The following is a 57,671-nucleotide window of genomic DNA, read 5'->3' on the forward strand; positions in this document are numbered from 1 at the left end:
GCGCAGCAGGATTGGTCGTGAATCCGGGAGGAGTGGGCACGAGTACACAGAACTTGTTCACAACAACGAATAAGATGGCGACTTCTTTGGCTGCCACCAAAGGTGGACAAATTGTACAAAATACGATGTCCAAGTCATTGGAAAAGGTCCTAAATCCCAAATATGCCGGTGCTGCCCAGAGAGTCACGCAGTACACATTAAATGGCGCAGTAGCGGGTTCGCTGCATAGCACCTCGCTATCCTTGATTCAAAATAAGTCGAGTGGAGAAGAACTGTTAGAAGCCTCCTTGTGGGGAGGGGCATTTGGAGGGGCGTTCGGCGCTTTAGGCGGAATGCTGAGTCCAGTGCTTGGAAAAGTCTTCACAGCAGCGCGCCAGTATACGAGCAAACTGAAGCCTAACCAGATTATAGCTAATCTGAAGCAATCCATGAAGCAAAGAGTAGTAACAGGGAACCCGTTGGCCGCAAACCCTATACGTAAAGGACTAGAGACAAAAGGATACAAACCGAAGCCGGGCGAGCGAACAACCACGAAAGAGCAATATAAAGCTCAGGAGCACAAGAAAAGAGAGGCATTGCGTGAAGGTAGGAAGCCAACTCCTAAAGAGGTAGAACATGCTAAAAATAGAGCGTCCAAAGTATTAGATGATTATACCTCTTCAATAAAAGATGGTAGTATGTATGGATCGGACATTATTCCTCCATCAGTAACTAGCGCTGCGGTTGATGCTACCGCTCCTACTAGAGTTGGATTTGGAGGAAGTGGAATATACCAAAGTAACCCAAGTATTAAGAATGTAAAACTTAATAATACCAATGAATATGTTGAATATTATAGAAAGATGTTAACAAATGACCATATTGATGAACTGGTAAAAAACAACCCGTCAAACTTCGCAGGAAAAAATGTTGATTCTATTAAGGAGGAGATGGGGAAACTACAAATGATTAAACATGAGCTTACAGAAATTAAACTAATGAAGCAAGGATATCCATATAAAATCCTAGTGCATACAATCCTGACTCGAATTCCTTTGGTTCTAAACCTCCAGGAGCACACGACGCAGCGGATCCTCAACCTAAAGGTGAGTTTGATGGGGCGTTTAGCTATAATCTTAAAGAACAAGGTAAGATAGAAAAACAACTAGAAAAAGGAAAAGGGGACTGAATGTGGGATATTTAAACCAGGCGATTAAACGTATTTCCGTAATAGATTGGGGCTCTCTTGGAGAAAAGGAAGCTATGTCACAAAGTTATTTGTGTCGAGAGTACTTAAGAAGAGCAACCAAATTTTTAAGAGATTATCCAGGTACTTGTGTACCTCCTTTTATTATGATTTCAAATTCGATCACTGAGCCACAAGAAAACATCGAAATGATTGAAATGCTGAATGAAATAAATAATTCTTACCATAGAGCTCTCGTTACGAGTTATCTTGAATTATGCGCTCTTATTGATGAAACAAATCCAATTGCTATGGATAACAAGGATTTGTTTGAACCAGCAATAAAGCTATATGAAAGAGGTGGCTTTTTCTATAGAAGGGAAGGATATATATATATAAATGGTAGTTCTATTATAATTGCAGATGTTGCTTGGGATGAACAGGAACCACTAGATATTAGTGATGAAATTTTGGATGCACTAGATAATGGTTGTGCCGAGTAAACTATTGTTACATTTTTCAATGTTGAGTGAACTACTTAGCGACGATTAAAACAATCATTCAACCAGTACAAAAAACTTGAAAAATTTCAAAGGCTCATTTCACTTGAACGATAAGGAGGATGAGTCTTTTTAATATGTTAATAATGGAGAGTGTTGGTTAAACCTTTTTGTAAAAATTGCAAAGTAACGTTTGCTGATTTTATGACTTCGATGAAGTAGGGGGAGAACAAATGAATTTGAGTAATGAAACCGTAAAAATTTTAAGAGATGCTGGATGGTATGAGGGAAGAAGGATTGATATTAAAGAAATCGAAGAGAATTTGGAAAAAATAGGATACACCATTTTCCCAGAAGTCAAGAGTTTTTTGAGGGAGTTTGGAAACCTAGTGATCGAAGACACTATTAATGATGAAATTCATAACACAAGTATACGAATCACTAATTATTATAAAAATAGAAGTTTCAAATCACTAGAAGAATACGCTGGAGAAAAATTAGTCCCTGTAGGGATGATAGACAGTGATAACTTACTACTATTTGTTTCAGAAAGTGGAAAAGTGTACTGTAGTACTGGTAAATTAGGTGACAATGCAACAGAAGCATGGGAAAGACTAATCGGGGGTAGCGGTGTTAAGCCGTGGGGATATTTGTAATTTTATGAAAACCGCCTTCTTTATTCCCCTGTTTAAGATTACAACTTAGGGTAACGGGTGATCCTTCCCTGAGCAGTTGTCGGGAATTAAGCATGCTGATATTGAAATCCAAGAGCTTATCTTGATGGGAAATTTCCGTTAGATGTTAAAAAGCCAGAAGCATCGAATATAATGAGGCTTCTTTATAGAGAGAAAAATGGTGGTATCGAATGGAAAGTGATTCAGAATCATTAATTAGAAATGAAATAGTACTTGGAGGAGACATATGGACAAAAAAATCATCTCAACAATATATGACTTTTGTTTAGAAGAAGATTACGATAGTACTTTGTTAGCAACGCTAAATTTATTGAAAAATAGCTCTGCTATAAATGCATTAGAAGGCGATAGTATTGCTTTTCTTAGTAGCATGATCCCCTTGGTTGAGGCTAACAGTACAAAGGCTCAAATAATTGAAACTATTATCGAGTCTCCGCATTATGTTAGCAACGATACTAAACTGTTAGACGAGTATATAAGATTGGTGTCGTTAGGGGAAGTGTTTCTTTCGGAAGCAGTAAGATGTTTTGATTCATTTACAGTTACTGGCGTTACTATGAATGAAATTTTTACGAAATTGGCGGAATCTCTAGATAAAGAACTAGCAATTGAAATCTTAGTGTTAATGGGTAATCGTGATTGGGGAGATTTACCTAGTCACTTGGAGCCATTCGCTAATGAAGTTAAAACGCTCCAGAGGCTAAGTTACCGCTCCGGGGTAATCCTAACATTTTTGTTAATTGTTCATCCTTTGTGTTCAAAGTATGCATATATCGGTGAATTGTCATTTGGATATCCGTCTACTGAAGTAGCGGTAAATGATTGGGCGTGGGTAACACCAGAAAGCACAAAATATATGTTAGATAGAAAAATTGTCAGTCAAAAAGAAGCAAATATATTAGTAGAACTAGGGCGTTTAATACGCAGTGACAAGAACAACCTAAGTGCAGCAGATATGACAAAATTGTATACTCGGTTTTTTGAAGGTAAGAATCCTTTTGATGTGATGTATACTTTGCCCGAATAATATAAGATTTGTAGATAGGGATCAAAACACATTCTGCAGCCAGTCATCGAAAATCACTCAGTGACTTTTGAATGTGAAGATGATGCTATCCAAAAAGCTATCTTGAACGTGACTTCGGTCTGACAAATAAACATTTAAAATGAAAATGGGGATATGAAAAGAATGAGAATCGCACATTTTTTTCTATTGTTACTGTTGTGTATTACACTAAATGGAAGCCCTAACTTCCAAGGAACAGCGGATATAGCTTCATCTCGTAATAACGATTTGACCTCAAGTGAATCTTTTCAAAATGAGCTGAGACAATTGAAAAGTAAACTAAGTAACAGCAAAAATGAAGATTTAAATGAGGATATTAGGCAAAGTAATCTGGATCAGTTTACAACGGGGTTAGTTGCTTTAATGAACACAAAGGACAGTATAGAAATGACGGATGATGAAATTAGTAACCTATTTGATGAGGCAGTTTATTCGTCAACTAAAATGGTAGTACTTAAAGAAAACAAGTTTAATATCAGAGTTGTTAATTTTCAAGCGCCTCTTTATCTCAAGGGTACACTGGAAGATAAATTTACAATTATTCAGTGGTGGGATGATAAGGGACTTGTACGTGCTCAATTAATTTTGAATGAAGATGCAGGGAAGGTTACAGATTTTGTGCTTCATACTTATGGAGATGAGATAGAGCTTTTATTGGGAGGCTACCTTTCTTTGTATTCTCCTCAGCCTGCATTTGTTTCATTATGGCAATTAGATAATCAGAAATGGATCGAGAAGACACAAGGTTTTGATAATAAAGTGATACCTACCGATTTTTGGGATCTGAATATTGAAGGTAATATACTAGCTGTAGAAAACCAACCGCATATGGAAATGAATGTAGAGATGTTAGAGAATAAGAATGGATTTTTGATTACAAGTGATAATGATGCGGGTATAATTATTCGATTTTCAGGAATAAGAGTTGAAATAGATCAAGATTCTAAATCATCTAATGTTAAAGCGATAGAGCAGCAAAAAATAGACTACAATCAATATACCATCCACAAAAGCCAATCTTTTAATACCCGCCTGAACGGGTGGGGTGAAGTAAAGTTTGTATCCCTACAAGGGAATATGGATATTAAGGCATCAAGAGAGTGAGGAACTGACTTAGATCAAGCAGTCAAAAAAATAGGAGTGAGAGCATGGATTTTGATATTCGTGAGATCTGCGATTATTATGATTCTGAATTGCTAGACTATGATTACGATGACTTGATAAGACTTGGTATAAGTCATGACAATGCTGACTTTATGGTTTCTATTGGAGTACCAGAGGAATATGATGATATTGTATTCTATGGAGAGGATACTATTCACAAAACGTTAATTGAAGGCATAACATATATTAAAATCGGTCATTTTGGGTACATCCCGCATGGACTGTACGTAAAAGAAGGTTGTGATGGATTTTTTTCTACTTCATCCCTTCATGCCCCCCCAATTTATTTGCTAAATAAAAACTTGAGAACATTTTTTTTGTTTCATTTAATAAAAAATGAATTGCATATGAAAATGGAACAAGAAGGTGAATATAGTACACAAAAATATGCGCGTGAACTACGTAGGTTGTATGAACAAATTGACCCTATATCAATGCAAGATGTTGAAGGATATTGGTCAATACTAGTAGAAGAATATGAAACCGGACTATACCAATAAACCAAACACTAAAAACGTAACAAATAAACGAATCAAAGGCTCATCCCACTTAAACGATAAGGAGGATGAGTCTTTTTAATATGACGGATTATAATATGAAGTGCGACAGCTAGAAAACAGAAATGCCCATGTGAGTTGGGTAGACACCATTCCCTCATCGCACGAGAAATCGAACGCGGAAGCCTCAGAGCAGTATACGAAGCCCCGGTCGGCTCAACAGGCTTATCGTTGCCGCAGCATCTAGTGCTTCTGTCGGCAACGATAAGCCTAAACTTGCAAATGAGCTGACCGAGAAGCTGGTTCAGGTTCGCAAGCGTGAAACCTTCGGCCACTGGGAGCTGGATACCGTTGTCTCTAGCCGTGGTGAAAGCAAAGCTTGTGAGCCACTTTTATTGAGCGTAAGATACGGCACTACTTAGCCTTGAAAATGCCCGATCGTTATTCGATGGAGGTTGCCTTTGGTGTTGTTGCCAGCCAGTATCCTCAAGCCGCCTTTCCAACCGCTACCGTAGATCGCGGGAAAGAGTTTGCTTGCTAGGCCAACCTTGAGAACTCTCATAAATCTAAAGTTTATTTTGTAGATCCGTATTCTCCTGGTAACGAGGCTATCTCTCTCATTAATAATCGTCCACGTAGATGTCTAGGCTGGATGTCTGCTCACGAAGCGTTCATGAATGAACTGACGTACTTAGCTTGACAATCCGTCAAATAAATAAATCTCAGGAATTCACCGTTTCCTGATCAGTTGAGATGGACTCACTTTCTGAATTTGAACAAGGATATCAAATGTTTTACCTAATGGTACATCAACAGTCGTTGGGAAATCTGGACCTACCGTTGTTACTCCGGCAAAAATGGTATGTTGCTCGTTTAGCCAAGTTTTAGTCACTCCGCTTGCCTTACGTAAATCAACAAAAAACTGGTCGTATTTTACTTGTCCAAAGGTATAGTTGTAACTATTCGGGTCATCTAATTTTAATGTTCCATAGGGACCGAATTCTTGGTTACTGTTGTAAACATTGTAACGTCCCTCATAGACAGATGTTCCAATGGATACATACCGTTTTCCATAATGTTCTGCTAAATGCTGCCCAGCTACTTTAGGGTATACGAAAGGGATCATGTTTGTTTTCGAAACGTGCCCATTATGGCCCCACACGATTGTTTTTCCTATATGTTCTTCTGTCCATTTCGCATTCTCATACATGGCAATATCGTGTTTCAAATAAAAGTCTTCCAGGTTATCAGGATATGCGGCTGTCATTGTCGTAAATAGCTCGATAATACGGGCATTTTGTTTGATCCATGCGAACTCTGGGGATTTTCCATTCAGTTTGTTTTTATTTTGCTCTAATAAAGCGCTGATTTGTTTCGCATCTGAAACATACCGAGCTTTCGTTTCTTTCTTAAGATCGCCAAAGGTATCTAAATCCTTGGTTACAGGAATAAGGCCTTTCATCTTTTGTTCGAAACGAGTGACAAGTTTCGGATCGTATTTCTTTACATACGTTAGGATATTGTTATAAACACTCTCGTTTACGGTTTGTATGTCCATCCCGATGATCCGTATTTTGGATTTATGCTTTGGATCAGCATTATATTGGCGTATCCATTGAAGCAGATCTATGATTTCTTTCGTGTTAAATACAGGACTTAGATATTGGCTTGGGTCCCCTTTACCCGTAAGAACATAGCGATCGAGTCCCAATGCTCTGTCCCATCCCTCTTCTAACACTAAGGCCTTAAAGCCCATTTCAGCTGTCAAATAATTAACAATGCGATGCTTCATGGTAAAAACTTCATGAGCACCATGGGTCGCTTCGCCTAAACCAACAATTGTAGCTGATCCGATCATATCCTTAAGCGGACTCAAATCATGAATAGGTGCTGTTGGATCCGTTGTCTTTAATGGCATGGCATGCTCTTCTAACCATTTTATCTGTTGAGCCATTTGATTTGTGTTGTAGGAACCTGTAACAGAAACTTCTGCTTTCGAAGTTGCATAAGTACTTCCTGTAAAACTAGTTAGAGTGATAATAGAGGCAGCAATTGCGATGCCCATCTTCTTTTTCATAAAATCCTCCTGAAATATTTTATAAGTTGGTTTGTTAAGATAAATATATTCTAGTTCCTAAAAGTCTCTTTTTTCTTACTAGGTTCTTAAGTAAACCTTAAGATGCTTATGTATATACAAAAGACAAAGCAGCTGCAATCCTTATAGTTGAAGGAATATCTATTCAACCTCTTAAATCTGCTGTAAAGAAATCGGCTCCTACGTTTGTGCAGCAGCAGTTCAGGCATATCCATCTCTCAAGTAATACATAAAGAGGGCTTTCCTAAGAAAGTAGAAGATTCTACTCTTGGGAAAGCCCTTTTTTATTGCGTGTGCTGCTTATTCTATCCTTATTGCTAAATTATCATCTTTGATCGTATTAATGCGGCAAGTCGTTGGAAACGACGGATTGCAGGGTACGGTTTCTGTCTGCATTCAGCTCCCAGAACATTGCGCCGCGTAATCCTTTGGTTTTGATGAATTCATTTTTCAAATGAATGGACTGCTCGTCATCATACGAAATAAAGACTTTTGTAGATGGGTTGTAGAGGGATGGAGTTTGCGTCACATTGTTCCAGTAGCGGGTATAGCCTTGGCCAGCAACCGTATATTTACCTGTGGAATCAGCAGACAGCAGGCCGGTGTTCTGCATGTGGGCGAAGTCATACGTCGAGCCGCTGGAACCGCCAGTGGCTTCACCGCTGCAGCTTTGGTACAGTCCGTTGTTATTTGGACCCGCGTTGCATCCTTTCCAGCCATAGCCATAGAATGGTTCGCCTATGGTTATTTTATTGGCAGGAATGCCTTTATTCAAATAGTTGGTTACGGTGGAATTGATGTTGAATTGGCTGCTGCCGTTTGTGTTGGCTGGGTCGTTATACAATGGCGATCCGATGCCGCTTGTCGCATCCCATGGGCCATAGTAGTCGTAGGTCATGATGTTGATCCAGTCCAAGTACTGTGCAGCGTTGGACAACCAGTTGTTGGTGCCGCCTGCATCGGCAAGGAAGCTGGAGTTCGCGCTGGAAGCGATCGTAATGTAGTAGCGCTTGCCGTCTTGTTGTCCGGCTTTATCAAGAGCTTGGCGAAGGGTTTGTAGAAGAAGGACATAGTTCGCTTTGTCGGCCGTACGTTGGCATGTCTGACCCGATGCGCAAGGTACGCCAATGTTGTTCGGATATTCCCAGTCGATGTCGATGCCATCGAATTGATATTGGCGCAAGAAATTGACGGCGGAAGTGGCGAAGTTGCCTCTTGTGACAGGGTCATTCGCCGTGTTGGAGAATTGGTTGGACCACGTCCATCCGCCGACGGAGGCGAATAATTTCAGATTCGGGTTGGTGTTCTTCAGCTGTCTGATCGTAACCAATTGGTTGTATCCGCCATCAGCTGTACCGTCTGTAAATGAATCTCCAATTACGATGGAACCGTTCGGCGCATTATTTGGAGTGCCATCGCCGTTTTGGCAGGTCCATGTGTTTGGATTTGGATTATCGGGGCTCTTGGAGGGATTGCCATGTTTGCCGTTCCAGCAAATATCAAGGAATGCATAGTTGATGACCGTTACTTTTGTCGGGTCAATTTTGGCAGGCGTGAAGGACGGAGTATCGTAAGCAGCCCAGCTTGGGAAGTAGCCGATAATCTCATATTGGCTTGATGGTTGGGAACGAGTTGTAACGGTGAGCGCATTACTGGCGGCGGACACATTACCCGCAGCATCTTTTGCTTTCACAGTAAAGGTGTAAGCAGTGTTGGCAGTTAAGCCTGTAACAGTGTAGGAAGTAGTTGTCGAAGAACCTGTCAGCGTCGTGCCATTATAAATATCGTATCCGGTGACGCCAATGTTGTCTGTCGAAGCGATCCAGCTTAAGGATACGGAGTTCGTCGTTACGGTAGATGCTGTTAAGTTGGCAGGCGCTGTTGGTGGCTCCGTGTCTATAATAACAGCGCTTGTCGTGACATTGACAGGTGAGCTGGCTGGGGATACGTTGCCGGCGGCATCTTTCGCAGTGACCGTGAACGTATAGGCAGTGCTGGCATTCAAGCCTGTAACGGTATAGGAAGTAGTTGTCGAAGAACCGGCAAGTATGGAGCCATTGTACACCTCATAACCTGTGACACCCACATTATCCGTTGAAGCCGTCCAGTTCAATGTAACCGAGCTGCTGGTCACGTTGGAGGCGGTTACATTAGCAGGTACTGTCGGAGGTTGGGTATCCGGAACAATTGCCAAAGTCGTTGCGTTTATAGGCGAACTGGCGGGGGAAATGTTGCCGGCAGCGTCTTTAGCTTTAATGGTGAAGGTATAAGTGGTATTTGGTGTTAATCCTGAAGCAGTGAAGGAAGTTGTCGCAGTCGAGCCTGCAAGTGTCGTTCCATTATAGACGTCATAGCCTGTAACACCGACATTGTCGGTAGATGCCGTCCACCCTAGGGTTACGGATGCGGTTGTGATATTGCTGGCTGTAACATTCGTTGGAGCAGTCGGCGGCTCCGTGTCGGCAGGAGCTAATTGTTTGCTCCACAGTGCAGGAACGTTTGGCGGTTCCCATCCGACAAGAGAGGTATGTCCTTGTACACATTGGTAGGTATCCGTTCCATAAGTGACGAGGTCTCCTGTTTTATAGGCCGTATTCGGTGCCCATGGTGAAGCGGCGAAGGCAGTCAATGGTACAGCTGTGAATACCAAGATGAAGACAAAAAACAAGATCGCACTAACTTTTTTGACCTTTCTCAATCTTAATCACACTCCGTTTCATATTGGGTTAGGTTCGCCAGACCTGAGGAATACAGCAAACATCTCCTTTCGTGTACAAATCTATGTAATCGCATTCAAATTCCTTGGAATGATAGATGGAACCAGGTGGATCAGAATGCGAAATTACAAGCCAGGGCAGGGTTAAGATGCTCAAATTAAGGCGGTATCTAAGACAACCAATAGAAACAGCATAGTCTTGTATGTGATGAAGTTAGTGAAGTGTGAAGAAGGCGTTACCCATCCTAAGAATACATGTGGTATGAAAAGGAGGAAGAAGCGATTAAAGCGAATCGCTTTAACAATTTGCGGTCATCGTTTTACGTGTTGCTTGAAATGTGGTAGTTCATAAATACTGGGTCAAACCGAGGGAGATTAATTTTATTGATTTTCCAGACAAACGTTTTAACACGAAAATAAGTATATGCACGAGGCAAAGCGAGTATGAACGTTATGATGCCGAATGAAGCACGGGCTAGGGAAGGGCTATTTTTTTGATTTCCATTATGAGGATGGTGTCTGAAGCAGCTGCCTTATATAATAGAAATGGGAGCAGATAGAAGAAAGATTAGGCATGCGGACTTAATTATGGATACGTTTTGCAAGCTTCCTCGTAGTAGTAAAGTAGTGAATGTAGTGTATATCTTCATATTAATACAAACAGTTGATATAGGGAAGTAGAAACGATCCCTTTCGATGTGTATGGCTCCATACTATTATTGTCGGAGGTACTGCAGAATATGGCGATTATTGATGTAATTAAATATGATGGTTCACCTGATGTATTTGCATGGAAGTTTCCCAATCATGAGCTGGCAACGTGGTCGCAGCTTATCGTAAATGAGTCTCAGGAAGCGATTTTGTTCAAGGGCGGGCAAGCACTCGATAGCTTCACAGCGGGCAGGCATACGCTTAGCACGGCGAATATTCCGATATTGAATCATATTGTTAACTTACCGTTCGGAGGGGACTCTCCGTTCACTGCGGAAGTATGGTATGTCAATAAGGTTCATTCTCTGAATGTAAAATGGGGCACGCGTACACCGCTTCAGTTGCAGGATCCTAAGTATCAGTTGTTCGTGAAGGTGCGTTCCTTCGGGCAGTTCGGCATTCAGATCGAAGATGCACGCAAGTTCTTGGGCAAGCTTGTAGGCACACTGCCTGTATTCAATCAAGATACGCTGACCGAATATTTCCGCGGCGTGCTTATGATGAATATTCACCAGCTGATTTCTTCCTACTTCGTGCATCGCAAGATTAGTATATTAGAGATCAATGCCTACATATCGGATATTTCCAAGCATATTCAAGAACTGGTTGCACCAGTGTTCGAGGAATACGGCATTCGTCTGCTTAATTTCTATGTAGACTCGGTCAATACGCCTGAGGATGATCCAGCCACACAGCGTTTGCGGGAAGCGCTGGCGAAGCGGGCTGAAATGAATATTATCGGATTCACCTATCAGCAAGAGCGTACATTCGATACGCTTGGAGAGGTCGCTAGGAATGATAGTGGAGTGAAGTCAGATCTGATGGGTGCAGGTATTGGGCTTGGCATGGGGTACGGGGTTGGCGGTGCTGTAGGCGGCGTCATGACGCAGATGGCAGGCGAGCTTCGAGTTGATGCGCATGACAAGGTATGTCCGAAGTGCAATCGTGGCAATCAGCGAGATGCCTCCTTCTGCACAGGTTGCGGTACATCGCTGGCTGAAAGTGGCGGCACGGATAAGCCGGTTGAGGTGAAATGTCAGGCATGTGGGGAGCAGATGCCGCGTACGACCAAGTTCTGTCCACACTGCGGGGATCCGTATAATCCATGCCCAGAATGCGGGGCAGACAATCCACCGGATCAAGGAGCTTGTATCGAATGCGGACAAGCGATGCCGGTTCCATGCCATCATTGCGGCGAATCGGTGTCCAGCAAGTCCAAGTTCTGCCCGCACTGCGGCGAGGTGACGACGCTTACTTGCAGCGGGTGCAACAGCGAGGTTAAGCCGGGGCAAAAATTCTGCGTGGAATGCGGCAATAAGCTGGTATAGGGGGAGAATATCATGAAGTGGGCATCACGGTTCAAGTGGATTACGTCAGCGATATTTCTCATTCTAGGAACGGTAACGGTTGGATTATTCTTTGGCCTGAGCGATGTCGAATCCCGCGGCTTCTCATGGTGGCTGTCCTTCGGCTCGCTCATGATGGCAGGGGTGATCAGCTATCTATTCTGCATGAGTATGCTCGTCCATCTGTCCAAGCACAAGGATGAGGTTCCTATGAATTTATCAATGGGAGCCATCGCCTTCATTTACAATATTGCAGTTCTTGTACATATTGTGCTGTTTTGGCTCGTCCTGGATGTATCCGAGAAGCTGTACATGTGGATTCACATCATCACCTTTGCATTAGCTTTCATTTTGGCGCTCCTCATTGGCCTCACGCGATTATCTGTGGGCCGCTTGCAGCAGGATGAGAGAAATCGGATGCAGTTTAAGAAGCGACTTCAGCTTAGTCTGCATGGAGCACGATTGGAGTTAGAAGGTTGGGAGCACTCGGAGCGCGATATGCTGTTGGACCAGATGAACAAGCTGGAGGAACAGGTGAAATATAGCGATCCGATATCAGTACCAGCTATGGTGCTGGAGGAAGGACAGATCATGGATCAGGCCGCTCGCCTGGAGGAAGGTGTACGATCTATGGTGCGTGATCGCAACACGGTATACAGCGCTGATGAGCTGCGCGATATGATCCGGCAGTTGTCTAACGGGATGAAGCTGCGCAATGAGCAGTTAGCAGCGCTGAAATAGCAGTGGCAATGAATAGTTACGATGGGTAGACAACGACAGATTTAACATGAATGTATGCTCAATAATTAAATAGATAGAAAGGTGAACTGAATTCCATGGGTGGTTTATTACGCACAATAGGAAGAGTGCTGCTCTTTTTGCAAGTTGCTTTTATTTTTGGCTTTTTCGTAAGCTTATCTCGTGTTACTCCTGCTGATGATCCGGTAGGGAAGCTGGGATTCTCTGTATTTGTATTTGGGATTCCAGGGCTCATGTCGTTCATCGGCGGCAAGTATTTGAAGAAACGTAAGGAAACACGGAAGAGGATGCGGGAGCAGAATCTGATTCCGGCACGCGATTCGTTAAGAGTGAGCGACTTGCTTCGATTCATCGGCTATATCATATTGTTCGGCATCGAGTGGAAGTATCTCACTGTATTGGCGGAGTGGCCAGTACCTAAGTCTCAATTAACGACAATCTATGGCGTAGGGCTATTCTTCTTCATCCTTGGTATCTTCATGCTCTGGCGGGCTTCTCGAATCGATGCGAAGGCAGATGCGTTGTACATGCAGCAGCAAGCAGAGAACATGAACCCCTCAGACGAAGATAACGAAGACGATGAAGAAGAGAATGAGGATGGGGATGACGAACCGGTACATAGTCGTGCTGCTGCAGAGGTGGCTGCCAGTGCGCCATTGCTTCCGAAGATGGTCAGCTGCCCCGGATGCGGCGCTCAGACCGAGGTACCTCCTCGATCTACTGCTTCTTGCGACTATTGCGGATCTGCGGTTCCGTATGAGTAAGTGTAGCACATAACTAAGCGATGATTGTTGCTGAGCAGTAGAGAAATCTAGAGAAATTCGAGATTGTTAAGCGAAATAGGGCTAAATACAGGGCTATAGATGATTTTAGTAGAATTCAGGAGGAATGGGAGACATATAATGAAGAAAGGCTCTTTTTTAAAAGTAGTAGGCGGAATCTTTTTATTTTTCCAAATCAGCTTTATCCTCTCGTTCCTTCTTAACTTGTCACAGCTTCACGAGATCGAGGATTGGTTCGGGAAATTGTTGTATTCTGTATTCGTATTCGGCATTCCAGGAATTTGTCTGTTCCGCAAGGGCAAGCAGCGGAGGACAAAAGCCGAAATCGAGCTGCAGCTTCGTCAGCGGGGCATATTACTGCCTGCCAATAAGCTATGGAGGGCCAGCAATTTCATGCAAGGCTTGGGCTGGATGATGATGTTATTCGTAGAGCTTGTGTTGCTGGGAAATATGATGATCTGGTCGGATATGCAGGAAGAAGTAGAGATGTTGTTTGTTTTTGTATTATTACTGGGTGTTCCGGGTGCTCTTCTCGTGTGGGCAAGCACGAAGCTAGATCGCAGTGCGGATGAAAAAGCTATGGTAGAACAGTATCGGGTACAATTGGTGAATGAGATGACCGATCTCGCTGAATGGGACGATAACTTTAAACCTTACGAACGTGCGGCCTCAGCTGCTGCCAACAAGCCGATGCTCCCAAAAGTAGTCGACTGCACGGGTTGTGGTGCCCAGATTAAGGTGCAGCCTGATTCTGTAGCAGCTTGTGAGTATTGTGGCTCCATGATGGCATACGATGCAGTGTAATATTATGGAGCTACTATGATTCAGAAATGATGGTACAATGAATGGGTTCATTTTATAAATAGGTGGGATATCCTTGGAGATGTCGTTACGCAAAGCGCGGATATGCAAGACACCGCTGCTTTTTATTTTGCTTTCATTTCTGTGTGTAATTCTCTTTTATATGTGTGGCGTCTTCATGGGGTACAGCCCAGATATGCTTATCCAAGTCCCATTCATTATGGCAGGTTATACGGCTTTTGTATTTATTTTGGCTTATTTAGCTTATCGGCATTTGCATGAGGAACGGGCATTTATCCTTTTTATCGCATGCTTAGCCTTCTGTATCCGGTTTATGTGGGTGCTTGTCGTTGATACGAAGCCGATGTCTGATTTTCAAATCATGTACGATGCCGCAGTGAAAATGTCGGTAGGGGATTTCTCGTATAAGTACAGCGATTATTTCCAGGCATGGACCTATCAATTAGGCTTCACGATGTATCAGGCGCTGATGATTAAGATATTCGGCACAAGCTTGCTGCCCTTGAAAATCATAAATGCACTCTGGTGCGCAGGCATCACGGTGTTGGTATATAAAATTGGACGGATTCTATTCCATGAATTTGCGGCGAAGTTCGCTAGCATCACTTACTGCTTCTTCATACCCAGCATTGTAATGAGCTCGGTATTGACGAATCAGCATTTGGCGACGCTTCTGTTCTATCTTGGGTTTTACTGTTTGCTCCAAAAACGAACGCCCAACTGGAGAGTAAGCATTACAATAGCGGTGGTGTTGTCACTTGGCAATCTCATACGTCCATTGGGCATTGTGATCCTATTAAGTATCCTGTTTTATGCCGTGATTTATCTAATCGTACTGAAGAAGGAGTCCATCAAGAAAGTGATCGGCTTCCTTGTTATTTTCATGACGACCTATTTTGCTGTCTTCTACCTGGTTAGCTTCATTGCGGTAGGAACGGGAATCTCGAATACGCCATTAGAGAACCATGATCCGATGTGGAAATTTGTATTGGGCTTCAATCGTGGGACAGAGGGGGCCTATTCGGAAGAGGACTTTAAAACAGTGTCGCAATATCCGTTAGGAGAAGAGCGAACGCGTATTGAGAAGGAAATGGTATGGGAGCGTCTGTCCAATGTTGGAGAGCTGTCGAATCTCTTCCTAAGTAAAATTCGGCTTATGTGGGGCGAGGTTGATGCGTTATTTTGGAGCCTGAATACGAACAGCGTGAGCAGTCTATTCGGTTTGATTCATACGTATTCGTATGTCAGTTACTTTGTCATTATCTTACTGCTGTTCTTAGCCGTCGATCTTCTTATTCTGCGCAGGGATACCGAACATAAGTATCTGTTCCTCATTCTATTAATTCTCGGCTATATGGGCGTGCATCTGTTCATTGAAGTGCAGCAGCGGTACCGATACTTCATTATGCCATCGATGATTATCATTGAAGGGTATGGCGCTTACGCGCTCGTTGTCGTCATGTCCCAGTGGAAGGAGCGCATCCCATTCCGCCGGCTGCTGCGACTGCGCGTGAAGGATGCACGACAAGAAGTCGCCGAGGAAGCGTGACCTTGCTTTTTTTAAACCAAACTTAAACGTGAGCCATCCTTGCCCTTAACCTTCTCGATTTATGCTGTTTATGTAAGACAACAAAGACATAATCAGAAGGTGAAACAATGATAGGATGGAAGCGAGCACTCATTATGGGGGCGGCAGTCTGCATGATTGCCTGCACCTCAATCGCCAACAGCGCAGCAGCAAGCAGCATTGAAGTAGGTGAGGCGAACATGGCAATCAGCCAAGCGTGGAAGCAGTGGGTCAAGGAGCATGCGAAGCCGGTTGCCATTCATGATGGGAGCCATGGAAAGGAACAGGAAACGAAGGAACGATTTCAGGATCTTCAGTTTCTGAAGCCGTTATTGCAGCATAAGCGAATGGTCAGTCTAGGAGAAGCGTCACATGGTGCATCGGAATACAATTCGGCGAAGGTTCGGCTGGTTCAGTTTTTGCATGAACAGCTCGGGTATGATGTACTCGCGTTTGAATCGAATCTGGGCGAGACATCAGCTGCGTTTGTGGAGATTGGCAAGCGCACACCTAAAGATATGATGAAGAGTTCGATCTTTGGTGTATGGCAGGTGGAGGAGAACTTGCCATTATTCGAGTATATCGCGCAGCAGAGCAAGACGGCACGGCCGCTTATTTTGACAGGGATTGATGTACAGGGTACTACGGAACCGTTCATTGCATTTGTGGAGAAATGGTTCGCCCAAGTCGACAAGAGCAAAGCGGTATCGTTCGCGCAAACGGAACGATGGTATTTGAAGGTGCATGCCTACAAGGATATGGAGCAATTCAAGCGGGAGCAATCGCTGCTGATTGCGAAGTATCAAGTATTCCAGACGTTCGTGAAGGAGAACAAGACGAAGCTGCAGGCTGTTCACCCTGAGCAACCAGAGATCGTTCCCATTATGGAGCGTGTGCTGCAGAATCGCATCGATATGCTGGAGACGTACTGTGAACGAATGGTGAAGCTATTCGCTGGGATTGAGCCTGAGCGACAGATGAAGGAAGCCAGCTATATTCGGGATGAGCAAATGGCGAGCAATGCCGCATGGCTTGCCGAGCGGCTGTATCCCGATAAGAAGATCATCGTATGGGGGCATAATTATCATGTTCGAAAGCATAATTCGACGATGGTAACCGAGCATAATGGTTTTGGCTTCGACAATCACCCTTATCCGACAATGGGGGAGATGCTGCCATTCTCGCTGCGGAAGGACAATTATGTGATCGGATTGTATGCCTATCAAGGAAGCTCCAGCAAGAATAGCAAGGATACCGAGCGCATCACGCTGCCGCATAATGAAGGAAGCATAGAGGCGCTGCTTAGAGCAGGAGGCCACCCTAATCAGTTCTTGGATCTCACACAGGCGAAGCTTGAACCGGGTACATTATGGATGTTCACTCCTCGTATTGCTAAAGCGTGGGGCGTACTTGAGGAGACGATGGTCGTTCGGGATCAGTATGATGGTCTATTGTTCGTGGATACGATTCATCCGTCACGGCGACTTGCGCAATAATATAGGTTGAATAGGGCTGCATACGGGATGCAGCTCTTTTTTTTGTGTGCTGGAGGAGGATTCCCGCCTGCTGATTTCGCCCTTTCAATTGCACATTCGGTATCGCCTGTTTGGTCAATCATGATATGATAGAAGAGAATGGTTTCCAAGCTAACCCAGATTGGATTGGGAACGGGATCAGAGTGGAAGAGGAGGGGAAACCGATGATGCTCGAGCGTCGAGAGTTGCAGCAGAAGCCCATGCCACAGGATGTCCAATTTTATCGCGCTGAGAGCGAGATCGGAACACCGCTGCCTTTTAAAATATATCGTTGGAACCATGCGGGTGGCAGCATACGTGATCATACGCATGACTATTTTCAAATCTGGTATGTCGTGAAAGGCGAGTTCATGCATACGATCAATAATCACACGTATCGGATGGTGAAGGGCAATATTTTTGTAATCCCACCATACGCCGTTCATCGAGTGACATTAGTGGCCGGTCAAGGAATTGACATTATTGGACTTGAATTTCTCCCGCATTTTATTGACGAGCAGTATCAGCCGCATAATGGAAGCAGAGGGAGGTTCGACTACTCCTATCTGGAACAGTTCATGCTGGATGAAGAACATGTGACTCCGAAGGTGGCATTATCGGGAGCGACTGATCTTGAGGTATCGAAGATTCTGAATGATATGCTGGACGAATATCAGCAGGCTAATCGTTATTACGAACTGGTACTCAAGGCAGATCTGCTGAAGCTGATGACGATGCTTGTGCGAGAGATGGATCGACAGCGTAATCCCGATGACGTGGATGAACGATTGGGCAAATTCAAGGAATTGATGACGGCCGCGATTCATTACATTCATGAGCATTATAATGAAGAGCTGCGCCTAGAGATGATCTGCCGCAAGTTTAATATTTCGAAGACATACTTCTGTGATTTATTTAAACGATTTACCGGTAAGACGTATAATGATTACTTGGTCGATATTCGGATTCATAAGGCGGCCGCGATGCTGCTCGATACCGATATGTCGGTAACGGATATATGCTTCCAAGCGGGCTTCAATGACGTTCCGTACTTTTCCCGAGTTTTTAAGCGCAAGACGGGGGTAACGCCAAGTCATTTCAAAAAGAACGCTTTGTCCGTGTGGCAGCATAGCTAGATGAACTCAGGGGATGTCTATGGCAGGCTCAAGCTGTAACCTCTTGCCTTCCGTAGATGAGGGACCAGCATGTAAGGAGAGAAATAGCTCCAAGTGAGTAATGAGCAGTTATTGCCGCATCGTATGCAGAGATATTGATAGCGAAAATAAAAAGAAAGATCGGGTCCAGCGCATCAGAGACATCTGACTGCTGAAACCCGATCTTTTTTACATTGTTGTGGGCGAATATGGCCAGACGAATCTAATCAATGTTTCAGATGTGTATCCAAAAACTTCACCATGGCATTGTAGAATTCGATGCGGTTTTCCTCATTGTTGAAGCCGTGGCCTTCGTTGTCCTTCACCATATATTCGACGTCAACGCCTCTCTTCTTGAGGGCTTCGACGATTTGATCGGATTCGGCTTTGTTCACGCGCGGATCGTTGGCGCCCTGCGCAACAAAGAGCGGCGTTGTGATTTTGTCCGCATGGAATACAGGAGATACGGACTTCAGCATGTCTTTGTCCTTCTCCGGATGACCGATGCGCTCATAGAACATGTTGCGGTTCGCTTCCCAATAAGGCGGCAATGTATCAAGCAGGGTGAAGATGTTGGATACCCCGACATAATCGACGGCTGCTGCATACATGTCCGGCGTAAACGTAATGCCGGCTAGTGTCGCATATCCGCCGAAGGATGCACCGTAAATACCGACGCGCTTCGGATCGGCGATGCCTTGCTTGATTGCCCATTGTACGCCATCCGTGATGTCATTTTGAATGTTGCGGCCCCACTGCTTGTTGCCAGCGTCGATAAATGCTTTTCCGTAACCCGTAGAGGAGCGGAAATTAACCTGCAGCACGGCATACCCGCGATTAGCCAGCAGCTGAGCTTCCGTATTGAAGCCCCACATGTCGCGGGTCCATGGACCGCCATGCGGATTGACGATCAGAGGGAGATTCTCTGGCGTCTTATTCTTCGGCAGCGTTAAGTAGCCATGAATCGTCATGCCGTCTCTGCTCTTATAGGAGATCGGGTGCATGTCAGCCATCTGTTCTGGATTGAGCCAGTCACTCAGGTTGGCAAGCAGCGTCAATTGATCCGTTGTGGAATCATAGTAATAATACTTGCCCTGCACTTTGTCAGTGGATAGGCTGACGATGAGCTTGGTCTTGTCTTCATTGTAGTCGTTGATGCCGATTTCGCTTTCTGTTGCCTGCAGCTTGTGCTGAAGTTTTTTGTGCAAAGCCTCGAATGATTCATCAAAATATTTCACATGTACTTTATCCGTTATATATGCAGTCATGAGCAGTTTATCCTGCTTATGGTCATACACCGCTCCTGCCAGATCGACGTCCGGATGGGAGTAGATCAGCTGCTCATTGCCCTGAAGGTCGTACTTGACGAGCGCGGACTTGTCGCGTCCTTTATTCGATACAGCATAGATTGTCTTATTGTCCTTGGAGAAGCCGAGCGGGTTAACATTGTCGCCGCCTGATGTCGTAATGAATGGCTTGAATTCGTCTTGCTCTGTCGCGCGGTACAATACGACGCCCTCGATGCCGTCTGAAGCAACGGCAAGGCGAATTTTGCCGTCATGGTCGGCAATCCACTCTTGAATGTCGCCAGGATTTTTCGCGACCAGCTTCGTTTCGCCTGTCTTGACGTTCAGCTTGTATACGTCAAATGCCTTGGCGTCTTCCTTGTTCATGGAGACGAGAATCTCGTCCTTAACGCCGGGCAGTGCACTGACTACGCCGACCCGAACCTTATCGAAAGGCGTTAATTCCTTCTCTTCGTTGCCGTTGAACGCCGCGGAGTACAGGTGGAAGTTCTCGTCTCCGCCCTTGTCTTTCAAGTAGAGGATATGATCGCCTTTCCAGAAGAAGCCGGAAATATCGCGATCCTTGGAGCTCGTTACGCGCACTGGCTCGCTGGAACCGTCCATCTTCTGTACGAAGACATTCGAGCGATTTTCCCACGCTGCTGCATAGGAAATATAATTGCCGTCCGGAGACAGCTGATAGGAGAAGCTTCCAGGGTTGCGCATGAAATCTTCGACGGAAATTTGCGGCACTCCCTTATTGTCGATGCCTGAACGGCTCAGCTTCACAACGTTCTCGAGTGCGGATGCAGCCTCGCGCAGAGTCGCTGCGTTATTCTCATGCAGTTTCCCATCTGGGAATCCCTTGAGCAAGCCCAGCGTCTTAGCGCGTTCCGCATAATCGTTCAAGCTCTTCTCGTCTTGCTCCTTGCCAAGCGCACGAACGAGGATGCGGGCAATCTCGCCGCGTTTAATCGGCGTATCAAGAGAGGTGAAATCTCCGTCAGCCACCAAGCCTGCATTCTTAGCAGCCTTCATTGGCTCGATTCCGTGTTGGTACGTAAGTGCCAATACAGCAAGGCGGACGAATTCGTCAACGGAAACCGTAGACGTCAGCTTCGCATGTTCATCCAAAATTCCTTTGGACGTAAGCGCCTGAATCCCATTCTGGTACCAAGTTGCAGCTTCGGCCGGCTTCTGCGCCATGACGGACGTCGGCAGCGATGCGGCAAGCACGGCCGCGAGTGATGCAGCAATCCATTTCTTTTTCATTGAAAAGAACCCCTTTGTATACTTGTATATGTTCATAATTTGAACTTTCCCAAGTATATACGTAAAAATTGGGATTGCAGGATTCATGTAAAATATAACAGTCAGGTTAATTTACTGTATTTATACATCGCCATTCATACAGAAAAAGGGCCCTTTCTCATGGGAAAGAGCCCTTTTATGGATTGGAAGCTATTTTGTTAAATGGGTATCCAAGAACTTCACCATGGCATTGTAGAATTCAATTCGATTCTCCTCGTTGTGGAAGCCATGGCCCTCATTGTCCTTCACCATATACTCCACATTAATGCCTCTCTTCTTGAGTGCTTCCACCATTTGATCAGATTCAGCTTTATTTACGCGCGGATCATTGGCCCCTTGTGCGACGAAGAGCGGTGTAATGATCTTATCTGCATGGAACACAGGGGATACTTCCTTAAGCAGCTCCTTATCCTTCTCTGGATGCCCAATCCGTGCATAGAACATATTACGGTTCGCTTCCCAATACGGCGGCAGTGTATTCAGCAGGGTGAAGATGTTGGACACGCCTACATAATCGACGGCTGCTGCATACAGATCCGGCGTGAATGTTATACCGGCAAGCGTTGCGTATCCTCCGAATGATGCGCCGTAAATGCCGATGCGGCTTGGATCTGCAATGCCTTGCTTGATTGCCCATTTGACGCCGTCCGTAATGTCATTTTGAATATCCCGTCCCCACTGCTTGTCGCCAGCATCGATGAACGCTTTGCCATAACCTGTTGAGGATCGGAAGTTAACCTGCAGCACGGCATATCCGCGATTAGCGAGCAGCTGAACCTCGGGATTGAAGCCCCACTCATCGCGAGCCCAAGGCCCGCCGTGAGGATTCACGATAAGCGGGAGCTGTTCGGGCTGCTTATTTTTGGGCAGTGTCAAATAGCCGTAGATCGTTAAGCCATCTCTGCTCTTATAGGAGATTGGATGCATATCGGCAAGTTGATTCGTTGTAAGCCAGTCGCTTAAGGCAGCAAGTAGCGTCAGCTTATCCGTCGTTGAATCATAGTAGTAGTATTTTCCCTGCACCTTGTCATTCGACAGACTGACGATAAATTTCGTTCTTGCGTCGTTGTAATCATTGATTTGGATTTCGCTTTCTGTTGCCTGCAATTTTTGTTGCAGCTTTTTGTTCAGAGCCTCGAAGTCCGCATCGAAGTAATAATTATGCTTCTTGTCTGTGATATAGGTAGCCATGAGCAGTTTATCTTGCTTGTCATCATATACTGCACGATCTAAGTCGACCTCAGGATGGGAGTAGAGTAGCTGCTCCTTGCCCTGCAGGTCGTATTTGAGCAGCGCAGTTTTATCGCGGCCCTTGTTCGATATCGCATAAATGTTCTTGTTGTCCTTCGTGAAGCCAAGCGGGTAGACGGTTTCTCCTGTATCTGTTGTAATGAAAGGTTTAAATTCATCGTCCTCTGTATCGCGATAGAGCACTGATCCTTTAATGCCATCCGTAGCAACAGCCATGCGGATGGCGCCATTGTGATCGGCAAGCCAAGATTGGATATTGCCAGGGTTTTTCGCTACAAGCTTGGTAGCCCCTGTCTTCACGTTCAGTTTATAGACATCGAATGCTCTCGCGTTATCCTTGTTCATCGTAATGAGTATTTCGTCCTTCACATTGGACAGTGTGCTGACTACCCCGACGCGAACCTTATCGAATGGAGTGAGATCCTTCTCCGCATTGCCGTTGAATGCTGCCGAATATAAGTGGTAGTTTTCATCTCCGCCTTTGTCCTTTAAGTACAGGATGTGATCGCCCTTCCAGAAGAACCCCGCAATATCGCGATCCTTGGAGCTAGTGATGCGTGCAGGCTCGCTCGAGCCATCCATCTTCTTCACGAATACATTCGTCCGGTTCTCCCAAGCTGCCGCATAAGAAATGTAGTTGCCGTCCGCAGACAACTGATACGAGAAGTTGCCAGGGTTGCGCATGAAATCCTCAACGGAAATGAGCGGTACACCCTTGTTGTCGATTTGAGCTAGACGGAGCTTGCGCAGGTTGCGAAGTGCAGAGGCAGCTTCCCCGATAGTCGCGTCTTTATTTTCATGAAGGCTGCCGTCTGGATAGCCAGTAAGTAAGCCAAGAGATTTAGCACGCAGCGTATATTCGATCAATGTCTTCTCGCTGCGTTCCTCTGTGCCAAGTTCATAGGCGCGAACGAGGATACGGGCAAGCTCCCCGCGCGTAATCGGTGCGTCGAGAGAGGAGAATTCCTCAGCTTCGACCCAGCCTTCATCCGCAGCTGCCTTCAGTGGGTCGATTCCATGCTGGTAGGTGAGCGATAGTGCGGCATAGCGGATGAAGTCCTTTACTGGGATTGTGGACGTTGGTTTTGTCTGCTCGGGAAGAATTCCTCTGGAGACGAGCGCCTGAATCCCTTCTGTATACCATGATGAGGCGGCAGTAGAAGTGGACTTCTGCTGCGCCATGACAGTCAGCGGAAGCGATGCAGCGAGCATAGCAGCGAGTGTGGCGGATATGACTTTCTTTCTCATGACTTGAATAACCTCCTTATATGTACAGACCCATATATGTATATGAAGAAGCTTTTTATTTAGTATTTGGATCAATTGTATGTATTAGGTAGGTTATATGGAATCGTGTGAAATATACGCGAACACCCCGGATAGACGCTGACTGCTGACGTCCGTTCCGGGGTGCTGCAAGTAGGTGTGAAGTTATTGGATGGAGTAAGGAAGCTTGAATGTCCACAGTTCAGTGCCGTTGTCGGACGAGCTGCTGTCCACACCGAAGTCGTTATCATTGACGATTACGAGTTTGTTGCCGTCTACGAGGGATACACCTTCAATTTTCTCATATGGATATTTGAATTCAACCGCATCCAATACAGTACGCTTCGCAAGCGGCAGAATGCTGTTGGATTTCAGATCAGCAAGAGACATTTGCTCCAGTGTCTTGCCAGACTTCTCGTCGTCATACTTGCCAAGAATATTCGTAGCTGTCGTGAGATCAACCGCATAAATACGCTTCAATTGAGCTTTATCGCCTGCATTTTTGTCACGTTCGTCAATCAGCAGCGTATTCTCGTTGATGGCTACCACGTCCGAGATGACAATGTCTGCTTGATCCAGACCGGTGAACTGCTTGGCATCCTCTGTCACATATACATATTCAGCCACTGGCTGCAATGTCGCGAGATCGAACTTGATGATGCGCAGTTGCCGCGAGTTGTCTGTAGACTTGTCTGGATTTCGCAGCGGGCTTTGCATAGACATGAACATGTACTTGCCGTCTGGCGTAATACCGACGCCTTCAGCACCGCGATTTTGGCGAAGCTTATTGTATACGGATGGAAGCACTTCTCTAGCTGGTACAAGCGGTGTAGAGACTTGTGCAGCCCATCCTTTTGGAACAATGCGCTCAATAATCGTACCGTCGCGCTTCACATGAACGATGGAAGGGCCGTATTCATCCGAGATCCAGAACGTGTCATCCTTCGCGTTATAGGCAAGACCCTCGATATCGAGTCCGTATGGATCGTAGGCTAAGCCTTTTTCCCCTTTGGCATCGAATGGGGCTTCGTCACGACCTTTACTATTCGGAAGTCCGGTAATATGAGCATTTCCCGTCGTCGGATTTTTACCATTCACCTTGAGTGGGATTTGCTCCAATATTTTAATTTCATCTTTATCGATTTGAATCTTGTATAAGCTAGGTGTATAGCTTGCTAACGGGAACGTCCGGCGAGTTTTACCGCCAACTTCAACTTGGCCGTTCGGGCCACGGTCAGCAGTCGAGTAGAACACATTGTCAGGATCCCCAGGCACGTGAGTCAAGGATGAACCGATGCCCATCTTAACTCCTTCAGCTAGATCCGCTGCATTGAGCTTATACTTGCCAGTCAACTCAGGCTTGTCCGTCAACGCAACACTGCCTCTGAATTCATCCCAATCTACATATTTGCCGGTTACTTCACTAAGTGCGCGGAGAGGCATGTATAAGCGAGAGTCGATTTCTACAGCCGGCGAAGTAGGTGTAACAGGTTGCCCGTTGTTCGTGTACGTAACGTGAGATGCAGGTACGCTATCGGCAGCTTGTACCGAAGTAATTCCTGTTCCAGCTGTCCATGTCAATGCGGTTGCTAGCGCGATCATAGCTTTCTTTTTCATTTGTCATGTCCCTCCATAAGATGAATCTTTAAAATGTGCATTCTTGTCTGTTCACCTGGATTATAACAACCGCTTGTTAAGGTTATGTAATGGAAGGGTTAAGGAGATGTAATGGAAAACTTGAGAGTTTGTAAATAGAGGGGCATACAAATAAAAACGGAAATTGGGAGGTAAAGTCTAGCGATAGGCTTGTATGCTTCCAGCATCATTATCTGCTCGATATAAGAGTAAAAATTTATATCAGAAAATCCCAATTTTGAACGTAATATAGTTGACAGTAAAAAATAGACTAGGTACACTATTACTATATTGTTAGCACTCTGTGTAGTGGAGTGCTAATCCATTACTTACTATAATGATAATGACTACGTGTAAGTAATGACATGAAAAGATATGAGAGGGGATTTTTATTCATGGCTAAGAAGCAATTCAAAGCAGAATCCAAGCGTTTGTTGGAAATGATGATCAACTCGATCTACACGCAGCGGGAAATCTTCCTTAGAGAGCTCATCTCCAATGCGAGCGACGCGATCGACAAAATGTACTATAAAGCCTTGTCCGATGACAATGTGGTGTTCAATAAAGAAGATTACTTCATTAAAGTATCGGTTGATAAAGAGAACCGTACGTTGACAATAGCCGATACAGGGATCGGGATGACGAAGGAAGAACTGGAGAACAACCTCGGCGTTATCGCGAAGAGCGGCTCCCTTGCCTTCAAGACGGAGAATGAAGCGAAGGATGGCCATAACATTATCGGCCAATTCGGTGTAGGCTTCTATTCCGCATTCATGGTTGCTGATGTCGTGACGGTAATTAGTAAGGCGTTCGGCAGTGACGAAGCGTTCAAATGGGAATCGAAGGGTGTAGACGGTTACACGATAGAGCCTAGCGAGAAGGATGTGCCGGGTACGGTTATCACATTGAAGATCAAGCCGAACACGGAAGATGATCAATATGACGAGTATTTGGATGAATACCGTCTGAAGTCGATCGTGAAGAAATATTCGGACTTCATCCGTTACCCGATCAAGATGGATGTGACGAAGCATCGTCCGAAGGAAGACGACGATAAGGAATTCGAAGCGTATCAAGAAGAAGAAACAGTGAACAGCATGGTTCCGATCTGGCGCAAAAATAAGAATGAGCTGACGACAGAAGACTATGAGAACTTCTACAGTGAGAAGCGTTATGGCTTCGACAAGCCGCTGAAGCATATTCATATCAGCGCTGACGGCGCTGTTGTATATAATGCGATCTTGTACATTCCAGAGAATACGCCATTCGACTATTATACGAAGGAATATGAGAAGGGGCTTGAGCTGTACTCGAACGGCGTGTTGATCATGAACAAATGCGCAGAACTGCTCCCAGACTACTTCAGCTTCGTGAAAGGGATGGTCGATTCCGAGGATCTGTCCTTGAACATCTCACGCGAAATGCTGCAGCATGACCGCCAGTTGAGCTTGATCGCGAAGAATATCAAGAACAAGATTAAGAGCCAGCTGCAATCCTTGATGAAGGACGAAAGAGAGAAGTACGAGCAGTTCTTCCAATCGTTCGGCAGACAGTTGAAGTATGGTGTGTACAGCGACTATGGCATGAACAAGGATGTGCTGCAAGACCTGATCATGTTCTACTCCTCCAAGGAGAAGAAGTTGGTATCGCTGGATGAGTACGTGGAAAGAATGCCAGAAGATCAGAAATACATTTACTACGCAGTTGGCGAATCGATCGAACGCATCGAGAAGCTGCCGCAAACTGAGCTTGTGTTGGATAAGGGCTATGAGATTCTGTACTTCACAGACGACATTGATGAGTTCGCGATTAAGATGCTCATGAAGTACAAGGAGAAGGAATTCAAGAACGTATCGAGCGGCGATCTCGGCATCGAATCTGATGGCGATGACAAGTCTGCTGACGAACAAGACGAAAACAAGGAACTGTTCGAGGCGATGAAGGACATCTTGAAGGATAAGGTGAAGAGCGTTAAAGCCTCGAAGCGCTTGAAGTCCCATCCAGTATGCTTGTCTGCAGAAGGCGAAGTATCCATCGAGATGGAAAAAGTGTTGAACGCGATGCCGAACAACCAAGCGGTGAAAGCCGATAAGGTGCTCGAAATCAACGTGAACCACGAAGTGTTCCAATCTCTGAAGAACGCTCATGCATCCGATGAAGAGAAGCTGAGCCTGTATACGAACCTGCTGTACAGCCAAGCGCTCTTGATTGAAGGCTTGCCGCTGCAGGATCCAGTGGAGTTCACGAACGATATGTGCAAGATTATGGTGTAACGAAGAGGTCTTCTTCGATACAATGAAAGAAATCAGGATAGAAGATTACCCGCTGTCGGCCCAAGCGCTGGCAGCGGGTTTTTGCGTTTGGCTATCTGCACTTCAGAAGGACATCAATGGCCTTGAACATAATGCGGACTGCCTTAGCGGTGGATCGCAGTTGATTCAAGCTGCCGATCAGATAGGCATCGAGGGCGGGATGATAGAACATAACGGTTCCGGAATAGCCCCATGCGCCCCACGCATTATATCTTGCCGGGAATAGGATCGGAACGGTTCGAAAGCGGACAATGCCGTACCCATAATCCACGCCCGGCCTGAACTTCGTCCATACTTGCATGCGCTGGAGGCTTTCGTTGGATATCAACTTGCCGCTCGTAAGAGCCTTCATGAATGTCAGCAAGTTCTCTGAGGTCGATATTAAGGCGCCGCCTGCGTATTCCATGCTGATGCTTTTGTAATCGGTAATTGCAGTCTGGCCTGCATATAAGTCGGCCATGGGATAAGGGTCTTCTACTGCCGGTGTAGAATAAAACGCCATATGCGTATGATGGAGCTGCAGCGGTTCGAATAAGTAACGGCGAAATGCTTCATGGAGTGGATTGGATGTGATATTTTCGATGAGTAGGCCTAATAAGTGGTATCCGGTATCCGAGTAATGGATTCCCTGTCCGGGTGGGAAGTGGGACGTCAGATGCTCCTTGGACCATTGGATAACCTCCTGCGGCGTCCATTGGCGCGAAGGTTCTGAGGTGAATAGATCGAGCATTCGAGGGCCTCGCCTTGGCCGATCCTCGAAGTAATCGTTCAGTCCAGATGTATGACCGAGCAGATGCTTGATTTGAATTTGAGTAGAGTAATCGGTGCCCTTGTATACATGGAGCTTGTGCATCAGCTCCGAAGGAAGGTAATGATGGATGGGATCTTCGTAGGTGAGTTTGCCCTCTTCTGCGAGCATTGCCGTAAGTACCGAGGTGAACAGCTTGCTTATGCTGGCAATATAATAGCACTGCTGCGGAAGAGATGGCTGACCTCGTGTCGTGCCTTCCGCCATGTTCAGATGAATGCCCAAGGGCTCACAATGTACGAGGAAATAGGCGTTGTGAAGCTTGTGATTGCGCTGAATAACGCTTCTAAACTGCCGCTCGATTCGACTCATCGCTTCCTGACGATTCATAATTGCTCCCCTTTCTGCCGCATGCGGGCGGCAGCGATAATATCGGCGGACGTACTGTCCATGACCTCAATGTCATTGAAGCCTTCTGGCAGCAGGCTATTAGCCGTCATAACGGACAGACCTAGTGTAAATATTCTCATCTTAAGCAGAATAGGCATCAGCTCTTCGTCTGTGAAATCGGCAAGCTCCGGATCGGTCTTCATTCTGTCGATAATGCTGTTCATTTCGCTGGGCTCATGCTGCAAATAGGGGTTCGGTCTCATGACCATGTCGCGGAACAGGAGCGGGTATTCCCGTGCGAAGCGGAGTGTGGCAACGCCAATATCATGAAATGGCTGGCCCGTATCCTGACTGAGGAGATATTCGTCGCTGAAAGCAAAAATACGCTGTACGACCACTTGAATGAGCTCCGCAACATCTGTGAAGTTGACATAAATAGGCGCAATTGAGCTTCCCAGATGTTCTGCGACCTTGCGAATCGTAATGCTGTAAATTCCTTCTCGCATGGCAATGTGGAAGGCGGCATCAATGATCGTATCCCGCGAAAATTTCGTCTTAGGCGGCATAGCGGGTCTCCTCCCTAGTAGGCATCCAAATCCAATGAAATATCATCTGATACATATCAAATGATATTTATATAATCAGTATATATGTGACAGGTAGATTTTCAATACCTCATCAGGAAAAATACGGAAAATATATTTATTTATACATCTGTTCGCCCCTTCTTAATTGGGGAGGTTTGTCATGAACGGCTTTTTGTCCTGCCAAAATGAAATGTTGTTTGGATGGAACCAACTTCCTTCATATCCAATCTAACGTAATAGAATAAGCTTATTCAAATCTTGAGGGAGGATTATCAATGTGCTAACGGTGGACGAAGTAAGGCTGGCACAGCAGGGAGATTGCGAAGCATTTATTCGGCTTATTACAGGTATGGAGCGCAGTTTATATCGGGTAGCACGTTCCATCTTGAAGCGGGATGAGGACTGCGCTGATGTGATTCAGGAGGCGATATTCAAGGCGTTTCGCGCGATACATACTTTACGAGAACCTGCCTACTTCCAGACATGGATGTTCCGTATTGTAATGAATGAATGTCATCAATTAGTCAGCAAGCAGAAGCGGGTTGTCGTCATGGCTGATCTTCCAATGAAGTCGGCAACTGCTGCGGACAATGAGCATATCGAGTACTTGGATCTGATCGCGGAGATTGATCGGTTGGAGGATAATCACCGCATCGTCATTTCGCTGCATTATTTTGAGGACATGTCTGTGAGAGACATTGCAGAGCTGCTGGACACAACAGAAGGAACGATTAAGTCGCGCTTGCATCGGGCCCGTGCAGCGTTGGCGAAGGTGATGGACAATCCTTTTGAAAGGACGGGCGACTATGAAACATGTTGATATGGAGCATGTGCTCAAGCAGGCGACTGCCAATGAGCCCCGCGAAGTCCCTGAAGTGGTGCGGCAGCGCTACGACGCTACCTATGCAGAGCTGCGAGACCTGGCGGCTAAGCGGGATGCTGTGCCAGATGTTGTGAAGCAGAGTGTAGTGCAGTCCGTTCACGCGCTGCGATCGAATGCAGCAAGCCGACAAAAGAGACGCTTGCGCCAAGTCGCCGTCATAACGGCAGCGGTATCTTTTATCGGCATGGGCATTATCGGTTCTGGGTTTGTGTCGCCGGTGATGGCGCAGACATTGAAGAAGATTCCGCTTCTGAATACCGTGTTCACGATTGCGGGGGACTTAGGGCTGCAGGCAGCGGATGAAAAGGGGCTCGTCGATAATGTCAATCAAAGCGTGACGATAAACGGAGAAACGCTGAAAGTATCCAAGGTCATGTACGATGGAGCAAGATTATCCGTGGGCTTCGTTCAGCTGGCGCCTGGGCGAAAAATCGAACAGGTAAAGCTGGCGATTGACGGTGAACTCGATCATTTTGCAAACAGTTTACGGGATCGCATCCTATCGGAAGACGGCAAGACGGTAAACAGTGTCATTAACTTTACACCTAACTGGAATCTACCCGATGAGTTCGAATTGAAGCTGTTTGTGTTCTTGGAGGGAATGGAGCAGGATCGATTCGAATTCAGCTTCCCCGTGAAAAAGGTTGCTTCGCGAACCATCACATCTGACATGGTCAGAAAGTACGGGGAGTCCGTCGTGAAAGTAGATAAAATCGAAATGTCGGAAGTGTCAACGCGGGTTATTTTGAAACACGAGCATCCACACCGTCCTAAAGAGTTGATGCCATTGGTACTTAATGTTGCCATCTTCGATGATCGCGGAAATGAACTCCAGCCAATTAACGGGAGGGATGGATCAGGGACGTTGATTAATGGGATCGAGCACATTACGTGCAACTTCAATTTCGCACCGTTCCAACGTCCACCGAAATCGATTACGTTGAAGCCGTATTTCAGAATATTTTCTAAGAAGCCATTGTCTCAAAATAAAACTACGGTTAACGAAATGCCAAGCGAAGAGAAGCCACTTATTCTCAGCCAAGGAGCGGCTGGACATTTGGAAGTGACGCGCATGGAATGGAAGGATACCAGACTTTTTGTTTATTACAACAAGGTTGGTGACAATCCGTTCGATAACGGTCGTCGTCTATATGTGGAAGACGAGCAAGGGCAATTGCTCATCGATGAGCAAATCCGGGTGATCGATCCCGAGAATTATCGCTTTGTCGCGGAATATGACCAGGTATCGCCCGATCAGAAGCTGACGTTCGTGACGGAAGATACACCACTGGTGGATTACATCAAAGACTTGGAAATGACAATCCCCTTAACGGAATAGGTACACAGAAAAGGAACATATCAACTGACAATGCTGAAGGGAGCAATTTCAAATGAAATCATGGAACAAAGTATGGATATGTATGACGGCAGCAGCGCTTGTACTGACAGCTTTACTTGCAACGGAATCTTATGCGGCGAAGACGGTCACACAGGCAAGTGATCAGAATACGATGAAGCTAACAGATGTAGATAAGGAGATTCAAGAGAAAATAAAAAAAGAGGTTCGTGATTTGTCAGGCTTGTCTATCGTTGAGGCCGATGTGAACATGGAAGGAGTGAACTTGACGATTACTTTCAAAGACAATATAGGGAATATGATGATGAACAAGAACACGAAGGAAATCGTGTTTTTGAACCTGCGCCTCACCTTCGATCAATTAGAAAAGGCCAAGCAGGACAAGATGATTGGCTTGCTTAAGGAGCTGAATAATAAACGGAAGTATGCACCGAAACAAGTGGATCTACATAAATCCCCGAATGAAACCCGTATTTCAATGCTGGGTGAGGATTTTGCCGCTTCCATGACAGATCAGGATCATACCGCTTATATCGACTTCTCCTATAAGAATATAGACGCTTCAGTACGGAAAAATGCAGAAGCAGCTTTGAAGAAATTTTCGAACGGCGGAAATCCAGCATTAACGAAAGCCCAACTGCACAAGTTCGTGAACAATGATCCGAAAATGAAGGAGGATTCCTATGTATGGCGAATTAGCGGCGGTGATGAAGAGCAGTGGATAGGCCTGGAGATCGGTGCTGTTACGGGTAAAATCTATGATGTTCTTATAAAGAAAATGGATGTTCCTGAAAAAGATAAAGCATATGCGGATTTGGACATCAAGAAGGTGAAGGCTGCGGTAGAAGCCAAAACAAAATCAATATTCAATATAAACTTGAGCGGGTACGAGGCGAAGCAGGAGTCGAAATACGGAAGTAGATTTATTTTTACGAAAAAAGGCAGTCCTACGATAGCGGCCAGTGTGGATTTAAAAGGGAATTGTTACGGTATCAGTCTGATGCCTGAGAACGGAAAGAGGAATTAATGGGCAAAGCCCTAGGTAAAGCTTGATTAAAGTTCTGGATTAAAGTTCTGAGTGAGGATAAAATAGGAAGCTGATATATATGGAGATGAGGGATCTATTCATTAACCGATACAAAGTATTTCTTTTATCTGTAATTGCAGCGCTTCTTATGGCATCCATTCCGGCACCTGCATCCGATGCAGCGGCGGCTAATTCGAAGCAGGGTGAGCCGGGATTCACGAAGAACGTTATGGATTTGGACAAGGAGATGGTGGAGAAGGCGCAGGAGGCTTTGAAGCCGTTCATAAATGAGGAAATTGAATTTGAGGGCGTTCAATATTCCCATGAAATCGATGGGAAGAAAGTGCCTGTTCTATATTCGAAAGCATTCCGAACCGTAACGAATCCCGTAAAAGGTGATAAGAAGATAAGGGCAGCAGCAGTTGCAATAAAAGAACAAACCGGTGAAGTCTACGAAATCACGCTTGATCCTCAGCTATTATCCTTGGACGAGGGCATCCGGACGAAACTTAAATCAACCATTAAGGAAACAGACCAGAACCTTTCATATGACGATATTGATACGTTGAGCATAAGTGGAACAAGTGGTGAAATCACCGCCATAGGTTCTTATCTTCTTGTCTTCGACTCAAAGAGTGGAAAAGTGCGAACTGCAATTTATGATGTGCCGATGACTCAGCTTAATCAGGAGACCGTTCAGGCTGTCCGGCAGGCGGTAGGTGCATTAACTAGCGGAAAAAAATTGACGTTCGACTCCATCCAACGCTTAGTAGTGGAAGGGACTGATAGTTATTCATTCTCTGAGTATGAGCAATCGATAATTGTGTGGGTGGATAGGGCTACGAATAAGGTAGAAGCCATAGTTTGGAGCAAAGAAAGCCCGGTTTCCCGTTCTAAGGAAGAGTTAAAGAAGAAGTTCGCTAAGCCAAAGTATACCGCCGCACAAGCAATAAAAACAATGAATCCGATGATTAAGAAGATATTCGGCATCGACGTGACAGGATACCAAGTGAAGGTAGAGGATAACAACTATACATTTTTGAAAAAGGGCAGTCCAAGCATTTCGGCGGCTATAAATGAAAAAGGAAAGGTCTATGCATTAACCAGAGAACTTGTGGCGAAATCAAAATAGAAGACCGAGAATGTTTTGAAGACAGAACAAATCAGAGAGCTGAGTGCTCTCTGATTTGTTTACATATGATCCGGGTTATTCGATGAGATGATGTGAACCCTACACCGTTTGCAGTTCTTGGCTGTGAATATCCACGTACCGTGCGATATATTCTTGGAAGGTGAACTTCTCATCTCCCAGCGAATAGATACGAGCACCTGGCTGCAGAAATCTCAGATCCAAATGCTTAATGACGCTTGGATAAATAGGGTGAATCAAATCGATGAAGTCTGAATCGTAAAAGGCTTTCGCAATTTCCATCGTAGAAATTCCGATTCGCTGCAAAATGTTCATCGCTAAGTAGCGGATAATATGGTAGCGGGGATGGCACACCGTGCAGAATAGATGCTCCTTCTGATAATGCTGCTCGATGAAATTCGCAAGTGGAATATCAATGTCGAATTCGCGTTGACGGAGATTATACATGAATTCGTTGTGGATCATTTGCAGTTCTTTGGCGGAATAGAATTGCTCGTCAGACAATATGGCGACAATTCGTTCCTTGCTCTCTCCTCGCTTCAATAACCGGAGAACGTTCTGATCCTCGTATCCATACAGCGTATTCTTGTTATTGTAAGTAAATTGAGGGTAGTAGGATTTGAAGTAGGCGTTGCCAATGCTAATTTTCTTGCAATGGGGCGGCAGCCTGCTTAACAAGTAATCACTAGACAAGCGCTCGCCGTAGGCATCGCTCGTCTTCATGTAAATGAACAAATCACAATCGTTCAGCACATGATCGCCGATACCGATCTCTTGGTTGCAGTTTTGGATAGGGAGCACATCTACCAGCTTATAACTGTAGCGGAATGTGTGAGATGCCATCAAATACCTGCGTATGGGAAATACGTGACAATTTCCGAATACAATACATTTTTTCATTCGATATACACTCCCTCATTCTATCTATGATAGACAGAGATAATCGAGCCTCGCGTTCCGTGTTCAGGGGTTACGTGACAGGAAGATAATTGTCAACGGGATTCAGCGGGAATTGATTGAATGGAAGGTGGTAGGTCTCTTTCCCTAGAGTACCGCCCCACTTGGTCTCATAATAGTGGTGGTACAACGGGAAGGTAACGTGATGGAGATGGGTGAGCAGGGGATTGGACTTAACCGTCGAAGCCCCGGCATTATGATGGGTCACGCCCAGTCCGGTTGGAACGATCGGGTATCCTGCCAGCACGACTCTTCGGTACCAGTCCTGATCGGAGAAGTACATAGGAAGCAGGTGGTCCCACGGTCCAGCAGCTCTAATTGCGTCCATGTGAAATGCAGCGAGCGTATCCAAGTTAGTGAAGGCGACGCCCCATCGATGCCCAGTCTGCTGCCATGCTGCTAGTGTAGCGAAGAATGCATCCGGAACGCCTTCATGAGCTTCTGCGTCGGAGTGCATATAGAGAACAGCGTCACATTGCCGCTCAGCGCCCCATCGATGCAGCATATTTTGCGATTGACTATGTGAGAAGGGAACAGGGGGCTCGTAAATCGAAACGATAGAGGATAAGGCTGCTTCATGACGGAGGTCATGGCTGTCTGAATTATCGATGATAACCGTATGCGGCCAGTAGGGCTGGATACTGGCAATGGCCCGATACAATAGATCAAGGCGATTCACATAAAAGATGCCGAGCATGTATTTCATCCTAGCGACCCTCCACAGGTTCCTGCACAAAGCGGATAGAACTGACCTATTGTTAATATATAATGCACGGCATTGGCTATTGGTCAGGGACAAAATGTCCCTATTTGCAAAAAAAAGCGGCTGAAGCCAAATTTCCCGAAACAGTGAGGGAAAGTGAGGGGAAGTGAGTGAACCGCGCCGCCTTGTACTTCATGCTTTTAAGTGCATGATCGCTGTGGTATGCTGTGATTTACAACTAGACTGCTTACCGACTTCGAAGAATAAGTCATACTGCCAGGGGAGGAGATCATGGTCAGACTGAAAGATATAGCAGAGAAGGTCGGAGTCTCGATATCGACTGTCTCACGCGTTATAAATCATGATGACAGCAGGCGAGTAAGTGAAGAGACGAAGCAGAAAATATGGCAGGCCGCCAAAACACTCAATTATCAGGTAACACCTATAGCCAATCCCAAAGCGCGTACCCGAACGCGGCATCACACATCTCCTATGTCCACTCATGCGATTGGCTGCATCCTATCACTTCCTGACAACAAGTACAATCATCCTTACTTTTCTCCGATTATTCAAGGAATAGAAGCCAAGCTGTTTGAGGCAGGAGCTTCACTTGCTTTTTTACATACCCAAGCTGAACTGAGAAGCACCACGTTGTTTGAATCCCTATTGAAGTCGTATCAGCTTAGCGGAATCATTTGTGTAGAAGGAATGGATCCTGCTCAATATAAGTGGCTGAAGGAGAGAGTGCCGAACATTGTTGGGATCGATGTAGCAGATCCGTCAATTCCGGTCATCTCCTACGATCGGATGAATGCGGCAAGGGTGGCGGTTGGTCATCTCATCACGAATGGGCACCGCAAAATTGGATTTATTGGAGGGAAAGGGCTGCTTGGACAACTGGAGCGGGAGAAGAGGTATCGGGGATACCGAATCGCTCTTGAGGAAGCGGGTTGTGTATGGAACCCGAATTGGGTCATTGACGCTGAATGGGATGCGGATCGCAGTTATGAACAGATGAAGCAGCTAGTACAACAAGTAGATCGGCCTACTGCGATGTTCTGTGCCAGCGATATGATGGCAATTGCTGCGATGCGGGCAGCGGCGGAAGAGGGACTGTCCATTCCCGGGGATCTTGCCTTCATAGGCATTGATGATATTGAGTTCGCCAAATACAGCTCTCCACCATTGTCGTCTATTCATATTCCGAAGTACGAGATGGGGTATGCTGCCGCGAAGGCTTTATTGGATGGACTGACGGATCCATATCCAGCGCCTTTCCGAATGCTGCTCCCTTTTTCTCTGATTGTACGCAAGTCTACCTAAGCGGATGAGGCTGTTCTCAATAGCTGTTAAACAGGAGATCAGTCCTATAAGATAAACGAAGACGCCTTTAAAGCCACAGTGTAGTGGGGGAAAGGCGTCTTTTGTCATGCATATTCACTCCCATGTAGGGGTCAAAATGTAAGACGGACTTTTGAACCGGATCCTTGAGTGTTTTACTTCGAGCCTGTCCTATTACGAACGGGAACTGATAATCGATGTAATGAGTTGAGGATACCAGTCCTGAATCGAGTCGAACTTGAATCCGTGCTGTGCTGCCTTGCTTGTATCCAGGCCCCATTGCTCCGGCACGCCGAACGGAGACAGGTGAGCGGTATCGAATGCTGCTGCCTGCTGTGGATCGGAAGTGTCTACGATAAGTGCAGATTTGCCTACTCCCTCTTCGATGAGCTGAATGATCTGACGGATCGACAGTACCCCGTCCGAGCAGGCGTTGACAGGCCCTTCGAAGTGCTGGTTTTTCAGCCAGAATAGGAAGCGGGCTGCTTCATCCGAAGTGATATAGCTCATCTCGGCTTGTGGATTCGGAAGTCCGATAGGAAGCCCCTGTTGTACATGCTCGATGTGGAAATGAAGCCGCTTCGTATAGTCATCCATGCCAAGCACGATTGGAAACCGGACGGCACATACGGGGAAGGAAGCATGCTGGAACAGGACGGCTTCAGCAAGCCGCTTGCCTTCGCCATATGCGATTTCCTGCGGAAGATTGGCTGGTATGGCGTATGTATATGGGGAGAATTCCTCTTCGGAATAGCCTATCTGCCCGAAGGGATAGACAGACAAGGTTGAAGTGAAGATGTACCGCTTCACCTTGCCAGCAAATATCTCACAAGCATGGAACGCATCCTGCGGGTGATAGCCGATATTATCGTACACGACATCCCATTCCGTGTCGCCGACAGCCTGCCGCAATTGTTCAGGCACTGTTCGGTCAAGATGGATACGCGTCACTTGATCACCGAAAGAATCCTCCGTATGTCCTCGTGTTGCAACGGTAACATCCGAGCCTTCTTGAATAAGCAGGTTTACAAGCTTCTTGCCAAAGAAGCGGGTTCCCCCGAGTACTAGCACTTTACTCATGTCATCAAACTCCTTCTCTTACCTGTTTATAGTGTGAAGGGGACGATTTATTCTACCTATGTTGTATTCGCCGATTGCACGGATATTCCTGTACGCCGTATTGAAACTGATCAACTCCATGCAATACGGAGAAGCTGAGGGAGATGCATAGTTTGGATATTTGCCCCAAATATTTAAAATTTGGTTGATGAAAAATTCATCCAAAAACGTGTTGACGGAGGAAAGTTTAGCGTAATATAATGACGACAAGCTTGCAGATGGAACCATTTTCAGTAAATGTGCTCGCTATATTTTTATCCAAACTTCAAGAGATTTTACCCCAAATATATTTGTCTTTTTTGCGCAAAGTGATTCAATACCCAAACTTAAGTACTTGGGTAGCACTATTATATTCCCATCACTTGACCATCAATCACGATCATCACACTAGAAGATCCATCACATCAGACACACTTCATATATTCACCATTCAGCATGGTGCAAGAAGAAAACTCCTTATGAACCCAAGAATCCAATAGATCTAATACATCCAATAGATCAAGTGCACCTAGATCCTATGAATCCCGTCTCGTATGAATTCTAAATACCTCACCATGGAAGAAGCCGACTAGAAAAATATCTGATTGAACGTTAGCCAATGTGCTGCACGCTTTATTTGCTGACGCTTATTTCCCCTTACCTGCATTTAGCTGCTGCACAAGAGAACTAGCGGCATCGCGTATTGAAAGCGCTTTACTATAGAGGGCGATGTGCTGCTGCAAGCGGGCATTTTGCACAAGGCTTGCAAGCATAATCGAGAGGAGAATGAGGAAATGAAGACAGAGAAGCAAGTTCGAATTGGCATGATTGGTGCACGTGGAAGAGGGACAATCGCGAAATATTGGCATCAGCCGGAGGGACGATCCATTGTAGTGGGCGCAGCTGATATTTATCCGGAGCGCCTTCAGGAATTCAAGGATGATGTTAACCCGGACGCGTTCGTCACGACAGACTATCGGGAACTCCTTGCACGCGAAGATATCGACGCGATTGCGGTGACCTCGCCTGATTTTTGTCATGAGGAGCATGCCGTAGCAGCGCTTAAGGCAGGCAAACATGTATTTTGCGAGAAGCCGCTGGCGATTACGGTGGAAGGCTGCGACAACATTTTGAACGCATGGAAGGAATCCGGCAAGCGTCTGATGGTTGGTTTTAATATGCGCTACATGAACATGTACCGCACAATGAAGGAAATTGTGGATTCTGGTGTAATTGGCGAGATCAAGGCTGTTTGGGTAAGACATTTTGTAGGCTGGGGCGGGTATTTCTATTTCCACGATTGGCATGCGAACTCCAAGAACAGCACAGGATTGCTGCTCCAGAAGGGATCGCATGATATCGATATCATTCATTGGATTACAGGGCGCTATGCGACGAAGGTGAGCGCATTCGGCAGCTTGGACTTTTATGGCGGGGATAAGTCGAATGACTTAACCTGTCCAAGCTGTGAGGAGCGGGCAACATGTACGGAAGCGAGCCCAGGGAGACTGATCGAATGTGCATTCCGTGAAGAGGTGAATGTGGAGGACAACAATATGGTCATTATGGAGCTGGAAGGCGGGATTAAGGCGTCCTATCTACAATGCCACTTCACACCGGATTATCAGCGGAACTACACCTTTATTGGCACGGAAGGCCGGATGGAAAATAACGAAATGGAAGACAAAGTATACGTATGGACACGCAAATCCAATACAGAGCGCGAGCTGGCAGATCGCGTGTATCAGATTAAGGAGGCGAAGGGATCGCATGGCGGAGCGGATCCGAACATTTGCAAGGACTTCGTCGATATGATTCTGCATGGGAAGGAGCCGATAGCAACTCCACTTGCGGGTCGTATGAGCGTGGCTGTAGGTTGTGCGGCAACCGAGTCGATTCGCCAAGGCGGCGGCGTTGTCCCTGTCTCGCCAATACCGAATTTGGATGCTACCGCTATCCTATCGGAGGGCTAATCCATGAAGCAGCCGGATAGCTTGCACGTAGACGATGCATCAGGGAGGAAGAGGCGATGAAGGCAACTGAACTTGCAATGCAGCGTTCCAGTGAGCTTGAACCTGGGCGCAACAGTCGAATGGAGCGGATCCGCAGGGGGCTGGTGAAGAATTGGCAGCTGTATCTGCTCCTGCTTCCGGTCGTGTTGTACTATATCATCTTTCACTATTTGCCGATGTACGGTATTCAGATTGCCTTCAAGGACTTTATGGCGAATAAGGGGATATGGGACAGTCCGTGGGTTGGCATCAAGCATTTCGAACGCTTCTTCAACAGCTTCTACTTCGAACGCCTGCTGACGAACACGGTGCTCATCAGTCTGTATTCCTTGGCGCTAAGCTTCCCAATCCCGATCCTGCTTGCGCTGATGCTGAACGAGGTGAAGGCCGAGCGGTTCAAGAAGGTCATACAGACCATTACGTACGCCCCGCACTTCTTGTCGGTCGTCGTTGTTGTAGGGATGCTGTTTATTTTCCTGAATCCGAGTACAGGCATTATCAATCATCTGATCGTGGCGATGGGCGGCGAGCCAATTACCTTTATGACCTCTCCGGGTTGGTTCAAAACGCTGTATGTGCTGTCCGATGTATGGCAGACCATGGGGTGGAGCTCCATCATCTACTTGGCGGCCCTTTCTGGTGTCGATCACCAGCTGCATGAAGCAGCGACCATTGATGGCGCAACACGTGTACAGCGCATCTGGCATATTAACCTGCCTACGATAGCGCCCACGATAATCATTCTGCTCATTTTGAATCTAGGCAGCGTCATGTCGGTCGGTTTCGAGAAAGTATTCCTCATGCAAAATTCACTCAACATGAGCAGTTCAGACATCATCTCCACCTATGTATATCGTACCGGTATTTTGGACGCGCAGTACAGCTTCTCGGCTGCCGTTGGATTGTTCAATTCCGTTGTCAATTTTGCGCTCTTGATTGTTGTGAACTACATTGCGCGGCGTGTCAACGAGACGAGCCTATGGTAAGGGGGGACAGAAGATGATCGATCGTTCGTTTGGCGACCGCATATTTAACCTAATCAATTACACGCTGCTTACCTTGCTCACTCTCATCGTTCTGTACCCGCTCGTATTCGTATTGAGCGCTTCTATCAGTAATCCGGAACATGTGCTGCGCGGAGAAATGTGGCTCATTCCGAAGGGGTTCAATTTTGATGCCTATACGAAAATTTTTCAAAACAAGGACATTCTGCTCGGCTACAGCAACACCATTCTATATACGGTCATCGGTACGGCGCTTAATGTCGTGATGACCATCTGTGCCGCCTATCCATTATCTCGCCGTGACTTGGCGGGGCGGGGACTAGTAACCGGACTTATCGTATTCACGATGTTCTTCGGGGGCGGATTGATTCCTACCTATTTATTGATTAAAAACTTGAACATGCTCGATACACTGTGGGTCATGATTATCCCGAATGCTGTATCCGTATGGAATATCATCATTATGCGCACCTTCTTCCAGCAGTCGATTCCCGGTGAGCTTCAGGAATCTGCGATGATCGATGGATGCACGCACATTCAAACGCTGCTCCGTATCGTACTGCCGCTATCCATGCCGATTATTGCAGTTATGGTGCTTTTCTATGCAGTGGGTCATTGGAACTCGTACTTTAATGCCTTGATTTACTTGACGACGAAGGAGAAATTCCCACTGCAGCTTATCCTGCGTGAAATCTTGATTCAAAGCGATTCCGGCGAGTTCGTGAAGCTGACTTCTGAATCAGCGGTCCGGATGAAGATGAGCGTGGAAGGGTTAAAGTACGCTGTACTCGTTGTAGCGAATTTGCCAATGTTGATTTTGTATCCGTTCTTGCAGCGGTACTTCGTGAAGGGCATCATGATTGGCGCATTGAAGGGGTAGATTGCACGGCTATCGGTACCGGTATTCCAATATTGAATAATCAAGGGGGACATGTGATGCGTTCAAGAAAATGGTTCACATTGACGCTTAGTGTGGTGCTGAGCTTCTCATTGCTCGTAACGGCGTGCGGAGGCGGAGGCGGCGGTGCAGCGAACGAGGGCAATCGTGATGAGCGTGTGGCGCTGATGAACAAGGAAGGCATGCCGATCGCGAAGGACAAAATGACGATGACGGCCTTCGCTGGCAAGTTCTTCGCTTCTGCCGATTGGAGCAAGCTGATGCTCTGGCAGGAATACGAGAAAATGAGCAACATCCATATCGAGTGGGAGACGGTGCAGATCGACAGTCTGAAGGAGAAGCGCAACATTAAGCTGGCTGGCGGCGATTATCCAGAGATGTTTTTCGCCTCTGCACTGCCGAAGACGGACTTAATCAAATACGGTAGTCAAGGAACATTTCTCAGGCTGAACGACCTCATTGATCAATATGCGCCGAACTTCAAGAAGATTATGGAGCAGTACCTGATTGTAAAAAAGGGAATTACGATGCCGGATGGCAGCATTTACGGCTTCCCAACCATATTTGATCCGGAGTTCAAATCGCTGTTCTACGGCACGCCTTGGATGAAGCAGGAATGGCTGGACAACGTGGGTATGAAGGCGCCGACGAATCTGGATGAATTGGTTCAGGTGTTGAAAGCGTTTAAAGAAAAGGATCCGAACAAGAACGGCAAGCAGGATGAGATTCCATGGGGATCCAGGGGCGTCAGCATTATGATCAACTTTTTGCGCGGACCATTTGGATTAAGCAAGAACGGAATAGCCAACCCGAATGTGGATCTTGATCCGGCGACGGGGAAGCTGCGTTTTGTTCAGTCAACTGATGAATATAAGCAATTGCTGCAATATGTCGCTAAGCTATACAAGGATGGACTGCTGGACAAGGAAACCTTCACGATGAAGGATACGGACATTACGTCGAAGGCGAGCGCCGGCTTATATGGGTTCTTGGACGGTGTTGATCCGAAGGCCGTGTACAATCAGGATGGTTATGTGGGGATGCCGGTCATTCAAGGAGTGAACGGAGAAAAGTTGCTGACGAATATCGGCTCGCCGCTTGGCAACCTCGGTATGTTCGTCCTGACGGACAAAGCGAAGAATCCAGAAGCCGCAATACGCTGGATTGATCATTTCTATGGCGATGAAGGCGCTAAGATGTTCTTCATGGGCTTTGAAGGTGTTACCTATCAGGTGAACGACAAGGGTGACTATGAATATCTAGATGCAATTAAGAACAACAAGGATGGTCTGAATCTGGATCAAGCCATCAGCCAATACCTAACGTGGCCGGGCGGCTACTATCCTGGCATCGTGAAGCAGAAGTTCTTCAAGGGTGCGGAGGGCTATCCTTCTTCTGTGAAGAATGCGCAGGATGCAGAGCCATTCTCCGTGAAAATGGAGGATGTGTGGCCATCGTTCAACTTCACACCAGAGGAGCAGGAAGAATTGACGACAATCCAGACGGACATCCAGACGTATATCGACGAGATGCGCGACAAGTTCGCCTCTGGAGCGGCAGGCTTCGATCAGTGGGATGCGTATGTGAAGCAGCTGGAGCAAATGAACATGAAGCGTTACTTGGAAATCTACGAAGCTGCTTATGAGCGTTATAAGGGTGGAAAATAATCTATCATAAGAGCATATGACCCGCAGTGTGGCACTTGAAAAGAGGCTGCCTTGCGGGTCGTTTTTTCGATTAGAAGGATTAGAAAAAAACATTGACACCGTTTTCATTACCAATTACTATGAAGTTGCGGATAATTGGGTCACCCAATTTTGAATGAAACGCATGAAAGGTAATGAGCAATGACGATTAAAAAAATTAAGTACCACCGTGTCTATGAAGATGTCATTGAACAAATAGAGAATCTGATTCTCGAAGGCAACCTGGCTCCGGGAGATGTATTGCCAACAGAAAGAGAGCTTGCCCAAGCATTCGGCATTAGCCGCGGAACCTTGCGGGAGGCCTTCCGTATTCTCGAACGAGAAGGACTCATAGAGACGCGCCCCGGAGGTGGACGCTTCTTGAGCAAGAAGCTGAACGAAGCGGAAGACAAGAAGCGTATGCTGGAGAATATCGAACGAGCCACGATCATTGAGCTGCTCGAAGCAAGAGAGATATTCGAGACGGGCATCGTCGAGCTTGCAGCGGAACGAGCGACCGAGCAGGATATTCGGGAGATTGAGCAGGCATTTGAGAAATGGGGCAAGATTGACCGTGACTCCGATGATTCGGATGATTCGAATGGTCAAGCCAATCCGGATCAAGCATTCCATCTCTCTATTGCCAAGGCGACACACAATGTTGTACTCGTCAACTTGATCGATCTGCATATCGATCTGCTGCAGAAGACACTTGCGAAGACGGAACATATTCCGGGACGCAAGGACGATGTATATAAGGAGCATTACCGCATTTTACAAGCCATTAAGGAGAAAAACCCACAAAAAGCAAAGGAATCACTGCTCTATCACTTGCAACAAGTTAAGCAGAACATTCTGCTCCACAATGGAAGCTCAAAAGGGTGAGCGCATCGCTTCCTTTTGATCATTAAATTGGATCATCCAATTACCCACATTTCCAATACTCCCTAGAACTCACACCTAGACCCTAAAGAACACCGGATAGCAAGCTGCAAACAAAAAATTACAACACGCATTGCGTACTGTGATGGTGGAGGGTACCTATGACAAAAGAACAATTCAAAATCCTGGCCCCGTGCGGGATGCTGGGCTATGGCTTCCCAAGGGCCTCGTTCATGAACGGTATGGCGCATCATCCGGATGCCATTGTCGTAGACGCTGGGTCTACGGATGCCGGCCCCCATAAGCTGGGTGCGGGAACTGCAATCGTCAGCAAGCAGGCTTGCAAGAAGGACTTGGAGATTATGATCAACGCAGGAATCCAGGCGAAGATTCCGATCATCATCGGATCGGCTGGGGGCAGCGGCGCCAAGGTACATGTGGAATGGACGCAGGCCATCATCATGGAGATCCTTGAAGAGCATTGCTTCCAAGGCATCAAAATCGCCACGATCTGGGCAGACATTCCTCACGAGGTGGTTGCTGCGAAGCTGGATGCCGGGCAGTGTGCGCCATTAGGCCTGACGGTTGCGCCGCTGACTCAGGAGCGCTTGGCGGCAACAACGAACATCGTGGCGCAGATGGGGCATGAGCCCATTGTAGAGGCGCTTCAAACAGGAGCAGATATTGTGATCTGCGGACGGGCCTATGATCCGTCTCCATTTGCGGCAGTTGCCATGCTACATGGATTCGATACTGCGCTTGCCTATCATCTAGGGAAAATACTAGAGTGCGCCGCGCTGTCGGCTGAACCGGGTACGACTAAGGATTGCATGCTGGGCATATTGCAGCCGGATTCCTTTATCGTGAAGCCGCTTAGCGAGGTGCGCAAGTGCACAGCAGTGTCGGTTGCCGCCCACACGTTTTATGAGAAGGATCATCCATACATTTTGCACGGCCCAGGACTGACGCTGGATTTGGAGCATTGCATCTTCACGGAGCTTGGTGATGGCAGTGTAGAAGTAAGCGGCAGTCGAATATCGGAGACTCCGGTGTACAAAATCAAGCTGGAAGGCGCTATGAAGGTGGCCTGCCGTACCTTCGTCATTGCCGGTGTACGCGATCCGCTCCTTATTGCACGGATTGAAGAGGTAGAGGAACTGGTCAAGCAGCAGGTGTATGAGTACTACGATGAAATTTCAAGGGAAGACTACCACATTCATTTCATTAATTATGGCTTGAATGGCGTGTTGGGAGAGCTGGAGCCGAATCGGGCACCTGCTCATGAGCTCGGTGTCGTCATCGAGGTAACTGCCAAGACGCAGGAACTGGCGAATGCGATTTGCAGCTCTGCCCGTTCCACCTTCCTTCATTACGGGTATGAGGGAAGAAAGTCGACGGCTGGCAATCTGGCATTCCCATTTGCACCGAGCGACGTGCCGTTCGGCGACGTTTATGAATTTTCCGTCTACCACTTGATGGAGGTTGAGGATGGGCTGGAGATGTTCAAGAACGAATATACAGAGGTGTAGTCATGAAGCTATATGACGCTGCGGCCGTATTTCGAAGCAAAAATAGCGGCCCCTTCGAGATTACGATAGACGTCTTGTTCAAAGAACCGGAGCTCTATTACAAAATGAAGCAGTCTGGTCGAATGAATAAAGAGATAGTATCTAGTTTATACCAAATCCCACTTGAACATATTACGCAGCTTGTGTTTTTCGACCAAGCGCTCGGCTTCAAAATTACGTTCGCCAGACAGGTGTCCTCAGGCACCGTATTCGATCGGGATGTATATGGAGCGCAGCAGCATGCGCCGCTCATGGAATTGGAAATCAGCTAAGCAACCGCCCGGAGGTGAGTGGAAATGAAAGCGGCTTCGAAATTAAAGCGGGTGTGGGCGGACAAAGTGCTCTATCTCCTGCTGCTGCCTTGTATCGCGTATTTTCTCATTTTTCATATATGGCCCATTATCGGAATGAAACTGGCCTTCTTCGACTATCGCATTTTGGGTGACCATGTGTTCGTGGGTTTGAAATATTTCCGCGAATTATTCAGTACACCCATCTTTATGAATGTTCTGGCGAATACGCTCATCATTAGTGCGATGAAGCTGGTGTTGCTTTTCCCACTGCCCATTTTGTTCGCATTAATGCTTAATGAATTCCGCAATGGGCGCTTTCGCAAAGCGGTTCAGGTTATCTCCTATTTGCCTCACTTTTTATCGTGGGTCGTCATTACAGGGATATGGTTCGAATTTTTATCCCCATCGACAGGTGCCGTTAATGAGCTCATTCAAGTGTTCGGCTTTCCCGCGCATGACTTTCTGACTGATAAGGGCAGCATTCGCTGGGTTCTGCTGGCGAGTGAGGCATGGCGCAGCATCGGATGGGATTCGATTATTTATCTTGCTGCCATCATGGGAATCAGTCCTAGCTTGTACGAAGCGGCATATGTAGATGGGGCGAGTCGCTGGCATATTGTAACGCGGATCGTGCTTCCGCATTTGTATATTCCGATGGTCACGATCTTCATTCTCAATGTCGGCTTCATTATGAATGCCGGGCTGGATCAAGTGTTGAACTTCACGAACGATTCGGTCAATAGCAAGATCGATATCATCGATACTTACGTGTATCGGGTTGGTCTCATTAATGGCCAATATTCGTTCGCAACGGCAGCGAATTTATTCAAGAGCTTAATTGGGGTCATCCTTGTGCTGTCGACTCATTTTATATCGAAAAAAATTACGAACAAAGGCGCCTGGTAAGGAGGGATGCATCTTGCGAAATAAAATAACCGTATCCAAAATGCTGATCGGCCTTATCCTCTCAGCACTTGTCTTAACGATGTTCATCCCGATCATGAACTTGATTGCCAGAGCGCTGTCGAATCCAGACAAGGTTCATATGCTGCGGGGCTATGAAATCTGGCCGCAAGGCTTCTCCCTTATTAACTTTCAAGTTGTGCTCAACAATGCACTGGTCAGCAAGGCGCTGTTGAACTCTTTGTTTATTTCAATTACGGGTACATGTATCAGCGTTATCTTTACCACACTCGCGGCCTATGTGCTGACCCGCAAACATTTAGTAGGCAAAACGCCGATTATGATTTTCCTCATTATTATTATGATCTTCGAACCGGGGATCGTGCAGGAATACATGGTCATTAAGGATTTGCATCTGCTCGACAGCTTATGGGCTATGGTATTCTACCGGATGATCAATGTGTACTACCTTATCATTATGATGCGTTTCCTTGAAGAGATCCCGGACTCCCTAATCGAGGCGGCGAGAATCGACGGTGCCGGACATATTCGAATGTTCGTCAAAATCGTCCTGCCGCTGGCTCGCATACCGCTGCTGACAATCGGGATGTTCTATGCGGTTGCGAAATGGAATGAATTTTTCAAATCGAGCATTTTTCTATCGAGTCGCGACAATACCGTATTGCAAGTGCTGCTTCGGCAGTTCGTTGTGGAGCGGGACAGCACGGCCTTAATCGGGACAGCCGATCTGCTGAAAAACAGTAATGTTGCGCAGCTGGATTTCTCATCTCTGAAAGCAGCGACGATCGTCATTGCCATTATCCCGTTTCTTATCCTCTATCCTGTCATTCTGAGACATTATACAAGCGGAGTGATGGAGGGCGGAGTGAAAGAATAAACAAGCTATTGTGATCAAAGAAATGCATTTTGTTCAAAAAATGCAGTAGCCTTCTTAGTGCTGAAAACCATCTATGAACACAAAGGATTATAAATATGGGGGAGGAAATGCAATGAAAAAAATGATTTTCCTTATGCTTGCCAGCTTGATGATGCTTACTACAGCGTGTGGTTCCAGCGGAACGAAGGATGCGGGAGATGCACAATCATCATCCGAACAAGAGGCAGTCACGATATCAATTGTCGGCAAGGATCTGCCGCCTGATGCAAGGGTGATTAAAGGGATTGAGGAAGGCATGAAGGCAGAAGGAAAGAACATTAAGCTGGAGGTCGTTCCAGTACAGAGCGGAACTTATTCGGAGAAGCTGGGCTTACTGCTGCAAAGCGGCACGATTCCGGACATTATGTACTTCCAAGGCGGGGATTACGCATTTGCCATCACGCAGCAAATCCTTGAAGATCTCACCCCTTACATTGAACAATCCACCCATGTCAAAGCATCCATGAACGTGTTCAATCAAGAACGCACGAAAAACTATCCGTACTTAGTATGGCTGTCGCCAACAAGCAGCCAAATTCCGGTCATGCGCCAGGACTGGTTCGTTAAGTCTGCAACAGGCAAGGAATTGCTCGCGGATCCTTCCATAGATAACTATTATCATTTTTTCAAAGAAATGAAAGAAAAGAATGATGCCAAATTTGCCTACACGACAGCGGGCAATCTTGATGAGCTTGATGTGATGTTCGCACAAGCATTCGGTTTGACCTCGACATGGATTAAGGGCGCGGACGGGAAATACGCATTCGGCAAAACTACATCCTTTGAAAAGGACAAGCTGGAGTTCTATGCCAAGCTGTATAAGGAAGGTTTGCTTGATCCAGAGTTTCTAACAAAGAAATGGGATACGAAGGAAAAAGCTTTTTATGATGGCCAAGCTGCCATTATCGCAGGGACACAGGGCAAGGTGATCGACCTGTACAATAACAAAATGACGTCTCAGAATGGAGCGTCGGCCAAGGTAATGCCTCTCCCGCCAGCGAAAGGCAAGGCGCAAGGCTACCTGCCGATCGATGTCAGCAAGGAAAGCCGCGGCTTTGCGATAAGCAGAGTGTCCAAGCATAAAGATTTGGCCTTTGCTGTACTCGAATATTTGGCTAGCCCGAAGGGGCAGATGCTCGACAAGCTCGGCATTGAAGGTGAAGAGTATGAGATCGTTAACAACAAAATCAAGCTGAAGGACAAATTCGCGGAATGGTACCCGCTATTCGTCGGCTCTACGATTAACTTCAAGCCGGAACATGAATTCGATCCTGCGACACCATACCTGTCTGAACCGGCAATGAAGTCACTGGAGATGATTGATTCTCTGTCGAGCAAGGATAATGCCTTCATAATACCAGCCGAACTTGCCGGCAAATGGGACGCCTGCAATGAGCTGTACAAGGAATTCGCAGCGAACATCGTGATGGGCAGCAAATCGGCAGCTGACTTCGACAAGTTCGTGCAGGCGTGGAATGATGCCGGTGGCAAGGAAATTACAGAGTACGCGAATCAAACGATCAAATAGGAAGCTCGAAAGCTAGAGCGTATGAGACTGGATATCGGGGAGCGAGGCGACTGCCTCGCTCTTCAGGCAGGAGGGAGAGAAGCGGGATGGTTTCTTTTGCGCAGCGAGTACAAGGAGCAATCTACGGAACAGCCTATGGGGATGCAATGGGTGCTGTCGTAGAGAAAATGACGTACAGCGAAATTAAAGAGAAGTATGGGCGCGTGGAAACAACGCAAACGAAATGGTGGAAGGCGGATTGGCCGGAGGCAGCGAGGCAGGGGAGAATGAGAGGCCAAGGCATTATTACCGACGATACGTTAATGACGCTCGCATTAATGAATGTATATGTTACGGAACGCCGTCACCTGGATGCCTATGATATGGCAAATGAATTCGTGAAGGAGATTGCGTTTCGGCCACGGTATATTCCGGAATTCGGCCGGGAAGCGCTCATTATGGATCGATTGTTCTATCCCGAGAAGCATATTTTCAATCGGCATGTGCTCGCGAATTGTGAACCGCGCGAAGGCGGGTACGGCAATATGGTCAACTGCGGGGCAGCCATGTATATCTCCCCGATCGGCATCGTTAATGCCTGCAATCCGAAGGGAGCCTATGATGAGGCAATTCTGTTCGCATCTGGGCATCAGCTCAGCTACGGCCTCGAGGCGGCAGGCGTAATGGCATGCTGTGTTGCGAAGGCAATGGAGCCGGGAGCGACCGTACATGATATAGCGGATACGGCGCTGCATTATGCGAAGGACGGCACGAAGCGGGCGATACATGACATTTGCGAGACGGCTCTTCTTCTTCAGTCCCGCAAGGAGGATCGAGAGGAAATCGTTCGTTCCTTCCATGAAGTGCTCGCGCGCTATTCACCAATGGGAGACGATGTGCATCGGAGCATACACAAGATCGGCATCCCATCCAATCACTACACGCCAAGCCGATTGTTCGCCATCGAGGAGCTGCCGCTTGCACTGGCTTATATCTTGCTGCACGAGGGCAATCTGCTGGAAGCGGTCAAGGACGGGGTCAGCTCGGGGCGCGATACGGATTCCATCGGCGTCATGATCGGCGCTATTCTGGGGGCTATGCAAGGCGTGCAGGCCATACCTGCGGAAGAGATAGCTACACTCGAAGACATCAATCAGCAGCGCATCGATCAGCACTGCGAAGCATTCATGGAAGCGGCAACCGCGATCATTGGCACGGATGCACAGATACATCGAAAGAGAGAGCAAATGATAGATCAGATGATGTAACTCATTTACAGCATATGAAAATGGAAAACGTTCTTACGTTCTAACATTCTTACTTCATAACATGCAAGAGAATAACGACTTAGAGGCGGTGACAGATTGTATGATACCGAACAATTATGTAGAGAAGATTTATGCAGGTTACTTGGGAATGAATATCGGGATTCGGCTCGGAGCGCCGGTAGAGCCGACAATTTGGACCTATGAGCGAATTCAGAATACGTATGGCGAGATTACGGGATATGTGAAGGATTTTAAAAATTTTGCGGCAGATGACGATGCCAACGGCCCTTATTATTTCCTCCGTGCACTCTATGATGATGCGGTGGATCGTGACATTACGCCAAATGATGTGGCGCGTGCTTGGCTCAACTATTCTCGCGAAGGCATCGGCATGTTCTGGTGGGGCGGATATGGCGTAAGCACTGAGCATACCGCGTATATCAATTTGAAAAAAGGAATCTCTGCTCCGCAATCTGGTTCGATTGAGCAGAATGGACAAATTATTGCTGAACAGATTGGCGGGCAGATTTTTATTGATACATGGGGACTTGTGAATCCCTGCAATCCGAAGAAGGCGGCTGACTTTGGCGAAGCGGCGGCAAGAGTATCACATGATGGTGAGGGCGTTCTTGGCGCGAGATTTTTCTGTGCGGCGATCTCGAAGGCTTTCGAGACAGCGAACATCGAAGACATTATTGAAGCAGGTCTAGCGGAAATTCCAAGCGATTCCCTCTACGCGCAGGTTGCGCGTGCTGTCCTCGCCTTCCATGAACAGCATCCGGACGATTTCAGAGCATGTCGCGCGATGCTGGAGCGGGATTGGGGCTACGATAAATATACGGGTGTATGCCATATCATCCCGAATGCGGGCGTATGTGTACTGTCTATGATTTACGGACAGGGCGACTTTAACCTCACTGTGGAAATTGCGACGATGTGCGGCTGGGATACGGATTGCAATGCTGGCAATGTTGGAACGGTGCTTGGGGTAGCTTGCGGCTTAAGCGGAATCGGGGAACATTATCGCGCACCGATCAATGACGGCATCGTCATGTCGGGCATCTCCGGTTATTTGAACATTCTCGATATTCCTACATATGCGAAGGAACTCGCGATTCTGGGCTATCGCTTGGCCAATGTGCCATGCCCGCCCGAGCTGCTGGACAACAAGGAGAATGAAATCCATTTTGACTTCGAGCTGCCAGGCTCGACACATAATATCCGCGTATCCGATCCATTCTTCTGCCGCGTAAAGCATTCTACAGAACAGGCATACCAAGGATCGGGATCGCTTGAGGTTCTATTTGATCGCATGACTCGCGGTGAGAGCTCGAAGGTGTTCTATAAGTCATTTTACACTCGGGATGACTTCAACGATGAGCGTTATTCGCCTACCTTCTCGCCGAAGGCTTATTCAGGTCAGACGGTATCGATGAAAATTTACCTCGATCAGTGGGGCGGCAATGCACCGATGACGATCGCCCCATATGTGCGTTTGGCGAAGAGCAAGCGGGATTTGGTACAGGGTTACCGCAAGCTTGTGAACGAACAGTGGATCGATGTGGAATTTGTCATTCCAGACACAGAGGGAGAATTGATTGATGAGGTTGGCATCGTTCTGGAGTCAGACTCTACGCGCAAACCGAAGAGTCTTGGACGCATCTTCATTGACGAATTCCAGATATACGGCAGTGCGGCCTACACAATTGACTTCCACAAGCAGGCGATGAGCTTCGGCTGTGTGACCCCATTCGCTCACAATCAAGGGGCATGGAGCTTGGTAGATGGCAGCATGTACGTGATGACAGCCGAGCCTAGCGAGTCATATGCAGGCAATTATTTTGCGACAGATTACTCGGTTGAAGTTACGCTCAATCCACAAAGCGGCGATTCACATCTCGTTGCGATACGGGCTCAAGGCGCCATGCGCGGCTACCATGCGGGACTGGACGGTAAGGATCAAGTGTCCTTATACGCAAATGACTTCGGCTATAAGAAACTAGCCAGCTGCACTTACCCGTGGAAGTTGAATCAAGAGTACGACATCAAGGTAACCGCAGACGGCAGTACCCTTACACTAAGCATCAATGGTGAGCAATTGCTGCAGCACGAGGATGATGCGTGGAGCTACGGCATGTATGGAGTAAGCACGCTCGGTGCGGCTAGAACCAACTATCGAAAACTGACAATAACGGAGTTGTAAACGAGACGATCGCCATTTTACAATACGAAGAACCCGCGGGATAAGGAGGGCGGGTTTTTCGTATTTGCGACGATTAGGTCGTGATTCTCGGGTGCTGCGTTTAGGAACGCTTATTTCCTTTGGAACTTTTAGCATCCATCGTGTTAAGGAAATCCTTGGTGGTTCGAACCACATACTTGACCTCATCAATCGATCTTTCCATGAGCGTGATTCTATGTAGATCAAGAAGCATCTGCTTGTCTTCGATGCCATCCTCGATGCCGAGCTTCTGGAAGTCAAACAGTTCACTAGGCATAATATCCAGCGCATGCATAAGAGATTCCAATGTCTTCAAGGTTACATTGACTTTCCCGGATTCAATATCGGATATCCGCGACTTGCTCATGCCCTCTTTTCCCGTTCTTTCTGCAACTTGCTCCTGGCTTAATCCTTTTGCGAGTCGAATCATTCTTAGCTGTTCGCCAACAAACTTAAGCAAATCTGACATGATGTTCACCTCAGTTTAGAGGTTATTGAATCGTAGAGGAAAATGAGATATCACTATAACATAACAAAAAGATAAATGTTATACTATAATGGAACTATTATATGGAAAATGATATGAATCATGGATAATTGCATTTCCGTAATCAGTTTAGTAATCGATGTGGAGGAAGAAAAAATGTCTGATTGGGTAAAAGATACCTTGCAGCAACGATTGGAATTCCTTAGGACACAAGTCGAGATACTTCCGGAAATAACAATACTGCAGAATAAATTAGATGAATTGGAGCATTCAATTCAGCGCAAGTTAGGTCGAAGTGGGCGCAGCTTGCACAAGGAATGGGTACAAGTGCAGAACGAGATAGCTTCCATGCAAATGGGATGGATCTATGCAAAGGGCGTACAGGATGGATTGAAGATGCTCATCTTCTTGAACAAGTCAGAGGAAGAATTGGCGATGAGTAATAGCCAGCTCCCAATGAACTAGCAAGAACAATGTCATCAGGCTAGACAAGCCCAACGGTAGGAACTGTTGGGCTCTTTGTAAATGGTTTCATTCACAGCTATATTGACGATGATAATCATTATCAATTATGATGAGGAGGATAGATTCATTATGCTCACCGATTTCTTCTATATAAAGTAGGAGGCAGTATGAAAACGATGAATAAACGGAATCATTCCAGCAGTCGCATTTCCTGGAATGAAGCGATCTATAAACTGCGTACAGCAGAATACCGCAAGGATGTGCAGGGCTATCAATCCGCCCAACAGTGGACAAGTACACATCTGTTGATCATTACAACCCAAGGGCATGGAACGGTACAGCTGGACAAGAAGGACTACTCCTTGTCTCGTGAAAGTGCATATTGGTTCGCCCCTGCTCATACATTCGGCATGAAATCAGAAGCAGAAGATGGCTTAGAGGCCTATCTTTTTTATTTCGATATGTATAGAGAAGCAGAGGAGGGAGCACTGCTTCATCCCTTGCATGATGAACGGGAATTCGAACACCAGGAGACAATTGCGGTGACTTCGGCAGGAGAGCTGACACTTCTGTGCGATGCAGTCGTTCGCATGCATGGCAGCGAGAGTGCTCAGGAACGATTCCGTGCTCAATATGCCTTCCAGGAGCTTATCTATACGCTGCTGAATAAGAAGCCGTCCCTCACTGATCATGGAAGTTCATCAATTGAGAGAGCGAAGGCATACATGGAATTGCACTACAGTGACAGCTTGTCGATCGAGCAATTGGGAGCCATTGCAGGAGTGAGTCCGAAGTATTTCGTCGATTTATTCAAAAAAACATTTGGCCTCAGCTCAAACGATTATTTGACAGAGCTGCGAATGAATAAAGCGAAGCAATTTCTGAATCGCTCTGATGTGAAGCTGCGAGATATCGCGCATCAGGTTGGATATCAGGATGAATTTTATTTCAGCAGGAAGTTCAAGCAGGTGGTTGGTGTTTCCCCTTCGGTTTATATGAAGAGTCGCAGGAAGAAAATTGCCGCATACGGCACTGGAGTAGCGGGCTATCTGCTGGCGCTCAATATTATTCCATATGCTGCGCCGCTGCACCCAAAATGGACGAAATACTATTACGATCAATATCGCTATGATATTCCTGTTCATCTCAGTGCGTACCGTGTCAATGAGCACTGGGAAGCGAACATCGTGAAGCTGCACGAGGCGGCGCCGGATGTAATCGTCAGCATAGACGGGCTTGCCGAGGAGGAGCAAGAGCAGCTTGGTCAGGTAGGCAATGTCTGTCAAGTTCCAAGTACGAGGAATTGGCGAGAGCAGCTAGTGCATACAGCGAAGCTGCTTGGGGAAGAGACGGAGGCTGCGAATTGGCTTGCTCAGTATGATCGCAGAGTGGATTGGGTGAGAGAACAACTTCCACCTGGCGTGAAGGATGAGACCTTCCTCTTTGTTAGAATTTTGAGAAAGCAGATCTATGCATATTGCAATCGTGGAATTGCAGAGGTTGTATTCGATAATCTGCACCTCCAACAGGCATTCCAATGGCCAGAGCAAGTCTATAACATGGAGCTGTCATTGGAGCAGCTTGCCCTAATCAATCCAGATCGTCTGCTCGTCAACGTCTGTCAAGAGAGCGAGACGTTAGCCGCTTGGGAACAGCTGCAGGAAAGCTGGCGATGGCAGCAGCTTAGCGCTGTGCGTCGTCAACGTGTTCACCTGATACATACGGATCCTTGGGTCGAGTATTCTCCAATCGCGATGGAACGAATGATGGATACAATGCTTCAATTGCTATCCGGAAATTGTCCATAACAATTCAGGAATTTATCCATTGGAGATTCGGGATAAACGTTCTATGATTTAATAGTGATAATCATTATCAATTGAAGCGTTCGAAGGGAGTTCAGAAATAAATGAATAAATGGATGGCTAAGGGGTTATTATTGCTTTCACTTTCACTGGCTTTGACAGCATGCGGTGCTGGTGGCGCGAAAGAAGGCGCTGATGCGAAGAACGGTTCAGGCACGGAAACGACTGCACCCGCAGCGTCTAACACAGACAATAAAGATAAGGAGTCGGCACCATCCGGCGAAACAAAAACAATTACGTATTTGGATCAAACGTATACGATCCCTGCTAAAAAAGAACTTCGTATCGTAATTTCTGGTTCTATGGAGTCCATGGAAGATGCGGTTGTACTTGACGCGAAGCCAGTTGGTGCAATTAGTGTAAGCGGGCAGTTCCCTGACTTGTTCAAGAAAGCGACAACGGAAGCCGTATCGGTCGGAGAGAAGATGGAGCCGGATTACGAAGGCATCTTGAAGCTGAAGCCTGACGTCATCCTCGCTTCTACGAAGTTCAAGCCAGAGGCTATCGAGAACTTCAAAAAAATTACGACTACCATTCCGGTATCTCACGTGTCTACGAACTGGGAAGCCAATCTGAAGCTCTTGGCAGAACTGACAGGCAAGGAGAAAGAAGCGGAAGAGGCTTTGAACAAATATAAAGCCGACTTGGATGCGACGAAAGCGAAGTTCGGCGACAAGCTGAAGGACAAGAAGGTATTGGCGGTTCGTGTTCGTAAGGGCGATCTGGCGATCTACCCTGAGGGAGTCTTCTTTAATGCTTCCCTCTATAACGATTTGGGTCTGACGGCTCCGGCAGAAGTGAAAGCAGCGAAGGCGCAAGAATTGATCTCGCTGGAGAAATTCTCGGAAATCAATCCTGACTATCTGTTCGTTCAGTTCTCTCCAGATGAGAACAAGAATACACCGAAAGCATTGGAGGATTTGGAGAACAATCCGATCTGGAAGAGCGTTAATGCGGTGAAGAACGGCAAGGTGTTCGTCAATGTTGTAGACCCGCTCGCACAAGGCGGCACAGCGCTCAGCAAATTCTTGTTCCTTGAAGCAGCAGTAGATAAGCTGTCCCAATAATTCAGATGTTCAAATAATAAACAACAGGTTGGTACGATATGCATAATAAGAAGGCATTGGCGATTGCAATCATGATCTTGTCACCAATTGCCATGGTGGCGGTCATCGTATTATCCGTGCTCTATGGAGCCAAGAACATAGATGCGAATACCGTATGGGATGCTGTGTTCCACTTTAATCCAGAGAATGTAGATCACCAAATTATTATGCACTCGCGCATGCCGAGGGCAATAGGAGCGCTCTTGATCGGGGCGTTCCTAGCCGTATCAGGAGCCATGATGCAGGGGATGACAAGAAACTATCTTGCATCCCCTTCTATTATGGGGGTATCTGATGGTTCGGCCTTCGTCATTACGCTGTGCACGATTTTGGTTCCTTCAGCGTCATCCATCGAAATGATTTTCTTTTCGTTATTAGGTTCATTGTTTGGCGTCGTTGTCGTGTGGGGATTGGCCTCCACGATTCCGGGTGGGTTGTCGCCAGTGAAGATGGCGATTGTCGGAACGGTTATCGGAACCCTGCTCAGCAGCATTTCATCTGCGATCGCCGTTTATTTTCAAATTTCGCAGAATATCAGCTTCTGGTATAACGCTAGGCTTCATCAATTGGATCCCCAGTTAATTAAGCTTGTTATTCCATTTGCTATTGTTGGATTTATTCTGGCGATGTCTGTCACCAGATCAATTACGACACTCTCGCTCGGCGAAGATGTTGCGGCTGGCTTGGGGCAGAAGACGTTTTTTGTAAAGCTGCT

At 46.5% G+C, this 57,671-nt stretch carries 45 protein-coding genes and 2 pseudogenes (1 of these 47 only partly in view); 36 read left to right on the forward strand and 11 right to left on the reverse strand.

Features of this window, described 5'->3' with window-relative positions; all coding sequences use genetic code 11:
• The 7 genes and pseudogenes from BP95_RS34490 to BP95_RS34495 form a co-directional block, all read left to right on the forward strand.
• Nucleotides 1-1,136: pseudogene (locus BP95_RS34490) on the forward strand (hypothetical protein); the annotation flags it as partial.
• 34 nt (nucleotides 1,137-1,170) lie between these two features.
• Nucleotides 1,171-1,668 (forward strand): hypothetical protein, encoded by a 498-nt coding sequence (locus BP95_RS0108935; RefSeq protein ID WP_028531948.1) that lies wholly within the window; start codon nucleotides 1,171-1,173, stop codon nucleotides 1,666-1,668.
• Between the two features lie 230 nt (nucleotides 1,669-1,898).
• Nucleotides 1,899-2,321 carry an SUKH-3 domain-containing protein gene (locus BP95_RS0108940; protein ID WP_028531949.1) on the forward strand — a complete coding sequence of 141 codons (423 nt, stop codon included), beginning with the start codon at nucleotides 1,899-1,901 and terminating at the stop codon, nucleotides 2,319-2,321.
• 265 nt (nucleotides 2,322-2,586) lie between these two features.
• Nucleotides 2,587-3,387, forward strand: coding sequence for a hypothetical protein (locus BP95_RS0108945; protein ID WP_028531950.1), 801 nt, complete (start codon nucleotides 2,587-2,589; stop codon nucleotides 3,385-3,387).
• Between the two features lie 162 nt (nucleotides 3,388-3,549).
• Entirely contained in the window at nucleotides 3,550-4,530 is a 981-nt protein-coding gene (locus tag BP95_RS29950) for a hypothetical protein (RefSeq protein WP_028531951.1), read from the forward strand.
• Between the two features lie 44 nt (nucleotides 4,531-4,574).
• Nucleotides 4,575-5,090 carry an SUKH-4 family immunity protein gene (locus BP95_RS0108955; protein WP_028531952.1) on the forward strand — a complete coding sequence of 172 codons (516 nt, stop codon included), beginning with the start codon at nucleotides 4,575-4,577 and terminating at the stop codon, nucleotides 5,088-5,090.
• A gap of 284 nt (nucleotides 5,091-5,374) precedes the next feature.
• A pseudogene (locus BP95_RS34495) lies at nucleotides 5,375-5,787 on the forward strand (IS30 family transposase); the annotation flags it as partial.
• 30 nt (nucleotides 5,788-5,817) lie between these two features.
• Here BP95_RS34495 and BP95_RS0108965 read toward each other — a convergent pair.
• Entirely contained in the window at nucleotides 5,818-7,164 is a 1,347-nt protein-coding gene (locus BP95_RS0108965; RefSeq protein ID WP_028531953.1) for an erythromycin esterase family protein, read from the reverse strand.
• Nucleotides 7,165-7,522: 358 nt separating this feature from the next.
• Nucleotides 7,523-9,880 carry a glycosyl hydrolase family 18 protein gene (locus BP95_RS29955; protein ID WP_028531954.1) on the reverse strand — a complete coding sequence of 786 codons (2,358 nt, stop codon included), beginning with the start codon at nucleotides 9,878-9,880 and terminating at the stop codon, nucleotides 7,523-7,525.
• 758 nt (nucleotides 9,881-10,638) lie between these two features.
• On the opposite strand from BP95_RS29955, the gene BP95_RS0108975 reads away from it, so the two are divergent.
• The 7 genes from BP95_RS0108975 (at nucleotide 10,639) to BP95_RS0109005 (ending at nucleotide 18,535) form a co-directional block, all read left to right on the forward strand.
• A complete protein-coding gene (locus tag BP95_RS0108975) occupies nucleotides 10,639-11,937 on the forward strand; it encodes an SPFH domain-containing protein (RefSeq protein WP_028531955.1) in 1,299 nt (432 codons plus the stop codon).
• Between the two features lie 12 nt (nucleotides 11,938-11,949).
• A complete protein-coding gene (locus BP95_RS0108980; protein WP_028531956.1) occupies nucleotides 11,950-12,696 on the forward strand; it encodes a hypothetical protein in 747 nt (248 codons plus the stop codon).
• A 95-nt stretch (nucleotides 12,697-12,791) separates the two neighbouring features.
• Nucleotides 12,792-13,478, forward strand: coding sequence for a TFIIB-type zinc ribbon-containing protein (locus tag BP95_RS0108985; RefSeq protein ID WP_028531957.1), 687 nt, complete (start codon nucleotides 12,792-12,794; stop codon nucleotides 13,476-13,478).
• A gap of 138 nt (nucleotides 13,479-13,616) precedes the next feature.
• Nucleotides 13,617-14,300: a hypothetical protein gene (locus tag BP95_RS0108990; protein WP_028531958.1), complete on the forward strand. Its 684-nt coding sequence runs from the start codon at nucleotides 13,617-13,619 to the stop codon at nucleotides 14,298-14,300.
• Nucleotides 14,301-14,379: 79 nt separating this feature from the next.
• Nucleotides 14,380-15,867 (forward strand): ArnT family glycosyltransferase, encoded by a 1,488-nt coding sequence (locus BP95_RS29960; RefSeq protein WP_231515079.1) that lies wholly within the window; start codon nucleotides 14,380-14,382, stop codon nucleotides 15,865-15,867.
• A 107-nt stretch (nucleotides 15,868-15,974) separates the two neighbouring features.
• Nucleotides 15,975-17,381, forward strand: a complete 1,407-nt coding sequence (locus BP95_RS0109000) for an erythromycin esterase family protein (RefSeq protein ID WP_028531959.1) — start codon at nucleotides 15,975-15,977, stop codon at nucleotides 17,379-17,381.
• A gap of 203 nt (nucleotides 17,382-17,584) precedes the next feature.
• Nucleotides 17,585-18,535 carry a helix-turn-helix transcriptional regulator gene (locus BP95_RS0109005; RefSeq protein ID WP_051614032.1) on the forward strand — a complete coding sequence of 317 codons (951 nt, stop codon included), beginning with the start codon at nucleotides 17,585-17,587 and terminating at the stop codon, nucleotides 18,533-18,535.
• Between the two features lie 245 nt (nucleotides 18,536-18,780).
• Here BP95_RS0109005 and BP95_RS0109010 read toward each other — a convergent pair whose 3' ends face one another.
• The 3 genes from BP95_RS0109010 to BP95_RS0109020 all read right to left on the reverse strand — a co-directional run bounded on the left by BP95_RS0109010 (nucleotide 18,781) and on the right by BP95_RS0109020 (nucleotide 25,284).
• Nucleotides 18,781-21,111, reverse strand: a complete 2,331-nt coding sequence (locus tag BP95_RS0109010; protein ID WP_028531961.1) for a S9 family peptidase — start codon at nucleotides 21,109-21,111, stop codon at nucleotides 18,781-18,783.
• A 189-nt stretch (nucleotides 21,112-21,300) separates the two neighbouring features.
• A complete protein-coding gene (locus BP95_RS0109015; RefSeq protein ID WP_028531962.1) occupies nucleotides 21,301-23,649 on the reverse strand; it encodes a S9 family peptidase in 2,349 nt (782 codons plus the stop codon).
• Nucleotides 23,650-23,832: 183 nt separating this feature from the next.
• Complete coding sequence (locus BP95_RS0109020; protein WP_028531963.1) at nucleotides 23,833-25,284, reverse strand: esterase-like activity of phytase family protein; 1,452 nt, start codon at nucleotides 25,282-25,284, stop codon at nucleotides 23,833-23,835.
• A 413-nt stretch (nucleotides 25,285-25,697) separates the two neighbouring features.
• Between BP95_RS0109020 and htpG the strand changes: the two genes are divergently transcribed.
• Complete coding sequence (htpG, locus tag BP95_RS0109025) at nucleotides 25,698-27,575, forward strand: molecular chaperone HtpG (RefSeq protein ID WP_028531964.1); 1,878 nt, start codon at nucleotides 25,698-25,700, stop codon at nucleotides 27,573-27,575.
• 91 nt (nucleotides 27,576-27,666) lie between these two features.
• Here the strand turns inward: htpG and BP95_RS0109030 are convergent, their stop codons facing one another.
• The gene (locus BP95_RS0109030) at nucleotides 27,667-28,752 is read right to left on the reverse strand and encodes a serine hydrolase domain-containing protein (RefSeq protein WP_028531965.1); all 1,086 of its coding nucleotides are present in this window, start codon (nucleotides 28,750-28,752) and stop codon (nucleotides 27,667-27,669) included.
• Nucleotides 28,749-29,318: a TetR/AcrR family transcriptional regulator gene (locus BP95_RS0109035; protein ID WP_028531966.1), complete on the reverse strand. Its 570-nt coding sequence runs from the start codon at nucleotides 29,316-29,318 to the stop codon at nucleotides 28,749-28,751. Before BP95_RS0109035 ends, BP95_RS0109030 begins: the two co-directional genes overlap by 4 nt.
• Before the next feature lie 298 nt (nucleotides 29,319-29,616).
• Between BP95_RS0109035 and BP95_RS0109040 the strand changes: the two genes are divergently transcribed.
• The 4 genes from BP95_RS0109040 (at nucleotide 29,617) to BP95_RS31835 (ending at nucleotide 33,738) form a co-directional block, all read left to right on the forward strand.
• Nucleotides 29,617-30,159 (forward strand): sigma-70 family RNA polymerase sigma factor, encoded by a 543-nt coding sequence (locus BP95_RS0109040; protein WP_051614033.1) that lies wholly within the window; start codon nucleotides 29,617-29,619, stop codon nucleotides 30,157-30,159.
• Nucleotides 30,146-31,561: a DUF4179 domain-containing protein gene (locus tag BP95_RS0109045; RefSeq protein WP_028531968.1), complete on the forward strand. Its 1,416-nt coding sequence runs from the start codon at nucleotides 30,146-30,148 to the stop codon at nucleotides 31,559-31,561. Before BP95_RS0109040 ends, BP95_RS0109045 begins: the two co-directional genes overlap by 14 nt.
• A 52-nt stretch (nucleotides 31,562-31,613) precedes the next feature.
• A complete protein-coding gene (locus BP95_RS0109050) occupies nucleotides 31,614-32,606 on the forward strand; it encodes an Asp23/Gls24 family envelope stress response protein (RefSeq protein ID WP_021255387.1) in 993 nt (330 codons plus the stop codon).
• 79 nt (nucleotides 32,607-32,685) lie between these two features.
• Nucleotides 32,686-33,738, forward strand: coding sequence for a hypothetical protein (locus tag BP95_RS31835; RefSeq protein ID WP_021255386.1), 1,053 nt, complete (start codon nucleotides 32,686-32,688; stop codon nucleotides 33,736-33,738).
• A 99-nt stretch (nucleotides 33,739-33,837) separates the two neighbouring features.
• Here the strand turns inward: BP95_RS31835 and BP95_RS0109060 are convergent, their stop codons facing one another.
• On the reverse strand, nucleotides 33,838-34,656 hold the full coding sequence (locus BP95_RS0109060) for a WcbI family polysaccharide biosynthesis putative acetyltransferase (protein WP_021255385.1): 819 nt from the start codon (nucleotides 34,654-34,656) through the stop codon (nucleotides 33,838-33,840).
• A 70-nt stretch (nucleotides 34,657-34,726) separates the two neighbouring features.
• On the reverse strand, nucleotides 34,727-35,419 hold the full coding sequence (locus tag BP95_RS0109065) for a glycosyltransferase family 2 protein (RefSeq protein ID WP_021255384.1): 693 nt from the start codon (nucleotides 35,417-35,419) through the stop codon (nucleotides 34,727-34,729).
• 288 nt (nucleotides 35,420-35,707) lie between these two features.
• Here BP95_RS0109065 and BP95_RS0109070 point away from each other — a divergent pair, with 288 nt between their 5' ends.
• Nucleotides 35,708-36,739 (forward strand): LacI family DNA-binding transcriptional regulator, encoded by a 1,032-nt coding sequence (locus tag BP95_RS0109070; protein ID WP_021255383.1) that lies wholly within the window; start codon nucleotides 35,708-35,710, stop codon nucleotides 36,737-36,739.
• Between the two features lie 192 nt (nucleotides 36,740-36,931).
• On the opposite strand, the gene BP95_RS0109075 is transcribed toward BP95_RS0109070, so the two are convergent.
• Complete coding sequence (locus BP95_RS0109075; protein WP_028531969.1) at nucleotides 36,932-37,837, reverse strand: NAD-dependent epimerase/dehydratase family protein; 906 nt, start codon at nucleotides 37,835-37,837, stop codon at nucleotides 36,932-36,934.
• An 812-nt stretch (nucleotides 37,838-38,649) separates the two neighbouring features.
• Between BP95_RS0109075 and BP95_RS0109085 the strand changes: the two genes are divergently transcribed.
• From BP95_RS0109085 to BP95_RS0109140, 12 genes are all read left to right on the forward strand, one after another.
• On the forward strand, nucleotides 38,650-39,828 hold the full coding sequence (locus BP95_RS0109085) for a Gfo/Idh/MocA family protein (RefSeq protein WP_028531970.1): 1,179 nt from the start codon (nucleotides 38,650-38,652) through the stop codon (nucleotides 39,826-39,828).
• A 119-nt stretch (nucleotides 39,829-39,947) separates the two neighbouring features.
• Nucleotides 39,948-40,853 carry an ABC transporter permease gene (locus BP95_RS0109090; protein WP_231515080.1) on the forward strand — a complete coding sequence of 302 codons (906 nt, stop codon included), beginning with the start codon at nucleotides 39,948-39,950 and terminating at the stop codon, nucleotides 40,851-40,853.
• A 13-nt stretch (nucleotides 40,854-40,866) separates the two neighbouring features.
• Entirely contained in the window at nucleotides 40,867-41,751 is an 885-nt protein-coding gene (locus BP95_RS0109095; RefSeq protein ID WP_021255379.1) for a carbohydrate ABC transporter permease, read from the forward strand.
• 56 nt (nucleotides 41,752-41,807) lie between these two features.
• Complete coding sequence (locus tag BP95_RS0109100) at nucleotides 41,808-43,436, forward strand: type 2 periplasmic-binding domain-containing protein (RefSeq protein ID WP_028531972.1); 1,629 nt, start codon at nucleotides 41,808-41,810, stop codon at nucleotides 43,434-43,436.
• 180 nt (nucleotides 43,437-43,616) lie between these two features.
• Nucleotides 43,617-44,339 (forward strand): FadR/GntR family transcriptional regulator, encoded by a 723-nt coding sequence (locus tag BP95_RS0109105; RefSeq protein WP_021255377.1) that lies wholly within the window; start codon nucleotides 43,617-43,619, stop codon nucleotides 44,337-44,339.
• A gap of 158 nt (nucleotides 44,340-44,497) precedes the next feature.
• Entirely contained in the window at nucleotides 44,498-45,865 is a 1,368-nt protein-coding gene (locus BP95_RS0109110; protein WP_021255376.1) for an acyclic terpene utilization AtuA family protein, read from the forward strand.
• A gap of 2 nt (nucleotides 45,866-45,867) precedes the next feature.
• Nucleotides 45,868-46,176, forward strand: a complete 309-nt coding sequence (locus BP95_RS0109115) for a DUF4387 domain-containing protein (RefSeq protein WP_021255375.1) — start codon at nucleotides 45,868-45,870, stop codon at nucleotides 46,174-46,176.
• Nucleotides 46,177-46,200: 24 nt separating this feature from the next.
• The gene (locus BP95_RS0109120) at nucleotides 46,201-47,103 is read left to right on the forward strand and encodes an ABC transporter permease (protein ID WP_028531973.1); all 903 of its coding nucleotides are present in this window, start codon (nucleotides 46,201-46,203) and stop codon (nucleotides 47,101-47,103) included.
• 13 nt (nucleotides 47,104-47,116) lie between these two features.
• On the forward strand, nucleotides 47,117-47,998 hold the full coding sequence (locus BP95_RS0109125) for a carbohydrate ABC transporter permease (protein WP_021255373.1): 882 nt from the start codon (nucleotides 47,117-47,119) through the stop codon (nucleotides 47,996-47,998).
• Between the two features lie 112 nt (nucleotides 47,999-48,110).
• Complete coding sequence (locus BP95_RS0109130; RefSeq protein ID WP_028531975.1) at nucleotides 48,111-49,565, forward strand: extracellular solute-binding protein; 1,455 nt, start codon at nucleotides 48,111-48,113, stop codon at nucleotides 49,563-49,565.
• 86 nt (nucleotides 49,566-49,651) lie between these two features.
• A complete protein-coding gene (locus BP95_RS0109135; protein WP_021255371.1) occupies nucleotides 49,652-50,812 on the forward strand; it encodes an ADP-ribosylglycohydrolase family protein in 1,161 nt (386 codons plus the stop codon).
• 100 nt (nucleotides 50,813-50,912) lie between these two features.
• Nucleotides 50,913-53,015 carry an ADP-ribosylglycohydrolase family protein gene (locus BP95_RS0109140; RefSeq protein ID WP_021255370.1) on the forward strand — a complete coding sequence of 701 codons (2,103 nt, stop codon included), beginning with the start codon at nucleotides 50,913-50,915 and terminating at the stop codon, nucleotides 53,013-53,015.
• Between the two features lie 100 nt (nucleotides 53,016-53,115).
• On the opposite strand, the gene BP95_RS0109145 is transcribed toward BP95_RS0109140, so the two are convergent.
• Nucleotides 53,116-53,502 carry a helix-turn-helix domain-containing protein gene (locus BP95_RS0109145; RefSeq protein ID WP_021261022.1) on the reverse strand — a complete coding sequence of 129 codons (387 nt, stop codon included), beginning with the start codon at nucleotides 53,500-53,502 and terminating at the stop codon, nucleotides 53,116-53,118.
• Nucleotides 53,503-53,676: 174 nt separating this feature from the next.
• Between BP95_RS0109145 and BP95_RS0109150 the strand changes: the two genes are divergently transcribed.
• From BP95_RS0109150 to BP95_RS0109165, 4 genes are all read left to right on the forward strand, one after another.
• Nucleotides 53,677-53,985, forward strand: coding sequence for a hypothetical protein (locus BP95_RS0109150; protein ID WP_028531976.1), 309 nt, complete (start codon nucleotides 53,677-53,679; stop codon nucleotides 53,983-53,985).
• 176 nt (nucleotides 53,986-54,161) lie between these two features.
• On the forward strand, nucleotides 54,162-55,793 hold the full coding sequence (locus BP95_RS0109155; RefSeq protein ID WP_028531977.1) for an AraC family transcriptional regulator: 1,632 nt from the start codon (nucleotides 54,162-54,164) through the stop codon (nucleotides 55,791-55,793).
• 101 nt (nucleotides 55,794-55,894) lie between these two features.
• Nucleotides 55,895-56,917 carry an ABC transporter substrate-binding protein gene (locus tag BP95_RS0109160; RefSeq protein ID WP_028531978.1) on the forward strand — a complete coding sequence of 341 codons (1,023 nt, stop codon included), beginning with the start codon at nucleotides 55,895-55,897 and terminating at the stop codon, nucleotides 56,915-56,917.
• 38 nt (nucleotides 56,918-56,955) lie between these two features.
• Nucleotides 56,956-57,671, forward strand: partial view of a FecCD family ABC transporter permease gene (locus BP95_RS0109165; protein ID WP_028531979.1) — the 5' portion only. 292 nt of this gene lie beyond the right edge of the window; 716 of the gene's 1,008 nt are visible here — the first part of the coding sequence; it begins with the start codon at nucleotides 56,956-56,958; its stop codon lies off the right edge, out of view.

The organism is Paenibacillus sp. UNC217MF (genome assembly GCF_000686865.1).
GTDB classification, from domain to species: domain Bacteria; phylum Bacillota; class Bacilli; order Paenibacillales; family Paenibacillaceae; genus Paenibacillus_B; species Paenibacillus_B suaedae.

What these genes read in the sequence shown, in the direction of transcription:
- BP95_RS0108940 (WP_028531949.1), top strand. Translation starts at nt 1,899, where the DNA reads ATGAATTTGAGTAATGAAACCGTAAAAATTTTAAGAGATGCTGGATGG.
- BP95_RS0108945 (WP_028531950.1), top strand. Translation starts at nt 2,587, where the DNA reads ATGGACAAAAAAATCATCTCAACAATATATGACTTTTGTTTAGAAGAA.
- BP95_RS29950 (WP_028531951.1), top strand. Translation starts at nt 3,550, where the DNA reads ATGAGAATCGCACATTTTTTTCTATTGTTACTGTTGTGTATTACACTA.
- BP95_RS0108955 (WP_028531952.1), top strand. Translation starts at nt 4,575, where the DNA reads ATGGATTTTGATATTCGTGAGATCTGCGATTATTATGATTCTGAATTG.
- BP95_RS0108965 (WP_028531953.1), bottom strand. Translation starts at nt 7,164, where the DNA reads ATGAAAAAGAAGATGGGCATCGCAATTGCTGCCTCTATTATCACTCTA.
- BP95_RS0108975 (WP_028531955.1), top strand. Translation starts at nt 10,639, where the DNA reads ATGGCGATTATTGATGTAATTAAATATGATGGTTCACCTGATGTATTT.
- BP95_RS0108980 (WP_028531956.1), top strand. Translation starts at nt 11,950, where the DNA reads ATGAAGTGGGCATCACGGTTCAAGTGGATTACGTCAGCGATATTTCTC.
- BP95_RS0108985 (WP_028531957.1), top strand. Translation starts at nt 12,792, where the DNA reads ATGGGTGGTTTATTACGCACAATAGGAAGAGTGCTGCTCTTTTTGCAA.
- BP95_RS0108990 (WP_028531958.1), top strand. Translation starts at nt 13,617, where the DNA reads ATGAAGAAAGGCTCTTTTTTAAAAGTAGTAGGCGGAATCTTTTTATTT.
- BP95_RS29960 (WP_231515079.1), top strand. Translation starts at nt 14,380, where the DNA reads ATGTCGTTACGCAAAGCGCGGATATGCAAGACACCGCTGCTTTTTATT.
- BP95_RS0109000 (WP_028531959.1), top strand. Translation starts at nt 15,975, where the DNA reads ATGATAGGATGGAAGCGAGCACTCATTATGGGGGCGGCAGTCTGCATG.
- BP95_RS0109005 (WP_051614032.1), top strand. Translation starts at nt 17,585, where the DNA reads ATGATGCTCGAGCGTCGAGAGTTGCAGCAGAAGCCCATGCCACAGGAT.
- BP95_RS0109010 (WP_028531961.1), bottom strand. Translation starts at nt 21,111, where the DNA reads ATGAAAAAGAAATGGATTGCTGCATCACTCGCGGCCGTGCTTGCCGCA.
- BP95_RS0109015 (WP_028531962.1), bottom strand. Translation starts at nt 23,649, where the DNA reads ATGAGAAAGAAAGTCATATCCGCCACACTCGCTGCTATGCTCGCTGCA.
- BP95_RS0109020 (WP_028531963.1), bottom strand. Translation starts at nt 25,284, where the DNA reads ATGAAAAAGAAAGCTATGATCGCGCTAGCAACCGCATTGACATGGACA.
- htpG (WP_028531964.1), top strand. Translation starts at nt 25,698, where the DNA reads ATGGCTAAGAAGCAATTCAAAGCAGAATCCAAGCGTTTGTTGGAAATG.
- BP95_RS0109030 (WP_028531965.1), bottom strand. Translation starts at nt 28,752, where the DNA reads ATGAATCGTCAGGAAGCGATGAGTCGAATCGAGCGGCAGTTTAGAAGC.
- BP95_RS0109035 (WP_028531966.1), bottom strand. Translation starts at nt 29,318, where the DNA reads ATGCCGCCTAAGACGAAATTTTCGCGGGATACGATCATTGATGCCGCC.
- BP95_RS0109045 (WP_028531968.1), top strand. Translation starts at nt 30,146, where the DNA reads ATGAAACATGTTGATATGGAGCATGTGCTCAAGCAGGCGACTGCCAAT.
- BP95_RS0109050 (WP_021255387.1), top strand. Translation starts at nt 31,614, where the DNA reads ATGAAATCATGGAACAAAGTATGGATATGTATGACGGCAGCAGCGCTT.
- BP95_RS31835 (WP_021255386.1), top strand. Translation starts at nt 32,686, where the DNA reads ATGGAGATGAGGGATCTATTCATTAACCGATACAAAGTATTTCTTTTA.
- BP95_RS0109060 (WP_021255385.1), bottom strand. Translation starts at nt 34,656, where the DNA reads ATGAAAAAATGTATTGTATTCGGAAATTGTCACGTATTTCCCATACGC.
- BP95_RS0109065 (WP_021255384.1), bottom strand. Translation starts at nt 35,419, where the DNA reads ATGAAATACATGCTCGGCATCTTTTATGTGAATCGCCTTGATCTATTG.
- BP95_RS0109070 (WP_021255383.1), top strand. Translation starts at nt 35,708, where the DNA reads ATGGTCAGACTGAAAGATATAGCAGAGAAGGTCGGAGTCTCGATATCG.
- BP95_RS0109075 (WP_028531969.1), bottom strand. Translation starts at nt 37,837, where the DNA reads ATGAGTAAAGTGCTAGTACTCGGGGGAACCCGCTTCTTTGGCAAGAAG.
- BP95_RS0109085 (WP_028531970.1), top strand. Translation starts at nt 38,650, where the DNA reads ATGAAGACAGAGAAGCAAGTTCGAATTGGCATGATTGGTGCACGTGGA.
- BP95_RS0109090 (WP_231515080.1), top strand. Translation starts at nt 39,948, where the DNA reads ATGGAGCGGATCCGCAGGGGGCTGGTGAAGAATTGGCAGCTGTATCTG.
- BP95_RS0109095 (WP_021255379.1), top strand. Translation starts at nt 40,867, where the DNA reads ATGATCGATCGTTCGTTTGGCGACCGCATATTTAACCTAATCAATTAC.
- BP95_RS0109100 (WP_028531972.1), top strand. Translation starts at nt 41,808, where the DNA reads ATGCGTTCAAGAAAATGGTTCACATTGACGCTTAGTGTGGTGCTGAGC.
- BP95_RS0109105 (WP_021255377.1), top strand. Translation starts at nt 43,617, where the DNA reads ATGACGATTAAAAAAATTAAGTACCACCGTGTCTATGAAGATGTCATT.
- BP95_RS0109110 (WP_021255376.1), top strand. Translation starts at nt 44,498, where the DNA reads ATGACAAAAGAACAATTCAAAATCCTGGCCCCGTGCGGGATGCTGGGC.
- BP95_RS0109115 (WP_021255375.1), top strand. Translation starts at nt 45,868, where the DNA reads ATGAAGCTATATGACGCTGCGGCCGTATTTCGAAGCAAAAATAGCGGC.
- BP95_RS0109120 (WP_028531973.1), top strand. Translation starts at nt 46,201, where the DNA reads ATGAAAGCGGCTTCGAAATTAAAGCGGGTGTGGGCGGACAAAGTGCTC.
- BP95_RS0109130 (WP_028531975.1), top strand. Translation starts at nt 48,111, where the DNA reads ATGAAAAAAATGATTTTCCTTATGCTTGCCAGCTTGATGATGCTTACT.
- BP95_RS0109135 (WP_021255371.1), top strand. Translation starts at nt 49,652, where the DNA reads ATGGTTTCTTTTGCGCAGCGAGTACAAGGAGCAATCTACGGAACAGCC.
- BP95_RS0109140 (WP_021255370.1), top strand. Translation starts at nt 50,913, where the DNA reads ATGATACCGAACAATTATGTAGAGAAGATTTATGCAGGTTACTTGGGA.
- BP95_RS0109145 (WP_021261022.1), bottom strand. Translation starts at nt 53,502, where the DNA reads ATGTCAGATTTGCTTAAGTTTGTTGGCGAACAGCTAAGAATGATTCGA.
- BP95_RS0109150 (WP_028531976.1), top strand. Translation starts at nt 53,677, where the DNA reads ATGTCTGATTGGGTAAAAGATACCTTGCAGCAACGATTGGAATTCCTT.
- BP95_RS0109155 (WP_028531977.1), top strand. Translation starts at nt 54,162, where the DNA reads ATGAATAAACGGAATCATTCCAGCAGTCGCATTTCCTGGAATGAAGCG.
- BP95_RS0109160 (WP_028531978.1), top strand. Translation starts at nt 55,895, where the DNA reads ATGAATAAATGGATGGCTAAGGGGTTATTATTGCTTTCACTTTCACTG.